The 52,174-nt window shown below is 72.4% G+C and carries 48 protein-coding genes, 4 pseudogenes and 1 riboswitch; of the genes and pseudogenes, 22 read left to right on the top strand and 30 right to left on the bottom strand.

The genetic code is table 11. From position 1 onward, the window contains the following. Window positions 1-100: 100 nt before the first annotated feature. Complete coding sequence (locus tag CR470_RS06390) at window positions 101-676, bottom strand: FtsB family cell division protein (RefSeq protein ID WP_097866601.1); 576 nt, start codon at window positions 674-676, stop codon at window positions 101-103. Between the two features lie 61 nt (window positions 677-737). Further along, window positions 738-1,703 (bottom strand): 16S rRNA (cytosine(1402)-N(4))-methyltransferase RsmH, encoded by a 966-nt coding sequence (gene rsmH, locus CR470_RS06385; RefSeq protein ID WP_097866600.1) that lies wholly within the window; start codon window positions 1,701-1,703, stop codon window positions 738-740. A 428-nt stretch (window positions 1,704-2,131) separates the two neighbouring features. Between rsmH and CR470_RS06380 the strand changes: the two genes are divergently transcribed. The 4 genes from CR470_RS06380 (at window position 2,132) to CR470_RS06365 (ending at window position 7,779) form a co-directional block, all read left to right on the top strand. Next, window positions 2,132-2,695: a beta-class carbonic anhydrase gene (locus CR470_RS06380; protein WP_097866599.1), complete on the top strand. Its 564-nt coding sequence runs from the start codon at window positions 2,132-2,134 to the stop codon at window positions 2,693-2,695. A 250-nt stretch (window positions 2,696-2,945) separates the two neighbouring features. Continuing rightward, window positions 2,946-3,998: an AAA family ATPase gene (locus tag CR470_RS06375; RefSeq protein ID WP_097866598.1), complete on the top strand. Its 1,053-nt coding sequence runs from the start codon at window positions 2,946-2,948 to the stop codon at window positions 3,996-3,998. After that, a complete protein-coding gene (locus CR470_RS06370; protein WP_097866597.1) occupies window positions 3,998-5,365 on the top strand; it encodes a DUF58 domain-containing protein in 1,368 nt (455 codons plus the stop codon). The genes CR470_RS06375 and CR470_RS06370 overlap by 1 nt, the downstream gene beginning before the upstream one ends. Beyond that, window positions 5,362-7,779: a transglutaminase TgpA family protein gene (locus tag CR470_RS06365; RefSeq protein WP_097866606.1), complete on the top strand. Its 2,418-nt coding sequence runs from the start codon at window positions 5,362-5,364 to the stop codon at window positions 7,777-7,779. Before CR470_RS06370 ends, CR470_RS06365 begins: the two co-directional genes overlap by 4 nt. A 237-nt stretch (window positions 7,780-8,016) precedes the next feature. On the opposite strand, the gene CR470_RS06360 is transcribed toward CR470_RS06365, so the two are convergent. The 3 genes from CR470_RS06360 to CR470_RS06350 all read right to left on the bottom strand — a co-directional run bounded on the left by CR470_RS06360 (window position 8,017) and on the right by CR470_RS06350 (window position 10,118). After that, a complete protein-coding gene (locus tag CR470_RS06360) occupies window positions 8,017-8,421 on the bottom strand; it encodes a DUF3040 domain-containing protein (protein ID WP_097866596.1) in 405 nt (134 codons plus the stop codon). 247 nt (window positions 8,422-8,668) lie between these two features. Continuing rightward, a complete protein-coding gene (locus CR470_RS06355; protein ID WP_097866595.1) occupies window positions 8,669-9,427 on the bottom strand; it encodes a methyltransferase in 759 nt (252 codons plus the stop codon). Window positions 9,428-9,590: 163 nt separating this feature from the next. Then, on the bottom strand, window positions 9,591-10,118 hold the full coding sequence (locus CR470_RS06350) for an SAV_6107 family HEPN domain-containing protein (RefSeq protein ID WP_097866594.1): 528 nt from the start codon (window positions 10,116-10,118) through the stop codon (window positions 9,591-9,593). Between the two features lie 164 nt (window positions 10,119-10,282). Between CR470_RS06350 and CR470_RS06345 the strand changes: the two genes are divergently transcribed. The 5 genes from CR470_RS06345 to CR470_RS06325 all read left to right on the top strand — a co-directional run bounded on the left by CR470_RS06345 (window position 10,283) and on the right by CR470_RS06325 (window position 16,313). Further along, window positions 10,283-11,041, top strand: a complete 759-nt coding sequence (locus CR470_RS06345; protein WP_097866593.1) for an ATP-binding cassette domain-containing protein — start codon at window positions 10,283-10,285, stop codon at window positions 11,039-11,041. Continuing rightward, window positions 11,013-13,100, top strand: a complete 2,088-nt coding sequence (locus tag CR470_RS06340; protein ID WP_097866592.1) for a YhgE/Pip family protein — start codon at window positions 11,013-11,015, stop codon at window positions 13,098-13,100. The genes CR470_RS06345 and CR470_RS06340 overlap by 29 nt, the downstream gene beginning before the upstream one ends. A gap of 53 nt (window positions 13,101-13,153) precedes the next feature. After that, entirely contained in the window at window positions 13,154-13,765 is a 612-nt protein-coding gene (locus CR470_RS06335; RefSeq protein ID WP_097866591.1) for a TetR/AcrR family transcriptional regulator, read from the top strand. A gap of 399 nt (window positions 13,766-14,164) precedes the next feature. Beyond that, window positions 14,165-14,767: a DUF4126 domain-containing protein gene (locus CR470_RS06330; RefSeq protein WP_097866590.1), complete on the top strand. Its 603-nt coding sequence runs from the start codon at window positions 14,165-14,167 to the stop codon at window positions 14,765-14,767. 31 nt (window positions 14,768-14,798) lie between these two features. Then, window positions 14,799-16,313, top strand: coding sequence for a phytoene desaturase family protein (locus CR470_RS06325; protein WP_097866605.1), 1,515 nt, complete (start codon window positions 14,799-14,801; stop codon window positions 16,311-16,313). Window positions 16,314-16,379: 66 nt separating this feature from the next. On the opposite strand, the gene CR470_RS06320 is transcribed toward CR470_RS06325, so the two are convergent. From CR470_RS06320 to CR470_RS06295, 6 genes are all read right to left on the bottom strand, one after another. Then, window positions 16,380-17,279 (bottom strand): hypothetical protein, encoded by a 900-nt coding sequence (locus CR470_RS06320; protein ID WP_097866589.1) that lies wholly within the window; start codon window positions 17,277-17,279, stop codon window positions 16,380-16,382. A gap of 49 nt (window positions 17,280-17,328) precedes the next feature. Next, window positions 17,329-18,246, bottom strand: coding sequence for a methylenetetrahydrofolate reductase [NAD(P)H] (gene metF / locus CR470_RS06315; protein ID WP_097866588.1), 918 nt, complete (start codon window positions 18,244-18,246; stop codon window positions 17,329-17,331). A gap of 158 nt (window positions 18,247-18,404) precedes the next feature. Beyond that, window positions 18,405-19,055, bottom strand: coding sequence for a thiamine phosphate synthase (gene thiE / locus CR470_RS06310; protein ID WP_097866587.1), 651 nt, complete (start codon window positions 19,053-19,055; stop codon window positions 18,405-18,407). A gap of 75 nt (window positions 19,056-19,130) precedes the next feature. Then, window positions 19,131-19,496, bottom strand: coding sequence for an Rv2175c family DNA-binding protein (locus CR470_RS06305; protein ID WP_007451303.1), 366 nt, complete (start codon window positions 19,494-19,496; stop codon window positions 19,131-19,133). 82 nt (window positions 19,497-19,578) lie between these two features. After that, complete coding sequence (locus CR470_RS06300; RefSeq protein WP_097866586.1) at window positions 19,579-20,820, bottom strand: NAD(P)/FAD-dependent oxidoreductase; 1,242 nt, start codon at window positions 20,818-20,820, stop codon at window positions 19,579-19,581. A 113-nt stretch (window positions 20,821-20,933) separates the two neighbouring features. Further along, complete coding sequence (locus CR470_RS06295) at window positions 20,934-21,275, bottom strand: hypothetical protein (RefSeq protein ID WP_007451299.1); 342 nt, start codon at window positions 21,273-21,275, stop codon at window positions 20,934-20,936. Window positions 21,276-21,326: 51 nt separating this feature from the next. Further along, window positions 21,327-21,439, top strand: a riboswitch (TPP riboswitch). Between CR470_RS06295 and thiO the strand changes: the two genes are divergently transcribed. From thiO to CR470_RS06270, 5 genes are all read left to right on the top strand, one after another. Further along, window positions 21,436-22,617: a glycine oxidase ThiO gene (gene thiO, locus CR470_RS06290; RefSeq protein ID WP_097866585.1), complete on the top strand. Its 1,182-nt coding sequence runs from the start codon at window positions 21,436-21,438 to the stop codon at window positions 22,615-22,617. It overlaps the preceding riboswitch by 4 nt. A gap of 89 nt (window positions 22,618-22,706) precedes the next feature. Next, a complete protein-coding gene (gene thiS, locus CR470_RS06285; RefSeq protein ID WP_097866584.1) occupies window positions 22,707-22,925 on the top strand; it encodes a sulfur carrier protein ThiS in 219 nt (72 codons plus the stop codon). 2 nt (window positions 22,926-22,927) lie between these two features. Continuing rightward, window positions 22,928-23,722 carry a thiazole synthase gene (locus CR470_RS06280; protein WP_097866583.1) on the top strand — a complete coding sequence of 265 codons (795 nt, stop codon included), beginning with the start codon at window positions 22,928-22,930 and terminating at the stop codon, window positions 23,720-23,722. Between the two features lie 199 nt (window positions 23,723-23,921). Further along, complete coding sequence (gene pknB, locus CR470_RS06275) at window positions 23,922-25,847, top strand: Stk1 family PASTA domain-containing Ser/Thr kinase (RefSeq protein WP_097866582.1); 1,926 nt, start codon at window positions 23,922-23,924, stop codon at window positions 25,845-25,847. A 6-nt stretch (window positions 25,848-25,853) separates the two neighbouring features. Further along, a complete protein-coding gene (locus CR470_RS06270; protein WP_097866581.1) occupies window positions 25,854-26,732 on the top strand; it encodes a deoxyribonuclease IV in 879 nt (292 codons plus the stop codon). Between the two features lie 7 nt (window positions 26,733-26,739). On the opposite strand, the gene CR470_RS06265 is transcribed toward CR470_RS06270, so the two are convergent. Continuing rightward, window positions 26,740-27,372, bottom strand: coding sequence for a sulfite oxidase-like oxidoreductase (locus CR470_RS06265; RefSeq protein WP_097866580.1), 633 nt, complete (start codon window positions 27,370-27,372; stop codon window positions 26,740-26,742). Window positions 27,373-27,530: 158 nt separating this feature from the next. On the opposite strand from CR470_RS06265, the gene bfr reads away from it, so the two are divergent. Next, window positions 27,531-28,010: a bacterioferritin gene (bfr, locus tag CR470_RS06260; protein WP_030583510.1), complete on the top strand. Its 480-nt coding sequence runs from the start codon at window positions 27,531-27,533 to the stop codon at window positions 28,008-28,010. A 31-nt stretch (window positions 28,011-28,041) separates the two neighbouring features. Here the strand turns inward: bfr and CR470_RS06255 are convergent, their stop codons facing one another. Next, window positions 28,042-28,347 (bottom strand): (2Fe-2S)-binding protein, encoded by a 306-nt coding sequence (locus CR470_RS06255; protein WP_097866579.1) that lies wholly within the window; start codon window positions 28,345-28,347, stop codon window positions 28,042-28,044. 175 nt (window positions 28,348-28,522) lie between these two features. Beyond that, complete coding sequence (locus CR470_RS06250; RefSeq protein WP_179892163.1) at window positions 28,523-29,869, bottom strand: class II 3-deoxy-7-phosphoheptulonate synthase; 1,347 nt, start codon at window positions 29,867-29,869, stop codon at window positions 28,523-28,525. 103 nt (window positions 29,870-29,972) lie between these two features. On the opposite strand from CR470_RS06250, the gene CR470_RS41265 reads away from it, so the two are divergent. From CR470_RS41265 to CR470_RS06240, 3 genes and pseudogenes are all read left to right on the top strand, one after another. Next, window positions 29,973-30,041, top strand: a complete 69-nt coding sequence (locus CR470_RS41265) for a trp operon leader peptide (protein ID WP_107489447.1) — start codon at window positions 29,973-29,975, stop codon at window positions 30,039-30,041. Window positions 30,042-30,165: 124 nt separating this feature from the next. After that, window positions 30,166-31,374: pseudogene (locus CR470_RS06245) on the top strand (chorismate-binding protein); the annotation flags it as partial. 90 nt (window positions 31,375-31,464) lie between these two features. Then, window positions 31,465-32,205, top strand: a pseudogene (locus tag CR470_RS06240) (aminodeoxychorismate/anthranilate synthase component II); the annotation flags it as partial. 15 nt (window positions 32,206-32,220) lie between these two features. Here the strand turns inward: CR470_RS06240 and CR470_RS06235 are convergent. The 4 genes from CR470_RS06235 to CR470_RS06220 form a co-directional block, all read right to left on the bottom strand. Beyond that, window positions 32,221-33,216: a 2-hydroxyacid dehydrogenase gene (locus CR470_RS06235; RefSeq protein ID WP_097866578.1), complete on the bottom strand. Its 996-nt coding sequence runs from the start codon at window positions 33,214-33,216 to the stop codon at window positions 32,221-32,223. Between the two features lie 73 nt (window positions 33,217-33,289). Then, window positions 33,290-34,003 (bottom strand): response regulator, encoded by a 714-nt coding sequence (locus tag CR470_RS06230; protein ID WP_097866577.1) that lies wholly within the window; start codon window positions 34,001-34,003, stop codon window positions 33,290-33,292. After that, the gene (gene macS, locus CR470_RS06225) at window positions 34,000-35,253 is read right to left on the bottom strand and encodes a MacS family sensor histidine kinase (protein ID WP_097866576.1); all 1,254 of its coding nucleotides are present in this window, start codon (window positions 35,251-35,253) and stop codon (window positions 34,000-34,002) included. The genes CR470_RS06230 and macS overlap by 4 nt, the downstream gene beginning before the upstream one ends. A gap of 33 nt (window positions 35,254-35,286) precedes the next feature. After that, entirely contained in the window at window positions 35,287-36,078 is a 792-nt protein-coding gene (locus tag CR470_RS06220; RefSeq protein ID WP_097866575.1) for a lysophospholipid acyltransferase family protein, read from the bottom strand. A gap of 220 nt (window positions 36,079-36,298) precedes the next feature. Here CR470_RS06220 and CR470_RS06215 point away from each other — a divergent pair, with 220 nt between their 5' ends. Both CR470_RS06215 and CR470_RS06210 read left to right on the top strand, forming a co-directional pair. Then, on the top strand, window positions 36,299-37,078 hold the full coding sequence (locus CR470_RS06215) for an alpha/beta hydrolase (protein ID WP_097866603.1): 780 nt from the start codon (window positions 36,299-36,301) through the stop codon (window positions 37,076-37,078). Further along, a complete protein-coding gene (locus CR470_RS06210) occupies window positions 37,071-37,766 on the top strand; it encodes a hypothetical protein (protein ID WP_097866574.1) in 696 nt (231 codons plus the stop codon). Before CR470_RS06215 ends, CR470_RS06210 begins: the two co-directional genes overlap by 8 nt. Before the next feature lie 17 nt (window positions 37,767-37,783). Here the strand turns inward: CR470_RS06210 and CR470_RS06205 are convergent, their stop codons facing one another. The 6 genes from CR470_RS06205 to CR470_RS06180 all read right to left on the bottom strand — a co-directional run bounded on the left by CR470_RS06205 (window position 37,784) and on the right by CR470_RS06180 (window position 42,799). Next, window positions 37,784-38,536, bottom strand: a complete 753-nt coding sequence (locus tag CR470_RS06205; RefSeq protein ID WP_097866573.1) for an endonuclease/exonuclease/phosphatase family protein — start codon at window positions 38,534-38,536, stop codon at window positions 37,784-37,786. A gap of 79 nt (window positions 38,537-38,615) precedes the next feature. Next, window positions 38,616-39,557 (bottom strand): ROK family glucokinase, encoded by a 942-nt coding sequence (locus CR470_RS06200; protein ID WP_097866572.1) that lies wholly within the window; start codon window positions 39,555-39,557, stop codon window positions 38,616-38,618. Window positions 39,558-39,677: 120 nt separating this feature from the next. Then, entirely contained in the window at window positions 39,678-40,157 is a 480-nt protein-coding gene (locus tag CR470_RS06195) for a DUF5304 domain-containing protein (RefSeq protein ID WP_097866571.1), read from the bottom strand. Window positions 40,158-40,240: 83 nt separating this feature from the next. Further along, complete coding sequence (locus tag CR470_RS06190) at window positions 40,241-41,428, bottom strand: ArsA family ATPase (protein WP_097866570.1); 1,188 nt, start codon at window positions 41,426-41,428, stop codon at window positions 40,241-40,243. A gap of 5 nt (window positions 41,429-41,433) precedes the next feature. Continuing rightward, window positions 41,434-41,883, bottom strand: a complete 450-nt coding sequence (locus tag CR470_RS06185) for an SRPBCC family protein (RefSeq protein ID WP_097866569.1) — start codon at window positions 41,881-41,883, stop codon at window positions 41,434-41,436. Window positions 41,884-41,992: 109 nt separating this feature from the next. Next, window positions 41,993-42,799, bottom strand: coding sequence for a metallophosphoesterase family protein (locus tag CR470_RS06180; protein ID WP_097866568.1), 807 nt, complete (start codon window positions 42,797-42,799; stop codon window positions 41,993-41,995). A 278-nt stretch (window positions 42,800-43,077) separates the two neighbouring features. On the opposite strand from CR470_RS06180, the gene CR470_RS06175 reads away from it, so the two are divergent. Continuing rightward, window positions 43,078-44,874 (top strand): AMP-dependent synthetase/ligase, encoded by a 1,797-nt coding sequence (locus CR470_RS06175; RefSeq protein WP_097866567.1) that lies wholly within the window; start codon window positions 43,078-43,080, stop codon window positions 44,872-44,874. Window positions 44,875-44,938: 64 nt separating this feature from the next. Here CR470_RS06175 and CR470_RS06170 read toward each other — a convergent pair. Both CR470_RS06170 and CR470_RS41110 read right to left on the bottom strand, forming a co-directional pair. Beyond that, a pseudogene (locus tag CR470_RS06170) lies at window positions 44,939-45,811 on the bottom strand (glycosyltransferase family 4 protein); the annotation flags it as partial. 78 nt (window positions 45,812-45,889) lie between these two features. Further along, a pseudogene (locus CR470_RS41110) lies at window positions 45,890-46,216 on the bottom strand (alpha-(1-2)-phosphatidylinositol mannosyltransferase); the annotation flags it as partial. Window positions 46,217-46,332: 116 nt separating this feature from the next. On the opposite strand from CR470_RS41110, the gene CR470_RS06160 reads away from it, so the two are divergent. After that, window positions 46,333-47,577, top strand: coding sequence for a glycosyltransferase 87 family protein (locus CR470_RS06160; protein WP_097866602.1), 1,245 nt, complete (start codon window positions 46,333-46,335; stop codon window positions 47,575-47,577). Here CR470_RS06160 and CR470_RS06155 read toward each other — a convergent pair. The 4 genes from CR470_RS06155 to CR470_RS06140 all read right to left on the bottom strand — a co-directional run. Continuing rightward, window positions 47,553-48,809, bottom strand: coding sequence for a hypothetical protein (locus CR470_RS06155; RefSeq protein ID WP_097866566.1), 1,257 nt, complete (start codon window positions 48,807-48,809; stop codon window positions 47,553-47,555). The genes CR470_RS06160 and CR470_RS06155 overlap by 25 nt on opposite strands. 16 nt (window positions 48,810-48,825) lie before the next feature. After that, the gene (locus tag CR470_RS06150; RefSeq protein WP_097866565.1) at window positions 48,826-49,854 is read right to left on the bottom strand and encodes a C40 family peptidase; all 1,029 of its coding nucleotides are present in this window, start codon (window positions 49,852-49,854) and stop codon (window positions 48,826-48,828) included. 255 nt (window positions 49,855-50,109) lie between these two features. After that, on the bottom strand, window positions 50,110-51,135 hold the full coding sequence (locus CR470_RS06145) for a C40 family peptidase (RefSeq protein ID WP_097866564.1): 1,026 nt from the start codon (window positions 51,133-51,135) through the stop codon (window positions 50,110-50,112). 292 nt (window positions 51,136-51,427) lie between these two features. Continuing rightward, the coding region (locus CR470_RS06140; RefSeq protein ID WP_179892162.1) for an NYN domain-containing protein at window positions 51,428-52,174 on the bottom strand (747 nt) is incomplete at its 5' end.

The following is a 52,174-nucleotide window of genomic DNA, read 5'->3' as shown; positions in this document are numbered from 1 at the left end:
AGAGATGTGTATAAGAGACAGGCCGGATCCTGATCCCCCGTTGCGGGGGCGGGCCGGTCCGGGTACGCGGCGGCGCGGCGGTTCCTTGGGCGGCACTGCGTCACCTGCCGGGGCTCGTCGGGGGCGGGGTGTTCTCCGCCTCCGGGACGGTTGCGGGGTCGGGCTCGGTCGCGGGGACGGATCCGGAGGGCGAAGCGGAGCCGGAGGGTCCGGTCGTGGCCCCGGCGGCGGGGGCGTCGGGGTCCGGTGCGGCGCCTGCGGGGGCGCCGGGGCTCGGCGTGGGGCTGGGGCTCGGCGACGGCGGGGCGGTGGCCTCGGTGGGCTTGCCGCGGACCGTGCCGTCGGGGTTCAGGAAGGCGGGGCTGCCGCCGGGAACCATGCCCAGCTCCCGGGCTCGGCGCTCCAGGGCGTCGGGCTGGGAACGGCTGTCGACGTCGCGCTGGAGCGCCTGCTGCTCGTCGGTGAGCTCGGTGGTGTCCCGCTTCAGCTCGCTGAGCCTGAACGAACCTTCGTTGAGCGCCGAGTTCAGCAGGAGCAGGGTGATGAGCCCGCCGCCCAGGAGCAGGACGACCAGCAGCACGAAGGGGGTGCGGGCCGCGGTGCTGGGCCCGGTGGACGGCATCAGCCGGGCGAGCCGCGCGGCCCGCCCCTTCAGCGGTGCGGCCGGCTTGCTCACCGCGGGGCTCCCCTGCCGCCCGGCGTCGGGCGGCCGCTTCGCGTCGGGTGACGCCGGGTGCTCATCGCTCCTCCGCGCGGATGCGCTGGGCGCCGCGCAGCCGGGCGGGGGCGGCGCGCCGGTTCTCGGCGACCTCCTCCTCGGTGGGCAGCTCGGCGCCACGGGTGAGCTGCTTGAGCCGGGGCTGGTAGCGCTCGGGGACGACGGGCAGTCCGGGGGGCGCGGTGTTGGCGGCGCCGGCCGCGAAGACCTGCTTGACCAGCCGGTCCTCCAGCGAGTGGTAGGACAGCACGGCGATACGGCCGCCGACGTCGAGGCACTGGACGGCGGCCGGAATGGCCCGCTCCAGGACGCTCAGCTCGCCGTTGACCTCGATGCGCAGGGCCTGGAAGGTCCGCTTCGCGGGGTTGCCGCCGGTGCGCTTGGCGGCCTGCGGCAGCGCGTCGCGGATCAGCTCGACGAGCCGGGCGCTGTTGCTGAACGGCTCCTTCTCGCGTTCGCGTACGACGGCGGAGACGATCCGCTTGGCCTGCTTCTCCTCGCCGTACGCGCGCAGGATCCGGACCAGCTCGCCGGGCGGGTAGGTGTTGAGCACCTCGGCGGCGCCCATGCCGGTGCTCTGGTCCATCCGCATGTCGAGCGGGGCGTCCTGGGCGTACGCGAATCCGCGGTCGGCCTCGTCCAGTTGCATGGAGGAGACGCCGAGGTCGAACAGCACGCCCTGGACCTTCGGGACCCCGAGCCGCGCGAGAACCTCGGGGAGCTCGTCGTAGACCGCGTGGACGAGGGTGGCCCGGTCGCCGTAGGGGGCGAGCCGTTCGCCGGAGAGGCGGAGCGCCTCCTTGTCGCGGTCCAGGGCGATCAGCCGGGCGGTGGGGAAGGAGGCGAGCAGCGCCTCGCTGTGGCCGCCGAGGCCGAGGGTGCAGTCGACGACCACGGGCTCCGGACGGGCCGGGTCCTGGAGAGCCGGGGCCAACAGGTCCAGACACCTCTGGAGCATCACCGGGACGTGTCGGGTCTGGCTCAATGCGCCCTCTCAGGCTCTGTCCCGCGCGGCCGGCACGTACGTCCTGGTCCCCGCCCGCCCTGAAGGGGAGGTCCGCCGGCGCCGGGGAAGTGGCGTCGGCCGACCGAGAGCGGGAGAGGGCCGGGTCGCACGTACGCCGCACATCACGGGGGAAATACGGAATATGCAGGAGGTACGGGGATGCGATGGGGCAGTGGATACGAGGGGTGGGTGGTGACTTCGCGTTACTTTAGTCCACCCTGCCATTCGATCGATGCGCGATCAACGAACCGGGCAGCGAGTCGCGCCACCCGTCCGGATGCGGCGAACTCACCCGAACGGGCGCATCCCCACGAGTCTTGTGGGTTAGCTCACAACAAGCCGAGTTGACGTTCTTTGTCCACTCTCACAGCACGCCCGGCCCAGGTGGGAAGGCTAACGTCGTATCCATGTCGACTTCTGCTCACTCTCCCGCCGAGTCCGTGACATCCACCGCCGCGGCGGTCCGCGAGGGGGGCCAGGTCACCGACCGGCTCATCGAACTGAACGCCGAATACGCGAAGGACTTCCGCGATCCGGGCATGGACGCGCGTCCCGTCCTCCAGGTGGCCGTGGTCGCCTGCATGGACGCCCGTCTCGACCTGCACGCGGCGCTCGGCCTGGAGCTCGGGGACTGCCACACCATCCGTAACGCGGGCGGCGTGGTCACCGACGACGTGATCCGTTCGCTGACCATCAGCCAGCGGGCGCTCGGCACCCGCAGCGTGGTCCTCATCCACCACACCAACTGCGGCCTGGAGTCCCTCACCGAGGACTTCCGGCAGGAGCTGGAGCGCGAGGTGGGGCAGCGTCCGGTCTGGGCGGTCGAGGCCTACACGGACGCCGACCAGGACGTGCGCCAGTCGATGCAGCGGGTGCGCACCTCGCCGTTCCTGCTCCACACCGACGACGTGCGCGGGTTCGTCTTCGACGTGACGACCGGCCTGCTGCGCGAGATCCACTCCGTTTCCTGAACGCAGTCACCTCGCTTCCCGGCCCTCCGCTGCACCTCACGCACGCATCACCGCGCCTCGCGGTGCCGAAATCGCGACAGACACTGACTTTTCACACCCACTTATCCACAGGCGAGTGACACGAAGCGGTAACGGCAACAAGAATGCGGGTGGGACATCCCCGGGCCTTCCGGAGGAGTGTCCGATTTTCCGGGGTGGGCCGCGCGGGTACGCGCGACGGCCCCTGCGCAAAAGGGCCGAGGAGGGCCGGGTGACGACCTATGACGATCGAGCGAGCCTCACGGATCTGACCACCACAGCAGAGCGGGTGCGCAGGTCGGTGGAGGGGGTGATCGAGGGCAAGCCCGAGGTCGTACGGCTATCGCTGACCGTGCTCCTCGCCGAGGGACACCTCCTCATCGAGGACGTCCCCGGTGTCGGCAAGACCATGCTGGCCAAGGCGCTGGCGCGGTCCATCGACTGTTCGGTGCGACGGATCCAGTTCACGCCGGACCTGCTGCCCTCGGACATCACCGGTGTGTCGATCTTCGACCAGCAGCGGCGGGACTTCGAGTTCAAGCCGGGCGCGATCTTCGCCCAGATCGTGATCGGCGACGAGATCAACCGCGCCTCGCCGAAGACGCAGTCGGCGCTTCTGGAGTCGATGGAGGAGCGCCAGGTCACCATCGACGGGCACTCCTACGAGCTGCCCGACCCGTTCATGGTGGTGGCCACCCAGAACCCGGTCGAGATGGAGGGCACCTACCCGCTGCCCGAGGCCCAGCGCGACCGCTTCATGGCCCGGGTCTCCATCGGCTACCCCAGCCCGGAGGCCGAGCTCCAGATGCTCGACGTGCACGGGGGCATCTCCCCGCTGGACGACCTCCAGCCGGTGGCCCACGCGCACGACATCGTGAAGCTGATCGACGCCGTCCGTACGGTGCATGTGGCCGACGCCGTGCGGCGCTACGCAGTGGAGCTCGTCGGAGCCACCCGGAGCCACCCCGACCTCAGACTCGGCGCCTCCCCGCGCGCGACGCTGCACCTGCTGCGCGCCGCCAAGGCGTCCGCCGCACTCAGCGGGCGCGACTACGCCCTGCCGGACGACGTCCAGGCGCTGGCCACGCCGGTGCTCGCGCACCGGCTGCTGCCCACTGCTCAGGCCCAGCTGAACCGCCGCACGGCGGAGCAGGTGGTCCTGGAGATCATCCAGCGCACCCCCGTGCCGACCTCGGCCGGCGGCACCGCGCCGCCCGCTCCGGGCGGGCAGGGACCGGGCCGCCCGCTCTACCACCAGCACCAGCCCGGGGCACGGCAGCTGTGATGGCGGCCGGCGAGCCCGGCGCCGTGGAGGACGGCGACAGGAAGGGCGGCCTCCGGGCGGCCCTGGGCGGACTGACCACCCGGGGACGCTCGTTCCTGGCCGCCGGGCTGGCCGCCGCCGTCTGCGCGTACGTCCTGGGCCAGGGCGATCTGCTGCGGGTCGGGCTGCTGCTGGCCGTGCTGCCCCTGGTCTGCGTGAGCGTGCTCTACCGCACCCGCTACCGGGTGACGGGCACCCGGCGGCTCTCGCCGTCCCGGGTGGCCGCGGGCGCGGAGGCCCGGGTGCACCTGCGGATGGAGAACGTCTCCCGGCTGCCCACCGGACTGCTGATGCTCCAGGACCGTGTTCCGTACGTCCTCGGCCCGCGCCCCCGCTTCGTCCTGGACCGGGTGGAGGCGGGCGGCCGGCGGGAGGTGGCCTACCGGGTCCGCTCCGACCTGCGCGGCCGCTATCCGCTGGGCCCGTTGCAACTGCGGCTCAGCGACCCGTTCGGGATGTGCGAACTGACCCGCTCCTTCAGCGCGTACGACACCCTCGTCGTCATCCCCCGCACGGTGCCGCTGCCCGTGCTGCGGCTGGCGGGAGAGGCCTCCGGATACGGCGACGGGCGGCAGCGGTCCCTCGCGCTGGCCGGTGAGGACGACATCATTCCGCGCGGCTACCGGCACGGCGACGACCTGCGCCGGGTCCACTGGCGCTCCACCGCCCGCCACGGCGAGCTGATGGTGCGCCGTGAGGAACAGCCGCAGCGGGCCAGGTGCACGGTCCTGCTGGACACCCGGGGAATCGGCTACCAGGGCGCCGGGCCCGACTCGGCCTTCGAGTGGGCGGTCTCGGGGGCGGCCTCCGCACTCGTGCACATGCTGGAGCGCGGCTTCGCCGTACGGCTGCTCACGGACGACGGGAACGCGGTGCCCGGCGAGGGGTCGGGCGGTTTCGCGGGCTCGACCCAGGAGTCCGCGGACTCTGCGGGCCTGATGCTCGACACACTCGCGGTGGTCGGCCATTCCGACGGCGGGGGACTCTCGCGCGCCCATGACGTGCTGCGCGGCGGCAACGAGGGACTGCTCATCGCCTTCTTCGGCGATCTGGACGAGGAACAGGCCGCGGTCGCGGCCCGGATGCGGCAGCGGGCCGGGGCTGGGGTCGCCTTCGTCCTGGACAGCGCCGCCTGGGCCGGCGGCGGGGCGGGGGCGGGACGGGCCGAGGAACGGCTGCGACGGCTGCGCGAGTCGGGCTGGATCGCGGTGCCCGTGGAGCCGGGGGCCGAACTGCCCGCGCTGTGGCAGCTGGCGGGCGGGATGCGCACGGATTCGCCGTCCGCCACGAGCGGCGGCCCGACAGGTTTCCCGGGGGGATGGTCATGAGCGGGCGGGCCAGGCTGGCGCTGTGCGCCTATGCGGCGACGCTGCTGGCGGCGGGGGCACTGATCCCGCTGGTGGAGGGGGTCGGCTGGCTGGTGCAGGCGGCGGTACTGCTCGGCGTCCAGAGCGGGGTGGGCGCCCTCGCGCGCCGGGTGCCGCTGGCGAGGACGCTGACCATCGCGGTCCAGACGCTGGTCACCCTGCTTCTGCTGACGCTGGTGTTCGTCCGGGACCACGCCCTGTTCGGGGTGCTGCCCGGACCGGAGGCCCTCATGCGGCTCGGTGAGCTGCTGGTGGCGGGCGGGGAGGACGTCGGCACGTACGCCATCCCGGCCCCGATGACCGACGGCATCAAGCTGATGGTGGTCGGCGGGGTGGTCCTGATCGGTCTCGCCGTGGACGCCCTGGCGGTGACCTTCCGCAGTGCGGCCCCGGCCGGACTGCCCCTCCTCGCCCTGTATTCGGTCGCGGCCGGTCTCTCCGACGGCGGGGCGAGCTGGCTGTGGTTCCTGCTGGCCGCCTCCGGGTACCTGCTGCTCCTGCTGGCGGAGGGCCGGGACCGGCTCTCCCAGTGGGGCCGCGTCTTCGGCGGCGCCGCGCGGAATTCGGGCGGTCTGGCCGACGGTTTGGCCGGGGTGAGCGGGGGTTCCTCCCCCGTCCGGACCGGGCGGCGGATCGGCGTGCTGGCGCTCGGTATCGCCCTGGTGGCTCCGCTGGCCCTGCCCGCCCTGGACAGCGGCCTGCTGGGCGGCGACGGTCCGGGGAACGGCAGGGGCAGCGGTGGCGGCACCATCTCCGCGGTGAATCCGCTGGTCTCGCTGCAGAACAACCTCAATCAGCCGGACAACCGGGAGGTGATGACGTACCGCAGCAACATCGAGGACCCGCAGAGCCTCTATCTCCGGATCCTGGCCCTGGACGAGTTCAACGGCAGCGAGTGGCGTTCGTCCACCCGTCGGCTGACGGACGTTCCCGACCGTCTCCCGCAGCCCACCGGGCTGGGCAGGGACGTCTCCGTCACCGAGGTCCGGACGAACATCTCCGCGTCGCGCTCCTACCAGCAGACCTATCTGCCGCTCCCCTACCCGGCCAGCGAGGTCCGCGTCGGCGGCCGCTGGCGGTACGAGCCGGAGGGCCGCACCCTGGTCGGCGACGACGGGCAGACCACGCGCGGCGCGCGGTACGAGGTCGGCAGTCTGGTCGTCGAGCCCACGGCGGACCAGCTCGCGGCCGCGGGTTCGCCGCCTCAGGAGCTGGTCCGCGAGTACACCCAGGTGCCCGGCTCACTGCCGAAGGTGGTTGCCGAGACCGCCGAGCAGGTCACCGAAGGCACGTCCAACGCCTACGAGCAGGCCGTGAAGCTCCAGGACTGGTTCGCGTCCGACGGCGGCTTCACGTACGACACGACGGTCACCTCGGGGACGGGGTCGTCCGCCATCGCCCGGTTCCTCCGCGACCGGGAGGGCTTCTGCGTCCACTTCTCGTTCTCGATGGCCGCGATGGCCCGGACGCTGGGCATCCCGGCCCGGGTAGCGGTGGGCTTCACCCCGGGCACCATGAAGGCGGACGGGGCGATCTCGGTGGGTCTGCGCGACGCGCACGCCTGGCCCGAGCTGTATTTCGAGGGGGTCGGGTGGACCCGGTTCGAGCCCACCCCGAGCCGGGGCAGCACTCCCTCGTGGACCCGGCCCGAGGTCCCCACGGACAGCGCGAGCGACGCGGCCCAGCCCTCCGCGGACACCTCCGCCGAACCGTCCGCGGCGTCCTCCGCCGAGGACAGCTGCCCGCCGCAGTTGCGTCAGGAAGGCGGGTGCGGCCCCTCGCAGGATCCGGGAGCGGCGCTGCCGACCGACCCGGGCCCTCCGATCTGGAGGGTGCCGCTGCTGGTTCTCGCGGCGGTCGTGGTGCTGGTCCTGCCGTTGTCGCCGTTGCTGTGGCGGACCCGGACGCGGAATCGCCGGCTGGGCTCCGGAGGCCGGACGCCGGCGGACGCCGCCGCGCGGACCCTGGCGGTCTGGCGGGAGATCACCGACGCGGCCTGGGACCACGGCATCGCGCCGGACGAGTCGCTGACGCCCCGGAAGGCGGCGGCCCGGATCGTGCGGCTGGGCCGCGTCGACACCACCGCGGCCGAGGCGGTGCACCGGATCGCGGGCTCGGTGGAGCAGGTGCTGTACGCCCCCGAGCCGCGTCCAGCGGCCGGACTGGCCGAGGACGCCGCGGCGGTACGGGCGGGGCTGCGGGCAACAGCCGGCCGCTCCACCCGGCTGCGGGCAACGTTCCTGCCCCGATCGTCCGTCCGGGTGGTGTGGGCCCTCACCGATCGCCGGACGGCGCTCGGTGAGCGATGGGCGAGCCGCCCGGGAGCCGGTCGCTGGACGGCCCGGCTGCGTCGGCTCACGCGTCAGCACGGCTGAGGCGGCCGGGGGGGCGCCCACGACGGAGCCTCCGGGTCCGGCCCCGGAAAGGGGTCGGGACCGGAGGCCGCGCGCTGTCGGGCATCGGCTCTCCGGCCGACGGCGCGCGGACGGGGCCCATGGGCCCCGTCCGGTGACGGCTGAGGGGCGGCCGCGGAAAACGCGGCCGCCCCTCACCCATCGGTGTCGTACGTCGTGCCGTCACCCGGCCCTGCGAGAAGAACAGGACCGCGGCGACTACTGGCCCTGTTCGTCGCGGCGGCGCTGCCACCGCTGCTCGATGCGGTTCATCATCGACCGGCGTTGTCTCGGTCGGCGGCCTGCGCCGCCGTCCCCGCTGCCTGCGGCAGCCGGCTGTTGTTCACCGGGCTTGGGCGCCTTGCGCCATCCGGTGACCGCGAGCACGGCACAGCCGAGCATGACGAGGAACCCCACCACGCTGATCCAGATCTGCTGGGCGACCATTCCGGCCATGAGGAGCGCGATACCCACCAGGAAGCCAGCGACCGCCTGGTAGACCCTTCGTCGGGTGTACGTACGCAGTCCGCTTCCCTCGAGCGCTGTCGCGAACTTGGGATCTTCGGCGTACAGCGCTCGCTCCATCTGCTCGAGCATGCGCTGCTCGTGCTCCGAGAGCGGCACGGGATCCTCCTCGTCGTCGGCCGCGGGGGCGACCGGTATGCGGCCCTTCCAGGATAGGCGGGGATTCGCCCCCGTGAAACCCGCCCTCTAGCGCTCAGCCAGTCCGGACCGCTATGTCGGCTCGGCTGCTGAGGCGTAGATTCCCCGACGACCGATCCGCCATGCCGGATGGTGTCACCCGATCATACGGGGCGTACGCCCGGTACGGGGGTCCTGAGTCCCACTCCGTCCACAGCTGCGTTGCTGATCAGCGGCGCTTCTCGCCCAGAACGTGGAGCTGGGTGGCGACGGAGTGGAACGCGGGCTGCTCGGCGACGGCGGCTTCGAGCTTGAGGAGCGCCTCCAGGGCGCCGGGCTCGGTGTCCACCAGAGCGCCCGGCACGAGGTCGGCGAAGACCCGGACCCCGTGCACCGCGGCGATCTCCAGACCGGCCGAGTAGACCAGGCCGGAGAGCTGCTCGGCGGTGAACCTGCGGGGCACCGGGTCGCCCTCGCCCCAGCGGCCCGCCGGGTCGGTGAGCGCCTGCCGGGCCTCCGAGAAGTGACCGGCGAGCGCGCGGGCCAGGACGGCTCCCCCCAGGCCGGCGGCCAGCAGGCTGAGCGCACCGGAGGGCCGCAGCGCCTCGACCGCGTTGCGTACGCCCTCGGCGGGCTCGTCGACGTACTCCAGGACGCCGTGGCAGAGCACCGCGTCGAAGCCGTCGCGCTCCACGACGTCGAACAGGCCGAGGATGTCGCCCTGGACTCCCCTGACCCGGTCGGCGACCCCGGCCTCGGCCGCGCGGCGCTCCAGCGCGAAGAGCGCGTTGGGGCTGGGGTCGACGACGGTGACCCGGTGGCCGAGCCGGGCCGCGGGCACGGCGAAGTTGCCGGTGCCGCCGCCGGTGTCCAGAACATCCAGGGCGTCCCTGCCGGTCGCCTTGACCTGACGGTCCAGAGCGTCCTTGAGGACCTCCCAGACCACGGCGGTACGGAGGGAGGCGCGGGGGCGCAGCTGGTCCGACACAGCAGATGACTCCTCGGCAACGTGCCGCCGGGGACGGCGGAGCGTGAACAGTGCGGGTGGTGAGGTGAGCGGTCACCACCCTATTGCCTCGCACCGCCGTCCCGGGCCCGGCGTCGGTCCGGCGCCGTCGCCCGGCGGGCGTCGGTCCGGCGCCGGGCCCGGGTCACCCGCCGCCCGGCCGTTCCGGGCGTGGTTGCGGGAGCAGCGGCTGGAGGACCAGGAGCCGTTCCACCAGGCGCAGGAACATGGCCGCGTCGCGCAGCAGGTCGTCGGCGTCGCGCCCGCTGGCGGCTCCCGGCATGCCGGCCTCCGCACGGGCCCGGCGCAGAGCGCCCGCAGCGAAGAGGGCGCTCCATTCGGTCAGTTCCGGCGCTATCTCCGGGAGGACCTCCCAGGCGCTGCGGATGCGTTCGCGGCGGCGCTTGTTCGTCTCGGGGCGGCCTCGGGCGGCCAGCACGGCCGCCGCGGTGCGCAGGGCGGCGAGGTGTGCGGTGGCGTACCGCTCGTTCGGCTCGTGGAGCACGGCGGCCTCGTCGAGGCCGGAGCGGGCCTTGGCGAGCAGTTCGAGAGCGGCGGGCGGCGCCGTGCTGCGGCGCAGCACGGGGTGGACATCGCCGGCCGGACCGGTCAGTGAGGGGGCAGGGCTGCCTGCGCGGCGCCGCGGGGCGGCGGCTGCGGACGAGCTGGCCATGACGAACCTCCTGTCGTCGTGTGACGGCTTCGTGGCCGTCTGTGTCCATGGTGGCGGGCCCCACTGACAATCGAACTCGATGCGCCTCTGACCTGCCGTTTTGCTTCGAGCGCGCGTTCGGACTAGCTTTTGCACTGACTGGTCAGTTCAAAAGGGGAGGGTCTGTGGAGAGCCCGCACGGCGCGGCTGTCGCCGCCGAGGACTTCGGACTGGAAGGACCGCGCGGCCGGGTCTTCCGGAACGTGACGTTCAGTGCCGAGCCAGGGTCGCTGGTGGCCATCGAGGGACCGTCGGGATCGGGCCGCACCTGCCTGCTGCTCGCCCTGACCGGCCGGATGCGCACCACCGAGGGCCACGCGAGGACCGGCGGTCTGCGGCTGCCCCAGCAGGCCGCCGCCGTCCGCCGGATCGCCGCCCTGGGGCCGGTCCCGGCGGTCAGTGAGCTGGACCCGGCCTTCACGGTCGCCGAGCACCTGAACGAACGCGCCCTCCTCCAGGGCCGCTACAGCGCCTCGTTGCGCACCCTCCTGCGGCCCCGCGCCGAACGCCGGGCCGCCGCCGGGGCCCGGATCGACGCGGCTCTCGAAGCCGCGGGCCTCGACCTCGCCACACTGCCCAAGGCGGGGCGCACCTCCGTACGGGACCTGGAACGGCTGGAGGCGCTGCGGCTGTCCGTCGCGCTGGCGCTGATCGGCGGGCCGCGGCTGCTCGCCGTCGACGACACCGACCTCAAGCTCGCGGACGCCGAGCGCGACCGGGCCTGGGCGCTGCTGCGCTCCGTGGCCGACGCCGGGACGACCGTGCTCGCCGTGTGCAGCGAGGCCCCCGAGAACACCCAGGTCGTGCGGACCGCGCCCGTCACCGAGGGACCCACCACCGATGAGGAGACGGTCGATGCGTTCGCCGAAGCTGGCCGCGCTTGAGCTGAAGCGGTTCGGGAGGGGGAGGCTGCCGGCCGCCGCGCTGGTGGCCCTGCTGCTCCTGCCCCTGCTCTACGGCGCCCTGTACCTGTGCTCCTTCTGGGACCCGTACGGCAAGCTCGACAAGCTGCCCGTCGCCCTGGTCAACGACGACAAGGGGGCCACCAGCGACGGAAAGCGCGTCGCGGCCGGGGACGAGATCAGCAGGAAGCTGCTCGACTCCAAGGTGTTCGACTGGCACGAGGTGAACTCCGCCGAGGCCGAGAAGGGCGTCGAGGAGGGTACATACTACCTCTCGCTGACGATGCCGTCGGACTTCAGTGAGAAGATCGCGTCCAGTGGCGGGGACGCCCCCGAGACCGGCGCACTCCAGGTGCGGACGAACGACGCGAACAACTACATCGTCGGGCAGATCTCCAGGACGGTCTTCGGAGAGGTGCGCAACGCCGCCTCCACGAACGCCTCCCGGTCCTTCCTGGACCGCATCTTCATCAACTTCTCCGATCTGCACGACAAGACCGCCGAGGCGGCCAAGGGCGCCGACGACCTCAAGGGCGGCATATCGAAGGCGAAGCAGGGGTCCAAGGACCTCGCGGACGGTCTCAAGGACTCCAAGGCGGGCAGCAAGAAGCTCTCCGACGGCATCGTCAAGCTGAACCAGGGCTCGCGCGATCTCGCCACGGGCTCCGCCCAGGTGGCCGGAGGCACCCAGGTCCTGGCCGACAAGGTCAACGGGATCGCCGACGACGTACGCCCCTTCTTCCAGGACAACGGGAAGTCCATCCGCGACACGGCCCGGCTGGTCGCCGACACCTCCGGGGCCGTCCGGCACAACCTCGACCTGCTGGTGAAGAACGCGCCCACCGCCGCCACAAGCGCCAAGGAGGCGGCCGACGAGCTCACCGAGATCCACCGCACCCAGTGCGGGGAGGCCGAGGAGCCCGACGCCACGGTCTGCCCACCGCTGGAGCGCGCCAAGGTCACAGCCGTCGACGTCGCGAAGATCGCCGCCGATGTGAACACCCTGGTCACCAACCAGAACGGTGACCTGAAGAAGCTGAGCACCCAGCTGACCGCCTTCCAGAAGCAGGCCGACGACCTCGCGAAGCGCGCACCGACGCTGGACGACGACCTGGCGTCGGCCGTAGCCAAGGTCAATGAACTGAACACCGGCGCCCACAAGGTCGCCAAGGGCGCGCGGGCGCTGCACACCGGACTCGGCGGCGCGCAGACCGGCTCCAGCGACCTGGACACCGGCGTCGGCAAGCTGAAGACCGGCGCGGAGAACCTGGACGGCGGGCTCTTCCGGCTCGGCGACGGTTCGACCGAGCTGGCCCGGGGCCTCAACGACGGCGTGGACAGGATCCCGGACTACGACAAGAAGGACCGCGACGCGCGGACCGACGTCATGGCCGACCCCGTCCAACTGGCCTCCAAGTCGCTGCACGAGGCACCCAATTACGGCACCGGCTTCGCCCCGTACTTCATCCCGCTGTCCCTGTGGGTCGGCGCGATGGTGGCGTACATGCTGATCCAGCCGCTCAACCGGAGGGCGCTGGCCGCCGGTGCCTCCTCCTGGCGGATCGCGCTCGCCGGGTGGCTCCCGGTCGCCGCCATCGGCACGCTCCAGGTCGGTGCCCTGATGGCCGTCCTGCACTGGGGCCTCGGTCTCCAGATGACCCACGCCGCCGGAACGATCGGCTTCCTGGCCCTGGTGACCTGCTGCTTCGCCGCCATCGTGCAGTGGCTGAACGCCTGCTTCGGGGCGGCCGGGCGGATCCTGGTGCTGGTGGTGCTGATGCTCCAGCTGACCTCGGCCGGGGGCACGTACCCCGTCCAGACCAGCCCGGGCTTCTTCGGCGCGATCCATCCGTACCTCCCCATGACGTACGTCGTCGAGGGACTGCGCAGGCTGATCACGGGCGGCCCCCTCGGCCCGGTGTGGCTGGGCTGCGCGGTGCTCGGGGCCTTCACCGTCGGCGCGCTGGCCCTGACCGCGTTCACCGCCCGCCGCAAGCAGGTGTGGAGCCTGAGCCGGCTGCACCCGGAGCTGAGCCTGTGAGCGCGCCCGGAGCCGCGCCCGTGAGCGCGGCGGGGCCTGGAAGAATCGGTCCCATGGAAAGCAGTGGCACCACGCGCCGCCAGGCCACCCGGCAGAAGCTCTACGAGGCGGCGGTGACGCTCATCGCCGAGAAGGGCTTCTCGGCGACCACCGTCGACGAGATCGCCGAGCGGGCCGGGGTCGCCAAGGGCACGGTCTATTACAACTTCAAGAGCAAGACCGAGCTGTTCGAGGAGCTGCTCCGGCACGGCGTGGGGCTGCTCACGGCCTCGCTGCGGGCCGCCGCCGAGGAGTCCGAGGAGCGCGGCGGCACCCGGGTCGAGGCGCTGGACGCGATGATCCGGGCCGGGCTCGCCTTCATGGACCGCTACCCGGCCTTCACCCAGCTGTACGTGGCCGAGCTCTGGCGCACCAACCGCGCGTGGCAGTCCACGCTGCTGGTAGTACGTCAGGAGGCCGTCGCGGTCGTCGAGGACGTCCTGCGGGACGCGGTGCGCAGCGGTGAGCTGAGCGAGGAGATCGACATCCCGCTGACAGCCGCCGCGCTGGTCGGGATGGTGCTGGTGGCGGCGCTGGACTGGCAGGCGTTCCAGCCGGAGCGCTCGATCGACGAGGTCCACTCGGCGCTGTCCCTGCTGCTGCACGGGCGGGTCAGCGGGCACTGAGACCTTCCGGGCACCTCCGGTCCGGGTCCGGAAACGGGTCCGGAAACGGAACGGAACGGGAAAGCCGAAGACGCCGGCCGCTGGAGTTCGCATCCCCCGCGAACCTCACCGGACCGGCGTCTTCCGTGCTTCCGAAAACCCGTTCTCCCGTGACCCCGTATGTCCCCCGTGGTCCCTGGGCCTCCGTCGTGCACCCCCGTTACGTCGGGGGAACCGCACCGTTCCGCCGCCCCGTGCCGGCGGTCCTGGCGCAGCGCCCCTTCCGTGGACATCACTCTGCCGTCCGAGCGGGTGAAGGCCTATCCGTGTAGCTACTCATCTACGTCCCTGAGTACGGATACTCAGGGCCCCGCGCCGAACCCCGCCCGCGCCCCGCGCGGGGTCGTTACGATCGCCTGCGTGTCGGTAATCCCCCTGGTGTTCACAAGCGGCTGGGCGAGCGGGATCAACGCGTATGCGGTGGTCCTGCTGCTCGGCCTGTTCGGCGTGACCGGTGTGTCCGACGAGGTGCCCGCCGCCCTGCAGCGCACCGACGTCCTGATCGTGGCCGGTGTGCTGTTCCTGTGCGAGGCGGTGGCGGACAAGATCCCCTACGTGGACTCGGTCTGGGACACCGCGCACACCGTCGTCCGGCCGGTGGCCGGGGCGATGATCGCCGCACTGCTGGCCGGGGAGAGCGGTTCGCTCCCGGAGCTGGCCGCCGGTGCGATCGGCGGGTCCACTGCGCTCATGAGCCATCTGGTGAAGGCCGGCACCCGGATGGCCGTCAACACCTCCCCGGAGCCCTTCAGCAACGTCGGGATGAGCATCGCCGAGGACCTCGGGGTCGCCGGAGTCATCACGTTCGCCATATTCAACCCGGTGGCGGCCGCCGTGATCGCGGCCGTGCTGCTGATGCTCGGCATCGTCACCGTGGCCTTCCTCGCCTCGCGGATCCGCCGCTTCCTGCGCCGCAAGGAGAAACGCCCGGCCGGCACGGGTGGACCCTGGCCTCCCGGCTGAGCTGTCGGTGCCGGTCGATAAAGTCACCGGTATGGCACGCATTGCAGTGATCGGCGCCGGGACGGGCGCGATGGCGGCGGCCGCCCGGCTCGCCGTGGCGGGCGAGAAGGTGACGGTCTACGAGCGGTCCGCGAGTTATGGCGGCTCGGTCGGCCGCCATGAGCACGAGGGCTTCGTCTTCGACACCGGGCCCGGCCTGCTGCACCTCCCCGCCGTCCAGCGGGACCTCTTCGTGAAGACCGGCAAGGAGTCGCTGGAGCGGTCCGTGACCCTGACGCAGGTCGATCCGGCGAGCCGCCATCTCTTCGCGGACGGCACGGCCGTGTCCCTGCCCAACGCCTCCAGGGCCGGGGTGGCCACCGCCCTGGACGACGCACTCGGCACGGGCGCCGGGGCCTGCTGGAGCGACTTCATGGACCGGGCCCGGGACGCCTGGGACCGGTCGCGGCGGCCGCTCCTGGAGGAGCCCCTGCGGGCGGATCACCAGGTGCTGGGGCGCGACCCGTATCCGGCGGTGCGGCAGCGCCGCCTGTTGCGCGGCGCCCGGCAGGCGGGCACGGTCGCGGAGATCGGCGCGTGGGAGCTGGCGGACGCCCGGCTCGCCGCCCTGCTCGACGGGTACGCGCTGTCCCACGGTCTCGACCCGCGCACCGCCCCCGCGAGCGCCGCGCTGCTGCCGTACATGGAGCAGACCTTCGGCAGCTGGTACGTGATGGGCGGGATGCGCGAGCTGGCGCGGGCGGTGTACGAGCGGTGCCTGGCCCGAAGGGTGACGTTCGTCTTCGGGGCCGAGGTCGTCCGGGTCGTCGAGAAGGACGGCCGGGCGGCCGGCGTGGAGCTGGCGGACGGTGCGGTGGCCGAGGCCGACCGGGTGGTGCTCGGGGTGCGGCCGCGCCCGGGTCTGGTGCCCGGTCAGCAAGTGGGGGGCGGGGGCGGCGTGACGGTCCGGCCGGGCTCCGGTGCGGGCGCGGCGGGCCGGTTCACGGTGCTGCTGTCGCTGCGCGGGGCCCGGGAGGCGGACGCGGTGCACCGGACGGTGGTGCACGGCGCCGACGGGGCGGCGGAGCAGGAAGCGGTGTTCGGGGGCCGGGTCGCCGGCCACCCCACGGTGACGGTGCTGCGCCCCGACGATCCGGCGACCCGCCCTGACGCGGAGCACGAGGCGGTGACGCTCACCGCGACGGTGGCTCCGCAGGGACCGGTCGACTGGCGGGACGCCGGGGCGCGGCGGAGGTTCGCCGACGTCCTGGTGGAGCGGGCGGCCGCGGCCGTTCCCGGGCTGCGGGAGCGGATCCTGCACACCGAAATCCGCACGCCCGCGGAGACCGAGGCCGAAACGGGGGCCGAGGGCGGTGCGGTGCCGCCGCCCGCGCTGGCCGGGGCCGGCGGCACCTATCTGCACCCGGGCAACCTCACACGGCTGCCGGGGCTGTATCTCGCGGGCGGCTGGTCGCACCCGGGCGGCGGGCTGGCGCACGCCGGGATGTCGGGGACGCTGGTGGCCGGTCTCGTCGTGGAGGGCGACGACTTCCGCGGCTCCCGCTGAGCAGAAGCGCGTGCCGGAGCGGGAGCGCGTGCCGCTGCCGACGGGCCCGTCGGCAGCGGCACGGCCTCAGTAGCGGTACTGCTCGTTCTGGCCGGTGTCGTAGCCGTTGCCGTACGGAGCGGGCGCCGTCGGCTGCTCCGACGGCATCGGGGGGTACTGCTCGGTGTCACGCTGCTGCGGGACCCAGACGCCGCCGGGCGGGGTGTCCGCGCCGTAGCCCTGGGCGTAGGGGTCAGGACCGCTCTGCTGCCCGCCCTGGCTGTCGTGGCCGTCGCCGCCATGGCCGTAGGTGTCGTAACCGCCGTAGGAGGGGGCTCCGTTGGTGGTGCCGATGTACGGGTCGGAGTAGGCGGCGTAACTCTGCCGGTCGGTGCCGTAGTCGTACGTCCCGGCGAAGGGGTCCTGGGCCGGGGGCTGTTCGTAGCCGGTGTACGGGTCGTACGCGGCGTACTGCGGCTGGGCCGAGGGGTCGGCCTCGTGGCCCTGGTCCTGGCGTGCGCCGCCGTTCGCGTCGAAGCCCGTGGTGCCGTACACGCCGTACTGGCCGGTGTCGTCGGGCAGGGGCTGCGGTTCGTAGACGGACTGTGCGGGCGGGACGGCCGGGGGCTGGTCGTAACCGGGGCCGGTGACCTCCAGGTCCGAGACCTCCAGCGTGGGTTCCTTCACGGCGGCGCGCTCGCCGCCGCCCCTGCGCCGGCGGCTCTCCCCCGGGTTGCCGCCTATGGCCCAGCCGGTGGAGAAGCCGCGCCGGAAGGACAGCGTCACGAAGGTCTGGCCGGTGGCGAAGGCGAGCGTCCCGACGACGATGACCGGAACGGAGGCCAGCAGCACCCCGACCACCACACCGAGGAAGCCTCCGAAGGCGAGGAGCCGCCAGCGCAGTCGCGCCTTGTACTGCAACAGCACCTCGCCGAGCAGCCACAGGGCCACCAGACCGAAAGCGATGTAGAGGACCGTCCAGCCCACGCCCGCCCCCTCCTTCGGCCGTAGCCGCGTCGGAGGCGGGTACGGCCGGTCACGACTGCTTGTGCAGTCCGAGTTTTTCGTAGATTTCGAGCGTCGCCGTCGAGTTGTTCAGCGTGATGAAGTGCAGTCCGGGCACACCCTCGGACAGCAGCTTCGCGCAGAACTCCGTTGCGAACTCGATACCAAGGGAGCGTACAGCGGCCGGATCGTCCTTGGCCGCGAGGATGCGCTCTTTCAACGACGCGGGCACGGTCGCGTTGCTGAGCTGGGAGAACTTTTCCAGTTGCTTCACGCTGGTAAGGGGCATGACCTCGGGGATCACCGGCGTTTCGCAACCCGCGGCGACCACACGGTCACGCATCCGGAGATAGTCCTCCGGGCGGAAGAACATCTGGGTGATCGCATAATCCGCGCCCGCCCGGCACTTGTCCACGAAATGACCGATGTCCGTCTCCCAGTCGGACGACCGGGGGTGCATTTCGGGAAAGGCCGCGACGCCGACGCAGAAGTCGCCCGACTCCTTGATGAGACGGACGAGATCGGCGGCGTACTTCACCCCCTGCGGGTGCTCCACCCACTCGCCCATCGGATCGCCCGGCGGGTCGCCGCGGACCGCGAGGATGTTCCTGATGCCCGCGTCGGCGTACTGCCCGACCATGTTGCGCAACTCGGCGACGGAGTGGTCCACCGCGGTGAGGTGGGCGACCGGGGTGAGGGTCGAGTCGGCGGCGATCTGCTGGGTGGCCCGGACCGTCCCGGCACGGGTGGAGCCGCCGGCGCCGTACGTCACGGAGACGAAGCTCGGACGGACCGCCTCGACGCGGCGGAGCGCGTTCCAGAGGTTCCGCTCACCTTTTTCCGTCTTGGGCGCCCAGAACTCGAAGGAGTACGACGTCCTGCCGGTCGCTAGCAGGTCACGCACGGTACGCGCGTGATCCGTCCTGGTGGATGGTGTGCCAAGGGCCATAAGGGGAGGTTAACCAGGGGGCGGACGCTCCCCCAACCAGAGCGGCTGACTTTGTCTCGTTTTGCCGGACTGTTGTCCACCCCTCGGACAAGTGCCGGAGATGTCCCCATCGGCGCGCCGGCCGATGGGCGGCTCGGCACCCGGCGGCACGCCGAAGATCAGAGCGCGCGGGCCCTGACCCGTCGGGCCAGATCGGCGGTGGCGGCTGCGGGATCGTCGGCCTCGGTGATGGCCCGGACGACGACGACACGGCGGGCCCCGGCGTCCAGCACCTGGTCCAGGTTGCCCGCGTCGATCCCGCCGATCGCGAACCAGGGCCGCGGCCCGCCGAGGGAGGCGGCGTAGCGCACGAGGTCGAGGCCCGGGGCGTGGCGGCCGGGCTTGGTGGGGGTGGGCCAGCAGGGGCCGGTGCAGAAGTAGTCCACACCGTCCTGGGCGAGCGCCGCGTCGACCTCGGCCTCGGCGTGCGTGGAGCGGCCGATCAGCCGGTCGTCGCCGATGATCGCCCGGGCGGCGGGGACCGGCAGATCGCCCTGGCCGAGGTGGAGGACGTCGGCGCCGATGGCGTGGGCGACGTCGGCGCGGTCGTTCACCGCGAGGAGCTTGCCGTGCCGGCGGCAGGCGTCGGCGAGGACGGCGAGATGCTCCAGCTCCTCGGCGGCCTCCATGCCCTTGTCGCGGAGCTGGACGATGTCGACGCCGGCGGCGAGCACGGCGTCCAGGAAGGCGGGGAGGTCACCCTGGCGCTTGCGGGCGTCCGTGCACAGGTAGAGCCGGGCGTCGGACAGCTGCTCGCGAGGCGTGGGCATGGGTGGACTCCCCCGTGGTCGTGACGGTGCACGGGCCGCGCCGGGCGGCCCGTGCTCCGCTTCCTGTCGTGTCGGTCAGACGGCGAGCGCCTGGGCGCGGCGCTTCACCTCCGTACCGCGATTCTCGCTCAGTGCCTGTGCGGGGGTGCCGGGCAGGGTCGGGTCGGGAGTGAAGAGCCACTCCAGCATCTCTTCGTCGGAATAGCCGTCGTCCCTCAGGAGGGTCAGGGTGCCGGAGAGGCCCTTGACCACCTTGTCGCCGTCGATGAAGGCGGCGGGCACCTGGAGCGCCCGGTTCTCACCACGGCGTACGGCGATGAGCTGGCCATCCCTGACCAGCTGCCGTACGCGCGTCACCTGGACATCGAGCATTTCCGCGATGTCGGGAAGGTGGAGCCAGGCGGGGACGAGAGCATCGGTCTTTGCGTCAATCTCGGTCACAGGGACAAGCGTGCCATCCAGGACCGACAGCCGGTAGCCGGGCCCGACCGTACGGGGGTCGGCCCGGCGGGTCCCGGGCCCGTCACAGGGCGGCGGACTTCAGCGGTACGCCGGGGTCGGCCACCTTCTCCGGGTCGAGGACGGCCCCCGACTCGATGAGCCTGCGGCCCTGGGCGAGGTCGCGCGGGCGGCCCACGGCGAGCACGGCCACCAGCGCGCCGTCGCGCAGCCAGCACACCGACCAGGCTGCGTCCGCCCCGTCGCCGCGCCACACCAGGGTGTCGGCGTCCGCGTGGTGGCCGGCGTACTGCACGAAGCGGCCGAACTGCTCGGACCAGAAGTACGGGACGGGGTCGTAGACGGGGAGCGGTGCACCGTCCTGGGCGGCCATGATCGCGGCGGCCGCGGTGCGCGGACCCTGGAGGGCGTTGTCCCAGTGGTGGACCAGCAGGCGTGTCCCGTAGCGGGCGGAGGGGAAGGAGGCGCAGTCCCCGACCGCGTACACATCGGGCAACGAGGTGCGCAGCGCGCTGTCGGCGGTGACCGAACCGTCCGGGCCGAGTGCGACCCCGGAGCCGGCCAGCCAGCCGGTGGCGGGGCGCGCGCCGATGCCGACGACCACGGCCCCGGCGGGCAGGACCCGGCCGTCCGCGAGGACGACGGCCCCCTCCTCGACGCGGTCCACCCGGGCCCCGGTGAGGAGTTCGGCGCCGCTGTCGGCGTACCAGGCGGCCATCGGGGCGGCCACCTCGGCGGGGAGGGCGCCCGCGAGCGGGCGGGCGGCGGCCTCGACCACGGTGACCGCGCAGCCCGCGGCGCGGGCGGCGGTGGCGAACTCCGCGCCGATCCAGCCCGCCCCGACGACGACCACCTCGTGCTGCCGGTCCAGGACGGGCCGCAGCCGCGCGGCGTCGTCGAGGGTGCGCAGCAGGTGGACGCCGGGCACGCCCTCGGCGCCGGGCAGGGTCATGGGCTCCGCGCCGGTCGCGAGGACCAGGGCGTCGTAGGGGACCGGTCCGTCGGCGGTGTCCAGCACATGGTCGGCGGCCCGCAGCGCGGTGACGTCCAGGCCGAGGCGCAGCGTGATGTCCAGCGCCTCGAAGTCGACGTCGAAGGCGGAGTCCTCGGCCTTGCCCAGCAGTACGGCCTTGGACAACGGCGGGCGGTCGTAGGGCTGGTGGGGTTCGGCGCCGATCAGGGTGACGGACCCGGTGAAGCCCGCCTCGCGCAGGGCCACGGCGCTCTGCACGCCCGCCATGCCCGCTCCGACGACCACGACGTGCCGTGCCTGCCGCGCCGCCCGCTGTTCCGTCTGCTCGCTCACCCGTCCACCTTAATCAACTGACGGAGCGTCAGGTAGGGGGGTACGGGGAAGGAGGGGGAACGAACTCGGGGAACTCAGGGAATTCAGGGAACTCAGGGAACTCAGGGAGGAGCTCAGGAAGGAAGCTGTTCCACCACGCTGGTGCCGCTGCCCTCCTGGGACTCCCAGGCCCACCGCTCCTCCAGCCGCACCCGGCCGTCGGCGAGGTCGACGACCGTGGAGAGGCAGTGCCCGGACGAGGTCGTTCCGTCCTGCTTGAGCTGCACGTAGCGGAAGTCCAGCGCGTCCCCGTCGCGGGTGCCGACGAGATGGCCGCGCACCACGTCGCCGCCCGCGTACTCGGCCCAGATCCGGCCGTCCAGCTCGTGGTACGTGAAGCGGGTGCGGGTGCCGACCTGGCCGGGGGCCTGATCGGCGACGGGCGACAGGACGAGTCCGTCGAGCGAACGGGCCATGGTGGCTGCTCCTCTACTGGCCGGGGGCGGCGGGGTTTAGGGTGGCCACGGTAGAACACTCGCGGGAGCCCGGACGCACCGGGCTGAGAGGGAGGCTGGACGGCCTCCGACCGTACGAACCTGCTCCGGGTCATGCCGGCGAAGGGAGGGGCTGACACTCATGCGCGTCTCGGGGAACGCCTCCGGATCCGACGTCCTCGTCATCGGGGGCGGAATCATCGGCCTGGTCACGGCGTGGCGGGCCGCCCAGCGGGGGTTGCGCGTCACGGTCGCGGACCCGGCCCCGGGCGGCGGCGCCGCCCAGGTCGCGGCGGGCATGCTGGCCGCCGTCACCGAACTGCACTACGGCGAGCAGATGCTGCTCGGGCTCAACCTCGCCTCCGCCGCCCGCTATCCCTCGTTCGTGGCCGAGCTGGAGGAGGCGAGCGGCCGGGACACCGGCTTCCGGACCTGCGGCACGCTCGCCGTCGCACTGGACTCCGACGACCGGGCGCATCTGCGCGAACTGCACGCCCTCCAGGAGCGTTCGGGCCTGGAGTCGGTCTGGCTGAGCGGCCGTGAGTGCCGGCGGCTGGAGCCGATGCTGGCCCCGGGCGTCCGGGGCGGCCTCCGGGTCGACGGCGACCACCAGGTCGATCCCCGCCGCCTCGCCGCGGCGCTGCTGACCGCGTGCGAACGGGCCGGGGTCACGTTCCGCCGGACGACCGCCGAGCGGCTCACCGTCGCCGCGGGCCGGGCCGCCGGGGCGCTGCTCGGCGACGGCACGGAGTTCGCGGCCGATCAGGTCGTGCTCGCCGCGGGCAGTCTCAGCGGTCGGCTCGCCGGGCTCCCGCCGGAGCTCCTGCCGCCGGTCCGCCCGGTCAAGGGCCAGGTGCTCCGGCTCACCGTGCCCCGGGCGTACGCCCCCTTCCTCAGCCGCACCGTGCGCGCGGTGGTCCGGGGCGGGCACCTCTACCTCGTGCCGCGCGAGAACGGCGAGCTGGTCGTCGGCGCCACCAGCGAGGAGATGGGCTGGGACACCACGGTCACCGCCGGCGGGGTCTACGAGTTGCTGCGCGACGCCCACGAGCTGGTGCCCGGCATCACCGAGCTGCCGCTCACCGAGACCCGGGCCGGTCTGCGTCCCGCGTCGCCCGACAACGCCCCTCTGCTCGGACCGACCGCCCTGCCCGGTCTGCTGCTCGCCACCGGCCACCACCGCAACGGCGTCCTGCTGACACCCGTCACCGGGGACGCGATGGCCGATGCGCTGACCACCGGCGAGCTGCCGGAGACGGCCCGCCCCTTCGCCCCCGGCCGTTTCGAACCCGCCGCGCCCGCACCCCAGGAGCAGCCCGTATGACCCAGCAGCCCGCCTCTGTGCCTGTCCCCGTCCCTGCACCCGTGCCTGCGCCTGTGTCTGTGTCTGTGTCTGTGTCTTCCGGAGCCTCTGTGTCTTCCGGAGCCTCGGTTTCCGTCTCGGTGAACGGGGAAGTCCGCGCCGTTCCCGCCGGTACGGACCTGGACGCCCTCGTCGCCACACTGACCCCGGCCCGGTCCGGGGTCGCCGCCGCCGTCAACGAGAGCGTCGTCCCGCGCGGCCGGTGGGCCGCGACGCCCCTCCGCGAGGGCGACCGCGTCGAGGTCCTGACCGCCGTACAGGGAGGCTGACCATGTCGGACGACGTCTTCACGCTGGGGTCCGACACGTATCGCTCCCGGCTGATCATGGGCACCGGCGGAGCCCCGAGCCTGGAGGTGCTGGAGCGCTCGCTGATCGCCTCCGGCACCGAGCTGACCACGGTCGCGATGCGCCGGCTGGACCCGACCGTGCGCGGTTCGGTGCTCTCGGTGCTGGAGCGGCTCTCCATCCAGGTCCTGCCGAACACGGCGGGCTGCTTCACCGCGGGCGAGGCGGTGCTGACCGCCCGGCTGGCCAGGGAAGCGCTCGGCACCGCCTGGGTGAAGCTGGAGGTGGTGGCCGACGAGCGGACCCTGCTGCCCGATCCGATCGAGCTGCTGGACGCGGCGGAGGTCCTGGTCGACGACGGGTTCACCGTGCTGCCCTACACCAACGACGATCCGGTCCTGGCCCGGAAGCTGGAGGACGTGGGGTGCGCGGCGATCATGCCGCTCGGCTCCCCCATCGGCTCCGGGCTCGGCATCCGCAACCCGCACAACTTCGAGCTGATCGTCGAGCGGGCCGGAGTGCCGGTGATCCTCGACGCGGGGGCCGGGACCGCGTCGGACGCGGCGCAGGCGATGGAGCTGGGGTGCGCCGCCGTGATGCTCGCCTCGGCGGTGACCCGGGCCCAGGAGCCGGAGCTGATGGCGGGTGCGATGCGTCACGCCGTGGAGGCGGGCCGACTGGCCCACCGCGCGGGCCGCATCCCCCGCCGCCACTTCGCCCAGGCATCGTCCCCGGTGGGCGGCCGGGCGGCGCTGGACCCGGAGCGGCCGGCGTTCTGAGAGCCGGTACGGGTTCGGGGGGGCGCCGCCCCCGGAACCCCTGCTCCTCAATCGCCGGAGGGGCTTGGTCTGCCCCGGGCGGGCCCGGCGCCCGGGCGCGCGGCCGCAGGGCGTGTCCCTGTCACGGATCGGCTGCAGAACGGCCCCGGGAACGCCCTCGCCCGTCCGGGGTGTCGGTGACGGCTCGTAGACTCTCGGGGTGGACACGACCCTCCAGGACCCTCTCGTCGGGCAGCTGCTCGACGGCCGGTATCGCATTGAGGCGCGCATCGCCGTCGGCGGGATGGCCACGGTCTACCGGGCCGTGGACACCCGCCTGGACCGGGTGCTCGCCCTCAAGGTGATGCACCCGGCGCTCGCCACCGACGTCTCGTTCGTCGAGCGCTTCATCCGTGAGGCCAAGTCGGTGGCCCGTCTGGCGCACCCCAATGTCGTCGCGGTCTTCGACCAGGGGGCCGAGGGCGCGTATGTCTATCTCGCGATGGAGTACGTGGCGGGCTGCACCCTGCGCGACGTGCTGCGCGAGCGCGGGGCCCTCCAGCCCCGGGCGGCGCTGGACATCCTGGAGCCGGTCCTCGCCGCGCTCGGCGCCGCGCACCGGGCGGGGTTCGTGCACCGCGACATGAAGCCGGAGAACGTCCTGATAGGGGACGACGGCCGGGTGAAGGTCGCCGACTTCGGCCTGGTCAGGGCGGTCGGCACGGCCACCGACACGACGGGCTCCCTGCTGGGCACCGTGTCGTATCTGGCCCCCGAGCAGATCGAGCACGGCACCGCCGACACCCGCAGCGACGTGTACGCCTGCGGGGTCGTGCTGTACGAGATGCTGACCGGCGCCAAGCCCCACACCGGCGAGAACGCCGCCCAGGTCATCTACCGGCACCTCAACTCCGACGTCCCTGCCCCGTCCGCCGTCGTGCCGGGGCTCCCGGTCGCGCTGGACAGCCTGGTGGCGAGCGCTACCGCCCGCAATCCCGAGGTGCGCCCGCACGACGCGGTGCTGCTGCTGGCCGAGGCCCGGGAGGCGCGGGCCTCGCTGACCGAGGCCGAGCTGGACGCCGTACCACCGCAGGCCCTGTCGGACACCCACGACGGCGCGGACGACCGTACGAGCGTGATCCCGCGGGCCCTCCCGGCGGACGGCGACGGCGTGCACCGCACCAGCCGTCTGGAGATGCCTCCCGCGGAGCCCGCCGCTCCCCGGCGCGGGACCGGCCGTCGCGGCCCGTTCGGCGGGCCGCACCGCAAGCTGATCATGGTGCTCAGCGCCGTACTGCTCACGCTGGGCATAGGGACAGGCGTCTGGTACATCAACTCCGGGCAGTTCACCCAGGTCCCCTCCCTGCTCGGCCAGACCCAGCAGACCGCCGAGAAGCGGCTCTCCGACGAAGGGCTCGGGCTGAAGGGTGTGGAGCGGGTCTTCAGCGACACCGTCGAGCGGGGCTCGGTCGTGAGCAGCGACCCCGCCTCGGGCGACCGGATCCGGGGCAACGGCTCGGTGAAGCTCGTCGTCTCGCGAGGTCCGGAGATCGTACGGGTGCCCGATGTCGTGGGCCGCTCCCTCGCGGACGCCCGGCGCTCCCTGAAGAAGGTGGGCCTGGTCCCCGGGATGGTGACCAGGGAGTTCAGCGAGGACGTGGCCCGCGGCGAGGTGATCCGCACGGACCCCCGCGCGGGCACGGACCGCAACCCGGACACGGCCGTGGCGCTCGTCGTCAGCAAGGGCGCCCCGATCGACGTCCCGGACGTCACCGGGCTCTCCGCCGAGGAGGCCACCGCCGAGCTGACGGCCGAGGGGCTGAAGGCCGAGGTGTTGCCCGGCCGGATCCACTCCTCCGAGACCGAGGGCGCCGTCGCCGAGCAGTCCCCCGGCGCGGGCGTCGAGGCCGCCGAGGGCGACACGATCGAGCTGACCGTCTCCAAGGGTCCCCGGATGCTGGACGTCCCGGACGTCACCGGCCGGGACGTCGACGAAGCGCGGAGCACCCTGGAGGAGGCCGGCTTCGAGGTGAAGGTCGACCGGCCGTTCCTCTCCTTCAGCGACACGATCGCGAGCCAGTCCGTGGACGGCGGCGAGCAGGCACCCGAGGGGGCCACGATCACGATCAGGACCAAGGGGTTCTAGAACCAGATGCACGCTCTGCGCAATCCGGTGGGCGGACACGTCCCGGTGGCCGGCGGTCTCGCCAAGATCGGCCTGGAGTACGCCCGGGAGCTGGCGGCGGAGACCGTACAGGTCTTCGTGGCCAATCCGCGCGACTGGGCCACGCCCGCCGGGAACCCGGCACAGGACGAGCTGTTCCGCGCCGGGTGCGCGGCGGCCTCGATCCCGGCGTACGTCCACGCCCCGTATCTGATCAACTTCGGCTCGCACACCGAGGCGACGGTCGAGAAGTCCGTGGAGTCGCTCCGCCACTCACTGCGGCGGGCCCGGGAGATCGGCGCGCTGGGCGTGGTGGTGCACACCGGTTCGGCGACCGGCGGACGGCCGCGTGCCGAGGCGCTGGCCCAGGTGCGCGAGCACATGCGCCCGCTGCTGGACGAGCTGACCCACGAGGACTCCCCGGATCTGCTGCTGGAGTCGACGGCCGGCCAGGGCTTCTCGCTCTGCTCGCGGACCTGGGACTTCGGTCCGTACTTCGAGGCGCTGGACTCCCACCCGAAGCTGGGCATCTGCCTGGACACGTGCCACATCTACGCCGCCGGGCATGATCTGGCCGGCCCCTCGGGAATGCGGCAGACGCTCGACCTGCTGGTGGACACCGTCGGCGAGGGGCGGCTGAAGCTGATCCACGCCAATGACTCCAAGGACGTCGTGGGAGCCCACAAGGACCGGCACGAGAACATCGGCGCCGGTCACATCGGGGTGGAGCCCTTCCGGGAGCTGTTCACGCATCCGGCGACCGAAGGCGTGCCGCTGATCATCGAGACGCCCGGCGGCAAGGAGGGGCACGCGGCGGACGTGGCCCGGCTGAAGGCTCTGCGCGGGCCGCTCCACGCCAAGGCCTAGCCAGGCCCTACAGCTCGGGGCCGTCCCCGGGCTCCTCCTGGTAGGAGTAGCGCTGCTCGCCCCAGGGGTCGCCGATGTTGTGGTAGCCGCGCTCCTCCCAGAATCCGCGCCGGTCCGCCGTCATGTACTCGATGCCCCGGACCCATTTCGGGCCCTTCCAGGCGTACAGGTGCGGGACGACGAGGCGGAGCGGGAAGCCGTGCTCGGCGGTGAGCAGTTCGCCGTCCTTGTGGGTGGCGAAGAGGGTGCGCTCGGAGGCGAAGTCGTCGAGGCGCAGGTTCGATGAGAAGCCGTATTCGGCCCAGACCATCACATGCGTGACGTCGGGGGCGGGCGGCGCCAGGTCGAGGAGCGTACGGGCGGGGATCCCGCCCCATTCGGCGCCGATCATGCTGAACTTCGTCACGCAGTGCAGATCGGCGACGACCGAGGAGAACGGCAGCGCCGAGAAGTCCTGGTGGTTCCAGCAGTGCTTGTCGCCGTCGGCGGTGGCCCCGAAGACCCGGAACTCCCAGCGGTCGGGCTTGAACTTGGGAACGGGCCCGTAATGGGTGACCGGCCATCCGCGCTGCAGTCGCTGTCCCGGCGGAAGCTCGGACTGCGCTGTCTCGCGGTTTTCCCGGCTTTCCGGCTGACCCATGCCTCCATGGTGACAGACAGGCAGGGGTGGTCATGACCAGGGGAGGAACCCATCCGGGCAACTCATACTAAGCGTGCACTTACTGGACGGCCGGTGGGCGCGGTGCGAGGATCTGGCCAACTCGCCAGATCGATCACCGGTTGGAAGGAGCCTTTGCCATGCAGGGCGACCCCGAGGTCCTTGAGTTTCTCAATGAGCAGCTGACCGCCGAACTGACCGCCATCAATCAGTACTTCCTGCACGCCAAGATGCAGGACAACTTCGGGTGGACGAAGCTCGCCAAATACACCCGGGCCGAGTCCTTCGACGAGATGAAGCACGCCGAGATCCTCACCGACCGGATCCTGTTCCTCGACGGGCTGCCGAACTACCAGCGGCTCTTCCATGTGCGGGTGGGCCAGACGGTCACCGAGATGTTCCAGGCGGACCGCCAGGTCGAGGTGGAGGCGATCGACCGCCTCAAGCGCGGTATCGAGGTGATGCGCGGCAAGGGCGACATCACGTCCGCGAACATCTTCGAGTCGATCCTGGCGGACGAGGAGCACCACATCGACTATCTCGACACCCAGCTGGAGCTGGTCGAGAAGCTCGGTGAGCCGCTCTACATCGCCCAGCTGATCGAGCAGCCGGAGAGCTGACCGGGCTGCTCTCCCGGGGAGTGCGGGCCGGTCAGGCGGCGTCGGAGAGCGTCACGTCCCGGATCGCGCCGATGGCGGCCGCCGCCGCGGCCGATGCCGCGACGGTCGCGGCGACCGGGTGCGCGGGTGAGGCGGTCGCGGGTTCCTGCCGCTGGTCGAGCAGCTCGCGGCGGGGGCAGTCGCCGCGGCCCAGCAGGGCCTGGATGCGCCGCACACATCCACCGCAGTCCGTCCCGGCCTTGCAGGCCGACGCGATCTGCCGGGGTGTGCAGGCTCCGGCGTCCGCATGCTTCTTGACCTGTGCTTCCGTGATGCCGAAGCAGGAACAGACGTACATGCGGTTCACCTCCCTGCGGGTCGGTCACGGGTGCCGCCCCGATTTCCACGGTGAGGCTAACCTAACCTTACCCGCCGCTCAACCGGCGTAAAAGCCCGGATACGCCTGTGGGGCACGGATCACATGGATCCGTGCCCCACACGTGCGACTGCCGGGAACGCTCCCGGCCTGCCGGCTACTGGTCGCGGTACATCTCGGCGACGAGGAAGGCCAGGTCGAGGGACTGGCTGCGGTTGAGCCGGGGGTCGCAGGCCGTCTCGTAGCGCTGGTGCAGGTCGTCCACGAAGATCTCGTGGCCGCCGCCCACGCACTCGGTGACGTCGTCGCCGGTCAGCTCCACGTGGATGCCGCCCGGGTGGGTGCCGAGGCCCTTGTGGACCTCGAAGAAGCCCTTGACCTCGTCCAGGACGTCGTCGAAGCGGCGCGTCTTGTGGCCGGACGCGGCCTCGAAGGTGTTGCCGTGCATCGGGTCGGTCACCCAGGCGACGGTCGCGCCCGAGGCGGTGACCTTCTCGACCAGCTCGGGGAGCTTGTCGCGGACCTTGTCGGCGCCCATCCGGACGACGAAGGTCAGCCGGCCCGGCTCGCGCTCGGGGTCGAGGCGGTCGACGTAGCCGAGCGCCTCGTCGACGGTGGTCGTCGGGCCGAGCTTGATGCCGATCGGGTTGCGGATCCGGGCGGCGAACTCGATGTGCCCGCCGTCCATCTGGCGGGTGCGCTCACCGATCCACACCATGTGGGCGGAGGTGTCGTACAACTCGCCGGTGCGCGAGTCCGTACGGGTCAGCGCCGACTCGTAGTCCAGCAGCAGCGCCTCGTGCGAGGCGTAGAACTCGACCGCCTTGAACTCGGCCGGGTCGGTGCCGCACGCCTTCATGAAGTTCAGCGCGTTGTCGATCTCGCGGGCCAGCGCCTCGTAGCGCTGCCCGGAGGGGGACGACTTCACGAAGTCCTGATTCCAGGCGTGGACCTGGCGCAGGTCGGCGTAACCGCCGGTGGTGAAGGCGCGCACCAGGTTCAGCGTGGAGGAGGACGCGTGGTACATCTGCTTCAGCCGCGCGGGGTCCGGGATCCGGGCCTCCTCGGTGAAGGCGAAGCCGTTCACCGAGTCGCCGCGGTAGGTCGGCAGGGTCACGCCGTCGCGGGTCTCGGTCGACTTGGAGCGCGGCTTGGAGTACTGGCCCGCGATCCGGCCGACCTTCACCACGGGCACGGAGGCCGCGTAGGTCAGGACGGCGCTCATCTGGAGCAGCGTCTTCAGCTTGGCCCGGATGTGGTCGGCGGACACGGCGTCGAAGGCCTCGGCACAGTCGCCGCCCTGCAGCAGGAACGCCTCGCCCTTGGCGACGGCTCCCAGGTGGGCGCGCAGCTGGTCGCACTCGCCGGCGAAGACGAGCGGCGGATACGACGCGAGGTCCGCGAGTACATCGCGCAGGGCCTCGGAGTCGGGGTACTCGGGCTGCTGCGCCGCGGGAAGGTCTCGCCAGGTGTTGCCACCGGCGGCGGAGGTATTGGCGTTCACGGTCACGAGCACAACATTACGGGGTCGGAAGGGGCGTCCAGCCGTGCGCTCAACAGATGAGACGCCCGGTCCGGCGCCCGGACCGGTCCGCTAGGGTTCGGACATGCCGACGCGACTGATCGAGATCTCGATCCAGAACTGGTGGTGGACCGCTCATCCGGCGGCCCGCTGATTCATCGCGCTGACACTTCGCGAAGGCCGCCCGAGGGGCGGCCTTTCTGCGTTGCGGAGCCGTTCCTCCCCCTGTGAATCCCGTACGGAATCCCGTACGGGCCGTCCGGAAGGAACCTGCTCCCATGTCGCAGACCGCATCCCGCACCGCCTCCGCTCTCCTCCGCCGGCTGCTGGCGGAGGACGCCCCGCCGTTCGCGCTGCTGCGCCGGCGCACGCCCGGCCGTGACCACGATCACGTCGAACTGCTGATCGGCAGGGTGCGGGAGGCGGACCGGCTGGCCGACCTGCCGGTGGGCGCGGCGCCCGCGCTGGCCCTGGTGCCGTTCCGGCAGATCGCCGAGCGCGGATTCGACGTGCGCGACGACGGCACCCCGCTGAGCGTGCTGGTCGCCGACGAGACCCACGAACTGGAGCTCACGGAGCTGATGGCGGCGCTGCCCGCCCATGACGTGACGGTTCGGGACCGCGGCTTCGACGTGCCGGACGCGGAGTACGCGGACATCGTGCGGCGGGTGATCCGCGACGAGATCGGTCGGGGCGCGGGGGCGAACTTCGTGATCCGGCGGACGTTCCGGGGCGAGATCCCCGGGTTCGGGCGGGCGGACGCGCTGGCGCTGTTCCGGCGGCTGCTGGCGGGCGAGCGCGGCGCGTACTGGACGTTCGTCGTCGACACCGGGGACAGGGCGCTGGTGGGGGCGAGCCCGGAGGTGCACGTACGGATGTCCGGCGGGACGGTCGTGATGAACCCGATCAGCGGGACGTACCGTTACCCGGCCGAGGGGCCCACCGCGACAAGCCTGCTGGCGTTCCTCGGGGACCGCAAGGAGAGCGAGGAGCTGTCCATGGTGGTCGACGAGGAGCTGAAGATGATGTGCACGGTGGGCGACATGGGCGGGGTGGTGGTCGGGCCCCGGCTCAAGGAGATGGCGCACCTCGCGCACACCGAGTACGAGCTGCGCGGCAAGTCCTCGCTGGATGTGCGCGACGTGCTGCGGGAGACGATGTTCGCGGCGACCGTCACCGGCTCCCCGGTGCAGAACGCGTGCCGGGTCATCGAGCGGTACGAGTCCGGGGGCCGCGGGTACTACGCGGGCGCGCTGGCCCTGCTGGGCCGGGACGCGAACGGTGTGCAGACCCTGGACTCGCCGATCCTGATCCGTACGGCCGACATCGCCCCGGACGGCTCGCTGAAGGTGCCCGTCGGTGCCACCCTCGTACGCCACTCGGACCCGGAGAGCGAGGTCGCCGAGACGCATGCCAAGGCGGCCGGGGTGCTGGCCGCGCTGGGGGTGCGGCCGGGCCGGCCCGCGGCGGACGCGGACCGCCCGCGGCTGGCATCCGACCTGTCTCTTATACACATCTCTGATGGCGCGAGGGAGGCGNTGCCTTGCCAGCCCGCTCAGAGATGTGTATAAGAGACAGCGCTGGGGGTGCGGCCGGGCCGGCCCGCGGCGGACGCGGACCGCCCGCGGCTGGCATCCGACCCCCGGGTGCGGGCGGCGCTGGACGACCGGCGCGGAGGGCTCGCACCGTTCTGGCTGCGGATGCGGGAGCGCACCCGGGATCTCTCGGGGCACGCTCTGGTGGTGGACGGCGAGGACACGTTCACCGCGATGCTGGCCCATCTGCTGCGGGCGTCGGGGCTGGACGTCTCGGTGCGCCGCTACGACGAGCCGGGGCTGCGCGAGGTGGCCCGGGCGCACCGGGGGCCCGTGGTGCTGGGTCCGGGTCCGGGCGATCCGGGTGATCTCACCGATCCGAAGATGCGGCTGCTCCGTGAGATCACCGCCGAGCTGGTGCGGGACCACCGGCACGGGCTGCTGGGGGTCTGCCTCGGGCACGAGCTGATCGCGGCGGAGCTGGGCCTGGAGATCGTGCGCAAAACCGTGCCGTACCAGGGGGCGCAGACCCGGATCGAGCTGTTCGGCCGGCCGGAGACGGTGGGCTTCTACAACAGCTTCACCGGGCGGTGCGACGGTCCGGCCGCCGTCGAGCTGGCCGCGCACGGGATCGAGGTGAGCCGCGACGAGGACAGCGACGAACTGCACGCGTTGCGCGGTCCCGGCTTCGCCTCGGTGCAGTTCCACCCGGAGTCGGTGCTGACCCTGCGGGGCTCGGTGATCGTGACGGAGCTGCTGGCGGGGCTGCCCGTGCCGGGCTGATCCGGGCGGAGAGCCTCAGCTCCTCGGCACGAGGACGTTCTCGCCCGTGCGGCGGGCCAGGTAGTCGGTGACGTTCTTGACGGTCGCCTCGATGATCTGGCCCACCGCGTCCTCGGTGTAGTACGCCTGGTGGGAGGTGACGACGACGTTGGGGAAGGTCACCAGCCGGGCGAGGGTGTCGTCGTCGATGCCCTCCAGGGACTTGTCGAGGAAGAACAGCCCCGCCTCCGCCTCGTACACGTCGAGTCCGACGCCGAGGAAGCGGCCCGCGCGCAACTCGGTGACCAGGGCGGCGGTGTCGATGAGGCCGCCCCGGCTGGAGTTGACGAGGATCGCGTCGTCCTTCATCGCCTTGAGGGCGGCCTTGTCGATGATGTGGTGGGTGCTGGGCAGCAGCGGCACGTGCAGGCTGATCAGGTCGGCCTCGGCGAACAGCCGCTCCTTGTCGACGTACTCCATGCCCAGCTCGACGCAGGCCGGGTTCTGAGCCACGTCCCAGCCGAGCAGCCTCATGCCGAAGCCGTGGGCGATCCGGGTGAAGGCCTCGCCGATCTTCCCGGTGCCGAGCACCCCGACGGTCCGGCCGCGCATGTCCCGGCCGAGCAGCCCGTCCAGCCGGAAGTCGAAGTCGCGGGTGCGGCTCGCGGCGCGGATGATGCGCCGGTTGACGGCCATGGCGAGCGTCCAGGCGAATTCGGCGACCGAGTACGGGGAGTAGGACGAGACCCGGGCGACGCGCAGCGCGAGACGCTCGGCGACCTCCAGGTCGATGTTGTTGAAGCCGGTGGAGCGCTGGGCGATCATCTGCGTGCCGCCCGCGGCGAGCGTCTGGAGCACCGGGGAGCCGAGGTCGGCGTTGACGCTGGTGGAGATGATCTCGTGGCCGGCCGCGATGGGGGCGGTGTCCCGGTTCAGGAAGACGTCCAGGCAGCGGACCTCGTGCAGCCCCTCGAAGGCCTTCTCGATCAGGGGCTTCTCGTCGGACTGCACACCGAAGGCGAGGATTTCCACGGGTACTCCCGATCTGTTTCCGCGGGCGGGGCCGGACATCGCGAATATACGGCCCCGCCCCCGGACCCGCTGGTCAGACGTCGTCGAGGCCGCGCTCGATGGCGTACCGCACGAGCTCCACACGGTTGTGCAGCTGGAGCTTGCCGAGGGTGTTCTGCACGTGGTTCTGCACGGTGCGGTGCGAGATGACCAGGCGTTCGGCGATCTGCTTGTACGAGAGGCCCTTGGCGACCAGCCGCAGCACCTCGGTCTCCCGGTCGGTGAGCTGCGGGGCCTTGGGCTCGTTCGACGCCACCGGCACGGGGTCGGAGGCGAGCCGGCGGTACTCGCCGAGGACCAGGCCCGCGAGGCCCGGGGTGAAGACCGGGTCGCCGCCGGCGGTGGAGCGGACGGCGTCGGTCAGCTCCTGGGTGGAGGCGGACTTCAGCAGATAGCCGGTGGCCCCGGACTTCACCGCTTCCAGGACGTCGGCGTGCTCGCCGCTCGCGGAGAGGACGAGGACCCGCAGGCCCGGGTGGGAGCCGACGAGTTCCTTGCAGACCTGGACGCCGGGCATGCCGGGGAGGTTCAGGTCGAGGACGAGGACGTCCGGGTTCGCGGCCCTGGCCCGGCGGACCGCCTGCGGGCCGTCCCCGGCGGTCGCGACGACGTCGAAGCCGGACTCGGCCAGGTCGCGGGCGACCGCGTCGCGCCACATGGGGTGGTCGTCGACGACCATGACCTTGATGGGCCTGCCGGTGGCCCCCTGCTCGTCCTGTGCCGCGTTTGCCGCGTTCCGTGTACTCATCGGGCCGTTCCTGCCTTCCCCCGGGAGACCTTCGGTGCTCTCGGAACCTTCAACTCGACCTCGCAGCCCTGTCCGGGCACCGAGATCAGCTCTGCCGTGCCGCCCAGGTCGCGCAGCCGGCCCCGGATGGACAACGCGACCCCGAGCCGCCCCTCCCCCTCCGCCTGGGCGAGCCGCCCCTCCGGGATACCGGGGCCGTCGTCCCGGACGGTGACGATCACCTCGTCCGGCTCGTCCTCGACCAGGATCCACGCCTGGGCGTCCGGGCCCGCGTGCACCCGTACGTTGTCCAGGGCGGCGCTGACGGCGGCGGCCAGCTCCCGGGCCGACTCGGCGGGGAGCAGCACCGGAGCGCCCGGCTCCGCGAAGCTCGTCCGGGATCCCGCGTGCGGGGCGAGCAGGGCCCGCAGGTCGCAGGCCGCCCCGTCGCCTGAGCCTTGGTCGTCGTCCACGTCGACGGTGCGGACCACGGCTCCTTCGGCGGCGTCCTCGGAGACCCGGGTCGGTGGGACCAGGCCGCTGGAGACCAGGGTGCGCAGGGCGACCTCCTGCTCCCCGGCCATCCGGCCCAGCTCGGCCGCCTCGCCGCCGATCGCGGTCCCTCTGCGCTGGACCATGGCGAGGACCTGGAGCACGCTGTCGTGGATGTCGCGGGCGAGCCGTTCGCGTTCGCGGGTGGTGGCCTCGATCTCCAGGGCGCGGGCCAGGGTGCGCTCACTGGCGCGGGCGACCTCGACGACGTACCCGATGGCGATGGAGGCGACCCACACCAGCAGGACGTTGTGGTAGGTGTCCCGGCTGGGCTCGCCGCGCTGGATGATGTTGGCGGCGGCCACGAAGGTGGAGGCGAAGGCCGCCCACCGCCAGCCGCCCTTGATCGCGAAGGCGAGGACCGAGCCGGCCGTCCAGATCGACGGGAGCGTCGGGCCGTCGAACGACTGCGCGTCGAAGTCCGCGAGCGGGGTGAGCAGGATGCCGGTCAGGGCGACGACCAGGTCCGCGACGAGGAAGCGTTTGGTGCAGCTCGCCGCCGAGCGGACCTTGGGCAGGGTGGCGAGTGTCCAGACGAAGAGGAACGCCAGATAGGCGACGGCGACCCAGGGCCGCTCGAACCTCTGCCGGCCGAAGTCGTCCTTCCCGAAGATCGCGAGCAGCACCGCGTAGATCATCGTCATGACGCGGTAACCCGTCAGCGCGCGCCACAGCGGCAGCTCGACCGACATCCTGACGACCCGCTCACGCTTGGCCATGGCCCCACACCCCCCGGACGGTGAACGACGCGGTTACGCGTCGGACCGTTCCGTTCCGTTCTCGTTACTCGCGGCGGCCTGCTTCTGGGCGCGCTTGGCCTCTTCGGCCCTGGCCTTCGCCTCCTCCGCCCGGGCCTTCGCCTCGTCGGCGATCTGACGCTTGGCGGCGGTGGCGTAGATGTCGACGTACTCCTGGCCGGAGAGCTTCATGATCTCGTACATGACCTCGTCGGTCACCGAGCGCAGGATGAAGCGGTCGCCGTCCATGCCCTGGTAGCGGCTGAAGTCCAGCGGCTTGCCGATCCGGATGCCGGGGCGCATCAGCTTGGGCATCACCTGGCCGGGCGGCTGGATCTTCTCGGTGTCGATCATGGCCACCGGGATCACGGGCGCTCCGGTGGCCAGCGCGACCCGGGCCAGACCGCCGGGCTTGCCCCGGTAGAGGCGGCCGTCGGGCGAGCGGGTGCCCTCGGGGTAGATGCCGAAGAGGCCGCCGCTCTCGACGACCTGGATGCCCGCCTTGATCGCCGCCTCGCCCGCGCCGCGGGCTCCGGAGCGGTCGACGGGGAGCTGGCCGACGCCCTTGAAGAAGGCGGCGGTGAGCTTGCCCTTGACCCCGGGGGCGGTGAAGTACTCGGCCTTGGCGATGAACGTGACCTTGCGGTCCAGCACGGCCGGGAGGAAGAACGAGTCGGAGAACGACAGGTGGTTGCTGGCGAGGATCGCCGGACCGCGCTCGGGGATGTTCTCCAGGCCCTCCACCCACGGCCGGAAGGCAAGCTTCAGGGACCCGCCGATGGAGAACTTCATTGCGCCGTAGATCAACTCGTGTGCCTCCTGTGTGCTGTGGTTGAGACCTTAGCCTGTGAGGTCGTCGCGGCCCTTGCCCGGCATGGGGAGCCGGGCTCTCCCCGGCGGGCGGTGCGGAGCGGCCCCGGGGGCGTGACGGCCCTGGTCGGTGTCGGTCCGGTCGCGTACGGTGAAGTCATCCGTCAAGCACTCCCCCAGGTGCCCGCCCGCCCCGTTCCACGAACAGGAGACCCTGGTGCCGGTCCTCCCCGGAGCCGAGCCGTTCCGCCACGAGGGCGGAGAGGTCGGCGTCCTCCTCTGTCATGGCTTCACCGGATCGCCACAGTCGCTGCGCCCCTGGGCGGACTACCTCGCCGAGCGCGGGCTGACGGTCTCGCTGCCGCTGCTGCCGGGCCACGGCACCCGCTGGGAGGACATGGCGGTCACCGGCTGGCAGGACTGGTACGCGGAGGTGGACCGGGAGCTGCGGGTCCTCAAGCAGAAGTGCGAGCGGGTCTTCGTCTTCGGTCTGTCCATGGGTGGCGCGCTGAGCCTGCGGCTCGCGGCCAAGCACGGGGACGCGATCAGCGGTCTGGTGTTGGTCAATCCGGCCAACAAGGTGCACGGCCTCTCCGCGTACGCGCTGCCGGTGGCCCGTCATCTGGTGCGGACGACCAAGGGCCTGGCCGACGACATCGCGCTCCCGGGGTCGCACGAGGTCGGCTACGACAAGGTGCCGCTGCACGCCGCGTACTCGGTGCGGAAGTTCTTCCGCCTGGTCGACGGGGAGCTGCCCCAGGTGACCCAGCCGGTGGTCCTGCTGCACAGCCCGCAGGACCATGTCGTGCCGCCCGCGGACAGCGCGCGGATCCTGAGCCGGATCTCCTCCCGGGACGTCTCGGAGATTTTGTTGGAACAGAGCTACCACGTGGCGACGTTGGACCATGATGCGGAGCGGATCTTCGATGAGAGCTACCGGTTCATCGGCCGTCTCGCACCGAACGTCGGGATGAAGGGGAGCACGTCCGGTGGCTGAGCACGACGCGGAACGCACAGGCAGCGACGAGGAGCGCGAACCGCGCCCCACGGAGTCGGCGGCCGTCCCGGAGGGGACGCGGCCGGAGGGGGCCGAGGGAGCGGAGCAGGAGCGGGCGGTCGACGAGGACGCGGCATGGGCCGCGATTGTCGAGGGGTACGGGGAGGAGCCGCCGGACCCGCCGGGCGCCAAGCCGTTCAAGGCTGTCGAGGATCTGGCCCTGCTGGAGGACGATCAGCGCAACGTGGTGGGGCCGAAGGACGGCACCGCCGGTGGTCCGGCGGACAAGGGGTCCGGCAAGACGCCCCCGAAGCCGCCGGAGAAGAAGCCGCTCGGCAGCTCCGTGGTGTTCGCGCCCGGCGTCGCCGGTCCCCGCGACTACGAGCTGCCCGAGTCCAAGGACGACGGCGTCGGCGAGCCGGACGACGGGGACGAGGGCCATTTCGTGCCCCCGGAGCCGCCGCCGCTGCCGGAGGCCGACGTCACGGCGAAGTTCGCCTGGCTCGCGGTGATCGGCGGGCCGGTCCTGATGCTCGTCGCGGTGCTGTTCCGGTGGGAGATGACGTGGTGGCTCACCACGCTCTGCGTCGGCGGCTTCCTCGGCGGCTTCGCCACCCTGGTGGCCCGGATGCCGCACGACGACGATGACGACACCTACGGCGACCCGGGGCGCGGCGCGGTCGTGTAAGGGCTGTCCCGTAGGCGTCACCCCGCGGGGATTCTGAGGGCGGCCAGGACCGGCAGATGGTCCGTGGCCGCCCTCAGGTCGTCCCCGCTCACACCGTCCAGGCCGGTCGGGACACCGCAGCCGAGCACCTCGATGCCGGGGGTCGCGAAGACCGCGTCGATGCGCTTGCGCGGTTCGTGCGGGGGGAACGTCGGCCCGCCGCCCCACGGAGCGACGGCCCGGCAGTCCTGGAGGGTCCCGGCCAGGTGCCGAAACGCCTCCCCGGTCGGTACGTCGTTGAGGTCGCCGCCCGCCACGGCGTGCTCCACGCCCATCGCGGCCAGCCGTTCCAGCAGCAGGTCCGCCTGGGCGAGGCGTTCGTCGCGCCGAAGGCTCAGATGGCAGCTCAGCACGCCGAGCCCGGTCCCGGCGATCCGCACCACGGCGGTGGCGAAGCCCCTGCGGTGCAGGCCGGGGGTGAGCGGCAGCAGGATGTCCTCGGTGCGCTCGACGGCCACCCGCAGCGAGCACAGCAGCAGCGGTCCGGCGGCGGTGGCCCCGCCGCTCAGCACCACCAGGCCGCTGCTCTTCGCGAGCCTGGCCGCGGCCTTGCGCCAGCGGAAGAAGCGCGGGGCCTCCTGGACGAGGACCAGGTCGGGCGCGCAGGCGCGGATGACCCGGGCCAGCGCGGCGGTGTCGTCGTGCATCGACCGGACGTTGTAGCTCAGCACTCTGATGACGGCTGAACCGTCCGGCTCGGTTCGGGAGTCGGGCAGTGGCGTCAGGACCATGCGGGCCACGATACGACGGACGCCCGCCGCGGCCCCGGAGGGCGACGACGGGCGTCCGGTGGGTCGTACGGAGCCGTTCTCAGCCCTGGCGGGCCAGGTCGGCCGCTCCCACGAGCCCTGCCTTGCCGCCGAGTTGGGCGGCCAGCACCTGGGCGTGCGGGCGCCATTCGCCGCCGATCAGCCAGCGCCGGAACGACTTGCGGATCGGGTCGAGGACGAGCTCGCCCTCGTCCGACACGCCGCCGCCGACGATGAACGCCGACGGGTCGAACAGCGAGGCGAGGTCCGCCAGTCCGGCGCCGGCCCAGCGGGCCAGCTCGCGGAACGAGTCGATGGCCACCGGGTCGCCCTGGCGGGCGGCCTCGCTGATGTGCTTGCCCTCGATGCCGTCCACCGAGCCGTCGCCGAGGCCGAGCAGTACGGCGGCGTTCTCGGGGGTGGCGTTGGCGCGCTGCTTCGCGTACCGGACGAGCGCACGGCCGGAGGCGTACTGCTCCCAGCAGCCCTGGCTGCCGCAGCCGCAGAGCAGACCGTCCGGGACGACGCGGATGTGGCCGAACTCGGCGGCCACGCCGAAGCGTCCGCGCCGCAGCTTGTTGCCGATGATGATGCCGCCGCCGAGGCCGGTGCCGAGCGTGATGCAGATGACGTCGTCGTGCCCCTGGCCGGCCCCGAAGCGATACTCGCCCCAGGCCGCGGCGTTGGCGTCGTTCTCGACGACGACGGGCAGGCCGACGCGCTGCTCGACCTTGTCCTTGAGCGGCTCGTGACGCCAGTTGATGTTCGGTGCGAACAGCACGGTGGCGCGCTTGTCGTCGACGTAACCGGCGGCGCCGATGCCGACGGCCTCCACCTCGTGTCCCTCGCTCGCCCCGGCCACCGCCGCGCAGATCGCGTCGACGATGCCTTCGGCCGTCGGCGGGGTCGCCACCTTGAACGTCGAGAGGATCCGGCCCTCTTCGTCGACCACTCCAGCCGCGATCTTCGTGCCGCCGATATCGACGCCGATGGTGAGTCCCATGAATCCCTCAGTTTCGGTCGAGCCCCGCTAGGGGCAACCGTACCCGAGGGCGTGGCCCGGCCCGGCCGGGGCCGGTCGGTCCCGGCCGATGTGTCCGGCCGGTACCGGCCGGTCGTCCGGTCAGTCCAGGTCGATGCGTTCGGGGCCGGAGGGCCCTTCGTCCCGGGGGTCGGACGGGTCGTCGGCGGCCTTCTTCGAGGGGTCCGCGGGGCTCGTGGTGCCCGACGCGCCCTCGGTGGTGCGGGTCCAGCGGCTCTCCTGGCCCTCGACCGCGGAGCGGTAGGCGGCCAGCAGTTCGCTGCCCGCGGCGGCGAGGTGGTCGAAGAGCTGCGGGTTGCGTTCGATGACCGGATCGACGGCGGACTTCGCCTGCCGGATGGCCTGCTGGACCGCGCCCTGGGCGGCGACGCCCAGCAGCGGGGTCTGGAGCGAGGAGACCTTGTCGGCGACCGCGTCGACCAGTTTGCGCAGTTCCTCGGCGGCGGACCCGGGCTGGGGGCCGTACTGGGCCCGGCGGCGGGCCTTCTCGGCCGCGAGGTCCTCGGCGCAGGCGTCGGCCCACGCGTCGCCGTCGACGGGACGATCGGTGGCTTCACTCATGGCGGACTCCTGCGACGCGGGGCGGCCGACGGTCGGCCTGCGGTACACGTACTACCGACGTTACCCGAATGGCCGCGGGCCGTTCAGGAGGTGCGCGGCCACAGGGCCGGATCCGGCGTGAACCGCACCCGCAGCACCCCGTCCGCCAGGGCCGCGCCGGAGACGGTGCAGCGGCGCAGCGCGGAGGCGATCCGCACGATCCGGTGGAAGGGGCCGACGGTCAGGAGCAGTTCGTCGCCCCGGCGGACCAGGCGCAGGTCCTCCTTGGCGGCCCCGGGCAGTGGCAGGCACCAGGTGAGGGTGAGGTCCCCGTCCTCGGCGTCCGGGTCCTCCTCGGTCCACCAGGGTTCGCCGGCCCGGCCGGGGGCCCGGTCGTCGGGGGCGGGTATCTCCAGCGCGGCCAGGTCCTCCGGGCCCTGCGGGTCGCGGCCCAGGTGGGCGGCCTCGTGCACGGGGAGGTCCGGGGCCACGTCCTGGTGCCAGTGGTCCAGGCACTTCTCCTGCTGGGCGGCGAGCGCGGCGAACCAGGGGTCGCAGGAGTGCCGGGGCAGCACGCGGGAGGCGACCAGCAGGTCGGCGCTCAGCCCATGCAGGGCGAGGCCGGTGCGGGCGGCGCGCAGGGCGTCCTCGGCGGCGGGGCCCGGCTCCGCGACCAGGCGGAGTGTGGTGGCCCCGTCCTCGATCAAAGCCTGGACGGCGGCCAGCTCGGCGTCCTTGCGGGCGGCGGCCTCGTACAGCCACTGCGCGGGCATCGGGACCCCCGCGAGCTGGGCGAGGACCGGGCGCAGGGCACGGGCGGCCTGGCGTTCGACGGGGAGCAGCCGGCGCAGGTAGCGGCGCAGCTGTTCGGGCAGGGCGAGCAGGGCCAGGGCTTCGGTGAGCGGCGGGAGGTCGACGACGAGGGTGTCGTAGCCGGTCCAGTCGCCCTCGGCGGCCCGGCGCAGGGTGTGCAGCAGGGCGAGCTGCGGGGAGCCGGGGAGTTCGGTGAGCTCCTCGCCGTCGAGCCGGCCCGCGCCGAGCAGGTCCAGGACGCCGGAGGCGCGCTTCTGGAGCTCGGTGAGTTCGGCGCGGAAGTGCTCGCCGGAGTCGATGCGGGCGTGGTCGAGGTTGTCGGCGGCCCGGGTCGGTTCCGAGGCGGCGGGGAAGCCGGGTATGGCCTCGGCGGAGATCAGCAGTGTGCGGCTGCCGTTCGCGGCCGCGGCCAGTGCGGTGGCGGCGGCGACGGTGGTGCGGCCCGCGCCGCCGGTGCCGGTGACCAGGACCGTACGCACGGCCCTCAGTTCCCCGGTGCGGACTCGACGCGCTTCTTCAGACCGGCGAGGGCGCGGTCGATGATGACCTTCTCGGCCTTGCGCTTGATCATGCCGAGCAGCGGGATCTTGACGTCGACGGCGAGCCGGTAGGTGACCTCGGTGCGCTCGCCGTCGCCGAGCGGGGCGAGTGCGTAGGTGCCGTCCAGGGAGCGCAGCATCTGGGACTTGACGAGGCTCCAGCTGACCTCGTTCGCGCCGGTCCAGGTGTAGGAGAGGACGTGGTCGTCCTTGATCGCTCCGGCGTCCAGGACGAGGCGGACCTGCTCGGCGCGGCCCTGGTCGTCGGTGGAGAGGACCTCGGCCTCCTTGACCTCGCCGGTCCACTCCGGGTAGCGGGCGAAGTCGGCGATCACGCCCATGACGTCGGCCGGTGCCGCCTCGATCGTGATGCTCGAGCTGGTGTGTTCAGCCATCGCCGTGGCCCTCCAGTGCGGTGTAACCGGTCGCGTTCGGCAGGAGCCTGCCGCTGTGCAGGCTATCGCGTGCCCGGGGCGCTCCGGTCCACGCCCCGGCCGCCCTCGGTCACCAGCTCAGCGCCCAGGGTGTTCCGGTGGAGGCGAAGTGGCCGACGTTGACGCACTCGGTGGTCCCGATCCGCATCCGGCGGACCAACGGCTGGTGAACATGGCCGAAAAGCGCGTACCGGGGGCGGGTGGAGCGGATCGCCTCCAGCAGGGCGCTGCTGCCGCGTTCGAAGCGGCGGGCGACGGTGTCGTACGTCAGCTCGGGGACGTCGGGCGGGATGTGCGAGCAGAGGACGTCGACCGGGCCGAGCGCCTCGACCTTGGCGGCGTACTCCTCGTCGCTGATCTCGTACGGGGTGTTCATCGGGGTCTTCAGGCCGCCGCCGACGAAGCCGAAGACCCGGCCGCCGATCTCGACGCGTTCGCCGTCGAGCACGGTGGTGCCGGGGCGGGCGTACTCGGGCCATAGGCCGGGGACGTCGACGTTGCCGTAGGTGGCGTACGTCGGGGTGGGGAAGGCCGCGAAGAGTTCGGCGTACTGCTTGCGCACCGCGCCGAGGATCTCGGCGTTGCGGTCGCGGCCCGCCCACAGCTCGCGGCCGAAGGCGCGGGCCTCCTCGTAGCGGCGGGCGGTGCGCAGGGCGACGATGCGGTCGGCGTTCTCCTTGCCGAACAGGTCGGGGAAGATGCCGCGCGCGTGGTCGGCGTAGTCGAGGAAGAGCACCAGGTCACCGAGGCAGATCAGGGCGTCGGCGCCGTCCCCGGCGCGGGTCAGGGCCTCGGTGTTGCCGTGCACGTCGCTGATCACGTGAATCCGGGTCGGTCCCCCGGCCGGGACCCGGCTGTCCGGTTCGCTGCCTCGCATGGGATCACCCTAGAGCGCCGCTTCCGTCGCTGGTAGACCGCCCGGACCTGCGGTTACTTCCACGTCGGGACGGCGGTGGACTACTGTGCGCGAAAGGGCCATTTATATGTGTGATGCATAAGACATCTGGCCGGAACCCCCTATCCGGAACCGAGTACCGGTGGGTAACGTCCGGGCAGTCCAGTCGTGCTCACCCCACTGAGCACCCGCCACTCTTGGACCGCAGCCGGTGCGTCACACAGAGCCGTGGCACCGGAGCCCGATGAGGAGCAGCAGTCTTGCGCGAGTTCAGCCTTCCGGCCCTGTACGAGGTCCCGACGGACGGCAACCTGACGGATCTCATCCGCCGCAATGCCGCTCAGCATCCCGAAGTCGCGGTGATGAGCCGCAAGGTGGCCGGCGTCTGGACGGACGTCAGTGCCACGGAGTTCCTGGCCGAGGTGAGAGCCGCCGCCAAAGGCCTGATCGCCTCGGGCGTGCAGCCCGGTGACCGGGTCGCCCTGATGTCACGCACCCGTTTCGAGTGGGTGCTGCTGGACTTCGCGATCTGGAGCGCGGGCGCGGTGACCGTGCCGGTGTACGAGACCAGCTCCGCCGAGCAGGTGCAGTGGATCCTCGGTGACTCCGGGGCGGTGGCGGTGCTCGTGGAGAGCGACGCGCACGCCGCCTCCGTGGCCTCCGTACGGGACGCGCTGCCGGATCTCGCGCATCTCTGGCAGATCGACGCGGGCGCGGTGGAGGCACTGGGCAAGGCCGGGGCCGAGGTCTCGGACGAGACCATGGATCTGCGGACGCGCAGCGCCAAGGCGGACGACCCGGCCACCATCGTCTACACCTCGGGCACCACGGGCCGCCCCAAAGGCTGTGTGCTGACCCACCGCAGCTTCTTCGCGGAGTGCGGCAACGTGGTGGAGCGGCTGAAGCCCCTCTTCCGAACGGGCGAGTGCTCGGTCCTGCTGTTCCTGCCCGCCGCGCACGTCTTCGGCCGGCTGGTCGAGGTGGCCTCGGTGATGGCCCCGATCAAGCTCGGCTGCGTCCCCGACATCAAGAACCTCACCGATGAGCTGGCCTCGTACCGGCCGACGTTGATCCTGGGCGTGCCCCGGGTCTTCGAGAAGGTCTACAACGCGGCCCGCGCGAAGGCGCAGGCGGACGGCAAGGGCAAGATCTTCGACCGGGCCGCCGACACGGCGATCGCCTACAGCCGGGCGCTGAGCACCCCGGGGGGTCCCTCGCTGGGGCTGAGGCTCAGGCACCGGCTCTTCGACAAGCTGGTCTTCGGGAAGCTGCGCGCGGTACTCGGCGGCCGGGGTGAGCACGCGATCTCCGGCGGCGCTCCGCTGGGCGAGCGGCTCGGCCACTTCTACCGGGGCATCGGCTTCACGGTCCTGGAGGGCTACGGCCTGACCGAGACGTGTGCGGCGACCGCGTTCAACCCGTGGGACCGGCAGAAGATCGGCACGGTCGGCCAGCCGCTGCCCGGTTCGGTCGTGCGGATCGCGGACGACGGCGAGGTGCTGCTGCACGGCGAGCACCTGTTCTCCGGCTACTGGAACAACGAGTCGGCCTCGGCCGAGGCGCTGGCCGACGGCTGGTTCCACACCGGGGACATCGGCACGCTCGACGAGGACGGCTACCTCGCGATCACCGGCCGCAAGAAGGAGATCATCGTGACGGCGGGCGGCAAGAACGTCGCCCCGGCGGTGATCGAGGACCGCATCCGCGCGCACGCCCTGGTCGCGGAGTGCATGGTGGTCGGCGACGGCCGTCCGTTCGTCGGCGCGCTGGTCACGCTGGACGAGGAGTTCCTGAGCCGCTGGGTCGAGGAGAACGGCAAGCCGGCCGGCTCGACGGCCCTGTCGCTGCGCGAGGACGCGGAGCTGCTGGCGGAGGTACAGCGGGCGGTGGACGACGGCAACGCGGCGGTGTCCAAGGCCGAGTCCGTGCGCAAGTTCCGTATCCTGCCCGCCCAGTTCACCGAGGAGGCGGGGCACATCACGCCGTCGCTGAAGCTGAAGCGGAACGTGGTGGCGAAGGACTTCGCGGACGAGGTGGAGTCGATCTACCGCAGTTGACAGTCGGTACGCCGAAGGGGCCCGCGCCGATTCCCGGTGCGGGCCCCTTCGGCGTACGGCACGTTCACAGCAGGGTCTTGAGCTTCTCCGCCAGCAGGTCCCAGCGCCACTTCTCCTCGACCCAGGCCCGGCCCCGCTCCCCCATCCGCTGCCGCAGCTCCGGGTCCCCGAGCAGCGTCACGATCCGGTCCGCCGACTCCTCGGCGCTGCCGCCGCGCACCACCCAACCGGTCTCGCCGTCGAGCACCGCGTCCGGGGCGCCGCCCGAGTCGCCGGCCACCACGGGCAGCCCGGTCGCGGACGCCTCCAGGTAGACGATCCCGAGGCCCTCCACGTCGAGACCGCCGCGCCGGGTGCGGCAGGGCATCGCGAAGACGTCCCCGGCCCCGTAGTGCGCGGGCAGCTCGGCCCAGGGCACCGGACCGGTGAAGCGCACCGAGTCCTGGACCCCGGTCCGATCCGCGAGCCGCTCCAGGTCCTTGGCGTACGGTCCGCCGCCGACGATCAGCAGCACCGCGTCCGGGATCCGCGCGAGGATCGCGGGCATGGCCAGGATCAGCGTGTCCTGGCCCTTGCGCGGCACCAGGCGGGAGACGCAGACGACCACCGGGCGGTCGGAGAGCCCGAGGCGGGCCCGGACCCGGTCCCCGCCGGACGCCGGGTGGAAGGTCTTCTCGTCGACGCCGGGCGGCAGTTGGACCATGCGCCCGGCCGCCTCGGGGGTGAGGGCCCCGGCGATCCGGGAGCGGGTGTACTCACCGAGATAGGTGATCGTGTCCGTGCCCTCCCCGATCCGGCGCAGCAGCTGTCGGGAGGCGGGCAGTTGCGCCCAGCCGGCCTCGTGGCCGTGGGTGGTGGCGACGAGCCGCCGGGCGCCCGCGCGGCGCAGCGCCGGGGCCATCAGGCCGAGCGGGGCGGCGGCGCCGAACCAGACGGCTGTCTCTTATACACATCTCTGATGGCGCGAGGNGCCAGCCCGCTCAGAGATGTGTATAAGAGACAACCGGGCGCCCGCGCGGCGCAGCGCCGGGGCCATCAGGCCGAGCGGGGCGGCGGCGCCGAACCAGACGGAGGCGCAGCCGTGCTCGCGCAGCAGGGCGGTGGCCCGGCGGGTGACGCGCGGGGTCGGCAGCAGCATCGTCGTCCGGTCGCGGACCACGGTGAACGGCTGCTCGGCGTCGAAGGCGGCGGTGGCCTCCGCGCCCTCCTCGCCGCGCTTCCAGGTGGAGGCGTAGACGACGACCCGGTCGGGATCCAGGCGCAGCGCCATGTTGTGCAGGAACGCCTGGATGCCACCGGGGCGGGGCGGGAAGTCGTTGGTCACGATCAAGGTCTTGTCCATCGTCGCCGACAGTACCGAACGGCCGCGCTTCACCGCTGACGCGCTCTCCCGGCGGCATCATGAGCCGCCGGGAACCCGGCCGGACACGAGCGACGAAGAGGCGGCGGATGACGGCGATGGCGGGACGAGGACCCATCGGTGCGGGGCCGTGGCCGTACGCGCTGTGGGCGCTGACCCGGGCATGGCTGCTGGCCTGCGTGTTCAAGGTGGTCACCGTGCCCGGCCCGGACGTCACGGTGGACGTGTCGGTGATCTACCGGGGCTGGTACGAGGTGCTGCTCACCGGCACGTATCCGCTGGACGACGTCACCTGGCAGTACCCGCCCGGGGCGGCCCTGGCGGTCCTCTCCCCCGCCCTGCTGCCGTTCCTGGAGTACGCGACCGCGTTCTACGTGCTCGTGCTGGTCTGCGACGCGCTGGTGCTGGGGCTGCTGCTGTACGCGGGCCGGCGGCCGGGCATAAGGGCGGCGGGCGCCTGGGTGTGGATCGCTGGGGTGCCGCTGCTGGGTCCGACGGTCTACGCCCGCTACGACCTGATGGTGACGGCGGTCGCGGTGGCCGCGCTGCTGGCGGGGGTGCGCCGGCCCCGTGCGCTGGGGGCGCTGGCGGCATGCGGGGCGCTGCTGAAGGGGTGGCCCGCGCTGCTGCTCGTCGGGGTGCGCAAGGGGCGTCCGACGGGGGCCGCCTGGAGGTCGGCGGCGCTGACGGCGGCGGGGCTCGCGGCGGCGTTCGCACTGTGGATGCCGGGGGCGTTCGCGTTCCTGGCTTTCCAGCGGGACCGGGGCACCGAGGTCGAGTCCCTGGGGGCGCTGGTCTTCCACGTGGCGCGGCGGTTCGGCTGGGAGGGGCGGGTGGAGCTGCGCTACGGCTCGCTGGAGTTCCTCGGCCCGCGGGTGGAGCTGGTGTCGACGCTGGCGCTGGGGCTCGGCGTCCTGGCGCTGGGCTGGCTGCTGGTGTGGCGGCTGCGGGCCCGGTCGTTCGCCGCGCACACCCCGGCCGAGGCGGCGTTCACGGCGGTGCTGCTGTTCACGGTCACCAGCCGGGTGATCAGCCCGCAGTACGTGGTGTGGCTGGTCGGGCTCGCGGCGGTGTGCCTGGTGTTCCGGGGGGCCGCGATGACCCTGCCGGCCGTCCTGGTGCTGGCGGCGGCCGGGGTGACGCTGCTGGAGTTCCCGATCGGCTTCGGCCATGTGGTGGCGAGCGACGCGTGGGGCGTGACCCTCCTGCTCGTACGGAACGGGCTGCTGGTGGCGGCCTCGCTGATCGCGGCGCGGCGGCTGTGGCGGTCGACGGTGCCGGGGGCGCGGGAAGCCCCCGTCGTGGCGGTGGGCGGGGGTCAGCCGAGCCGGGCGGCGAGGTAGTCGCGCCAGTCGGCGGTGAACTGCTCGGGGGTGGTGTCGAGCACTGCCTTCAGCGCCTGCTCCACCGCCCCCTCGCGCCCGGAGTGCGCGCCGACGGCCTCGTAGAAGGCGATCAGCTTCTCCTTGCCCCACCGTTCCGCGATCAGCTCGCAGGCCAGCCAGCCGCCCTCATAGGCCCCCGCCAGCTTCGCGGGGTCGCCGTCGAAGCCGAAGTCCGGGTCGGCGGGGAGCTCGGCCGGGGTCCGGCCGGTGCGGACGGCGTCGGCCAGTTCGGGGGCGATGGTGTCGGCGGCGCGGTCCTCGCCCCGGTAGGCGGTCCAGTCGGCGAAGCCCTCGGAGAGCCAGACCGGGGTCGCGGTGGAGGTGCTGGTCCGGGTGGCGACATGGGTCGTCTCATGGGTCAGGACGATCCGCTGCCCGAAACTGCCCAGGGTGGCGTACGCCTGCGGGTTGACGATCACCCGGTCGGCGAGGGCCGGGCGCTTGCCGGTGCCGCCGACCTCGCCGGTGGTGACGGCGGCGATGCCCCGGTAGCTGGCCTCCGGCGAGCCCAGCAGTCCCGCCATGTCCTCGACGGAGTCCGGGACGAGGACGACCACCCGGCGGGCCCAGGGCCTCGGCCAGGCGTCCGAGACGGCCGGTACGGCGAGGTCCACGGTGTCGGCGACCTGGCGCAGCTCGCTCTCGGGCCGGCCGACGCCCAGGACGATGCTGTGCTCGCCCTCGACGACCTCGACGTCCCCCTGCTGCCACAGCTGCCCGGAGGCGCCCTTGGCGGGCCGGTCGGCGGTGATGTACCAGCGCTCGCCGTCGCGCATCAGCTCCAGGACACGGCGGGTGGCGACCGGGGCGGTGTCGTACCCGTCGATGCGGTAGCGCAGCTCCACGTCGGCGGTGGCCCACTGCCCGTCCTGCTTGGTGATGCCCTTGACGTCGTAGGTCCAGGACTTCAGGGGCACGTCGGCGAGCCGGTCCAGCTCGGTGCGCTGGGCGGCCCGCAGCTTCGCGGCCTCCGGGGCGAGGCCGTCGAGGTAGCCCGCCGGGTCGTGGGCGAGGACGGCGGCCGCGCGGCGCTCCAGGGTGGCGTCGAGGGCGCCGGTGGTGAGGAAGGTGTCGGTGTCGGCGGGGGCCGTGCAGGCGGACGCGGTCAGGAGCGCGGCGAGCAGCGGGCCCGCCGCACGCCGTCGTCCCCGGGGGCGTCCCCCTCGCGCGTCACGTCCTCGTACGGCCACCCTGCCGATCGTACGGTCAGATCCGGGTCACCGAGGAGACGGGCATCATGCCGACCGGATCGTAGCGGACCGGGGCGCCGGGGTAAGGGGCGTGGATGACCTGTCCGTTGCCGACGTACATGCCGATGTGGCTGGCGTCCGCGCGGTAGGCGACCAGGTCACCGGGGAGTGCCTGGGAGAGGGGCACCATGCGGCCCGCGTAGCGCTGGGCCTGGGAGGTGCGGGGCAGGCTCACCCCGGCCTGGGCGTAGGCCCACTGCATCAGGCCGGAACAGTCGAACCCGGAGGGCCCGTTGGCTCCCCAGACGTAGGGTCTTCCGAGCGCCTGGTGGGCGGCGGCCACGGCGGACATCGCGCGGGCCGAGCCGGGGGCGACGCCGGAGAGCTCGGGCGGTCCCTGGCGGCCGGAGCGGGAGACCCGGTCGAAGGTGGCGCGTTCCTCGGGCGGCAGCGAGTCCAGCAGCCGGCGGGCCTCGCGGAGCTTGCCCTCGACGGCGCGCTTGTGGCGGGTGGCGGCGGCCCGGTTGCGCTCCAGCTCGGTCAGGGCGCGGGTGGTCTCCGCGCGGGTCCGGGCGAGCCCCCGCTGGGCGTGCCGCAGCTTGTCCAGGATCATCGCCTGGCGGGCACCGGCCCGGTCGAGGGCGGCGGCCCGCTCCAGGTAGGTGTCCGGGTCGGCGGAGAGCAGCAGGGCGAGCGCCGGGTCGATGGCGCCGGTGCGGTACTGCGCGCCCGCCATCGCGCCGAGGGCGTCGCGCATCCGGTTGACCCGTTCCTGGCCCCGGGCCGTGGCGTCCTGGGCGCGGCCCGCCTCACCGCGCAGCCGGTCCACACGCTCCCCGGCCTCGTTGAAGCGCTCGGTGGCCCGCTCGGCCTCCCCGTAGAGGCGGTCGACGGCTGCCTTGGCGCTCTCCCGGGTGTCCTTCGGGTCGGCGCTCGCCGGGGCCCCGGTCAGCGACGCGGCCGCGGTGGCGGCGGCCGCCGAGATGACCGTGACCCGGACGCCTCTGTTGAAGCCGGACTGTGTGGAACGGCGATGGGACACCACAGGTAGCCGCACTCCCTTCCGCTGACGCGGTCGTGCGCAGCCCCTGCCGCCCGGGACGGGCGGACGGAGACCGGGAGCTGCGCGGCAGCCAGACAGTAATCGGGCGACTACGCACCGGCAAAAGACCGCGCCGGTGGTGGCGGAGGGGTCCAACGCCGCCGCCCCGCCGGTGACCTTGGTCTCCGGCGGGGCGGGGGCGTCAGTGTGATGCGCGGCGATTCCCTCGTTCGGGCGTGCCGCGGGCGTGCCGTGACGTCAGATGCGGACGCCGAACTGGAACGTGCCCATGTAGTCCATCGACTCGTAGCGGACGTTGGTGCCCGGCTTCGGAGCGTGCAGGATCTGGTTGTTTCCGGCGTAGAAGCCGACGTGCGCCAGGTTGTTGAAGAAGACCAGGTCGCCCGGCTTGAGCTGGCTGCGGCCGATCTTCGTGCCGTCGTTGTGCTGGGTGAACGTGGTCCGGGTGATGGAGACGCCGGCCTGGGCGAAGGCCCACTGGGTCAGTCCGGAGCAGTCGTAGGAGGAGGGGCCCGTGCCGCCGGAGACGTACGGCTTGCCGATCTGCGTGGCGGCCGCGGCCAGGGCGGCGGCTCCGCGGCCGGACGCGGGGGACTCGTTGCCGAGTTCGACCCGGTCGCCGGCGTCGCGGCTGGCGCGCTGCTCGTCCTTCTTCATCTTGTCGCGCTCGGCCTTGGTCAGCGTGTTGAGCAGCTGCTGGGCGTCGGCCAGTTTGCCCTGGTACTTCTTCTTGTTCTCACCGAGCGCCTTGCGGACCTCGGCGAGGTCGCCGAGCTTGCCCTGGGCTTCCTGGCGCTGCTGGGCGAGGGTGCGCTGCTTGGACTGGATCTTCTGCAGCGACTCCGTCTGCTTGACCGTCAGCTGGTCGAGCGCGGAGGCCTGGTCGAGGAAGCTGTCCGGGTCCGAGGCGAGGAAGAGGGCCACGGAGGGGTCGATGCCGCCGGAGCGGTACTGCGCGGTGGCGATCGAACCGAGTTCGGTGCGCAGCGTGTTGAGCTCGGCCTGGCCGCGGGCGACCTTGTCCTGGAGCGCGTCGACTTCCTTCTTGAGGTTGTCCTGCTGCTCCTTGGCCCCGTTGTACTTCTCGGTCGCCGCCTCGGCCTCGTGGTAGAGCTTGTCGACCTTCGCCTTGACTTCGCTCTTGCTCGGCTTGGGGTCGGCGTGGGCGGCCTGGGAGGTCAGGGCCACGGCCGCTGCGGCGGTCGCGGTGAGCACGGTCACGCGGGTGCGGCTCGGCTGCTTGGGACGACGGTGGGACGCCACGAAGGCGAGCTCCTTCTTCCTCTGAGCCGCCTACCGGGCTGTGGGGGAAAGATTCCCCGGCTCCGTGCACATGACGGACTCGGCGGTTCCTTCGCCGTCACCCCCGATGGGTGATCAACCGTGCGAAGGTTCGAGGCCTGACCTTAGTGACCATCCTGTGATCAGTTCAAATCCTCACAGGAACTTTCTCGTCACACCAGGCACTTCTTTACTCTCACCCCACCGCGTGTAGCGGCGACTTGACGGTACGTTCCCAGATATCCGGCATGCCACACATGCCGCACATATTCTGCTAGACGCGCGAAAGGCGCTTGAGGAGCAAGACGGACGCGACCGGTCGCGCGCCGGCCTTGGCCACGCCGTCCGCCACCTCCCGGTCGGTGGAGACGACCACCACGGGCCGCCCCGGCGGTTCCGCGCGGGCCAGTTGACGGATCAGCTCGTCCGCCGTGACCCCGGCCTTGCTGAACAGCACCCGCACGCCCCGCGGCGGGGCCAGCAGCACCGGGGCGGCCAGTTCGGCCCCGTCGAAGACACAGGTCATCTCGGCGCCGGTCTGCGCCGCGAGCACCGAGAGCCCGCCCAGCAGCCGCAACCGCTGCTTCTCCAGCGGCATCTGGGGATAGCCGGTCTTGGTGACGTTGTAGCCGTCCACGATGAGGTGGGCCTGCGGCAGCGCCAGCAGTTGGTCGAGCAACGCCGGATCGGTCTCGGAAAGGGCCCTGGCGGCAATGTCCTTGGGTGACATCCGGCCGGGCTCCACCGCGTCCACGGTGTCGGCGGGATGCGTCGTCGCCGGGGGAAGCGCCAGCTCCCGCCGCAGCCCCGAGGCCGCGTCCAGCACGGTGTCCAGGAGCAGCCGCAGCCGCATGTCCTCCACCGAGCGGCCCTCGCGGGCGGCCCGGCGGCTCGCCTCCAGGGCCGCCTCGGCCTCCCCCAGCCGCCCCTTGAGCCGGCGCGACTCGCTCTCCGCGGCGGAGAGCTGGGCGGCCGACTCGGCGCGTACGGCGTCGGCCTCGGCGGCGCCGCGGCGCAGGGC

The sequence above is a fragment of the Streptomyces sp. rh34 genome (assembly GCF_002551245.1).
In the GTDB taxonomy this organism is placed as follows: Bacteria; Actinomycetota; Actinomycetes; order Streptomycetales; family Streptomycetaceae; genus Streptomyces.
Note: the sequence above shows the minus strand (reverse complement) of the source record. Positions and strands in the feature narration are given on the sequence as shown.

Bases quoted from the DNA above. Each gene is read 5' to 3' on its own strand.
- CR470_RS06380 (WP_097866599.1), top strand. From the start codon at position 2,132: ATGTCGACTTCTGCTCACTCTCCCGCCGAGTCCGTGACATCCACCGCC.
- CR470_RS06370 (WP_097866597.1), top strand. From the start codon at position 3,998: ATGGCGGCCGGCGAGCCCGGCGCCGTGGAGGACGGCGACAGGAAGGGC.
- CR470_RS06365 (WP_097866606.1), top strand. From the start codon at position 5,362: ATGAGCGGGCGGGCCAGGCTGGCGCTGTGCGCCTATGCGGCGACGCTG.
- CR470_RS06350 (WP_097866594.1), bottom strand. From the start codon at position 10,118: ATGGCCAGCTCGTCCGCAGCCGCCGCCCCGCGGCGCCGCGCAGGCAGC.
- CR470_RS06340 (WP_097866592.1), top strand. From the start codon at position 11,013: ATGCGTTCGCCGAAGCTGGCCGCGCTTGAGCTGAAGCGGTTCGGGAGG.
- CR470_RS06335 (WP_097866591.1), top strand. From the start codon at position 13,154: ATGGAAAGCAGTGGCACCACGCGCCGCCAGGCCACCCGGCAGAAGCTC.
- CR470_RS06325 (WP_097866605.1), top strand. From the start codon at position 14,799: ATGGCACGCATTGCAGTGATCGGCGCCGGGACGGGCGCGATGGCGGCG.
- metF (WP_097866588.1), bottom strand. From the start codon at position 18,246: ATGGCCCTTGGCACACCATCCACCAGGACGGATCACGCGCGTACCGTG.
- thiE (WP_097866587.1), bottom strand. From the start codon at position 19,055: ATGCCCACGCCTCGCGAGCAGCTGTCCGACGCCCGGCTCTACCTGTGC.
- CR470_RS06295 (WP_007451299.1), bottom strand. From the start codon at position 21,275: ATGGCCCGTTCGCTCGACGGACTCGTCCTGTCGCCCGTCGCCGATCAG.
- thiO (WP_097866585.1), top strand. From the start codon at position 21,436: ATGCGCGTCTCGGGGAACGCCTCCGGATCCGACGTCCTCGTCATCGGG.
- CR470_RS06280 (WP_097866583.1), top strand. From the start codon at position 22,928: ATGTCGGACGACGTCTTCACGCTGGGGTCCGACACGTATCGCTCCCGG.
- CR470_RS06270 (WP_097866581.1), top strand. From the start codon at position 25,854: ATGCACGCTCTGCGCAATCCGGTGGGCGGACACGTCCCGGTGGCCGGC.
- CR470_RS06265 (WP_097866580.1), bottom strand. From the start codon at position 27,372: ATGGGTCAGCCGGAAAGCCGGGAAAACCGCGAGACAGCGCAGTCCGAG.
- bfr (WP_030583510.1), top strand. From the start codon at position 27,531: ATGCAGGGCGACCCCGAGGTCCTTGAGTTTCTCAATGAGCAGCTGACC.
- CR470_RS06255 (WP_097866579.1), bottom strand. From the start codon at position 28,347: ATGTACGTCTGTTCCTGCTTCGGCATCACGGAAGCACAGGTCAAGAAG.
- CR470_RS06230 (WP_097866577.1), bottom strand. From the start codon at position 34,003: ATGAGTACACGGAACGCGGCAAACGCGGCACAGGACGAGCAGGGGGCC.
- macS (WP_097866576.1), bottom strand. From the start codon at position 35,253: ATGGCCAAGCGTGAGCGGGTCGTCAGGATGTCGGTCGAGCTGCCGCTG.
- CR470_RS06205 (WP_097866573.1), bottom strand. From the start codon at position 38,536: ATGGTCCTGACGCCACTGCCCGACTCCCGAACCGAGCCGGACGGTTCA.
- CR470_RS06200 (WP_097866572.1), bottom strand. From the start codon at position 39,557: ATGGGACTCACCATCGGCGTCGATATCGGCGGCACGAAGATCGCGGCT.
- CR470_RS06195 (WP_097866571.1), bottom strand. From the start codon at position 40,157: ATGAGTGAAGCCACCGATCGTCCCGTCGACGGCGACGCGTGGGCCGAC.
- CR470_RS06185 (WP_097866569.1), bottom strand. From the start codon at position 41,883: ATGGCTGAACACACCAGCTCGAGCATCACGATCGAGGCGGCACCGGCC.
- CR470_RS06180 (WP_097866568.1), bottom strand. From the start codon at position 42,799: ATGCGAGGCAGCGAACCGGACAGCCGGGTCCCGGCCGGGGGACCGACC.
- CR470_RS06160 (WP_097866602.1), top strand. From the start codon at position 46,333: ATGGCGGGACGAGGACCCATCGGTGCGGGGCCGTGGCCGTACGCGCTG.